The sequence below is a fragment of the Corynebacterium sp. PCR 32 genome (genome assembly GCF_037464985.1).
In the GTDB taxonomy this organism is placed as follows: Bacteria; Actinomycetota; Actinomycetes; order Mycobacteriales; family Mycobacteriaceae; genus Corynebacterium; species Corynebacterium kroppenstedtii_D.
In genome coordinates, this window is sequence record NZ_JBAHVL010000003.1 from 115,344 (window position 1) to 173,014 (window position 57,671).

The following is a 57,671-nucleotide window of genomic DNA, read 5'->3' on the forward strand; positions in this document are numbered from 1 at the left end:
GTGTGTGTCGTGGCCGCCTGGTTCTACACGGGCGGGAACAACCCCTACGGCTATCGCGGACTGGGTGAAGCTGCCATCTTCATTTTCTTCGGGCTCGTCGCGGTTCTCGGCACCCAGTACACACAAGCCAATCACATCACCGGCGCTGGAATTGCTATCGCTATCGCCATCGGATCAGTGTCCGCTGCAGTGAACCTGGCAAACAACCTTCGCGACATTCCTAGTGATTCCGCAACAGGGAAAATCACCCTCGCCGTTCGCCTCGGTGACAGAGGCAGTCGAACACTGTGGTGCTCTCTTGCCGCCGTCCCCCTCGTCATGTCCTGCCTGCTCGCCATCATCGCAACACCCTGGTCTGTGCTGGGCCTGGCCGCAGCGCCACTCCTCGGGCTCGCATCACGCCCAATCATCACCCACGCCAAGGGGCGAGACCTCATCCCTGTCCTCGGCATAACAGGCCGCGCGATGGTCGCATGGTCACTTATCACCACGCTCACCCTCTGGATAGGGTGAAACAACAAGGCCACCTGGGGTCGGTCGATGAAACTCTACTCGCGGCCTTCCAGCTCATTCTTGATGTACTCCCTATGGGCACGACGCTGATCATCCCACGCCGCCATCTCCGCCGTCACCCTCAAACGAAGACCCTTAAAAAGGAACATCGACAACGGCAGCGCCACAATCAACGCAAGAAGAGCACTGATCATGACAGGCATCGGAGCACCCACCACGTAGGCGCCATACGCAATCACCACCGTCAAGACGAGGAACAACACCACACGCGCCAACCCATAGAGCACAATGTCTTTCCACGGGCGCGTCGGCTTCTCAACAGACTGAGTAGTGTCCACATTCACAATAGCCAGAGTAGCCGTGACCCCCATCCCGACGACAACCCACTCCCGCATCACAGCGCAGGAAACTCGGCATACCCGAGTCTCTGCACCGAGCCCCACCGTGCGCTACTCCACGTCCTCGCCGGCCTCAGTGTTGGCAATCGCCCAACCGTTGCGCAAATCATCCTCATAGTTTTTACAGAACTCCCACGTGGGAAGTCGATCGTCAATCTCAGCAACTAGAGGCGCGACACGATCCTTGTCAGAAAAAATAGGCTCAACCACCGACAAATCCCCGGCGGCCGCCTCACCCCGAAGAAGAGACAGGCAATCAATCCCAAGGGCAGGATCCGTCACACGCACCCCAAACTCACGGTCAGGATCGTACGCAGTACTCGTCAAATAGGTCGCCACAGTGTTGTCCTCGTGGGCAACAAACCCGTGACCGACACCCACCGGAAGATACACCACCGCGTGATTATCCTGGTTAAGAGGAACAACGATGTGCTTCAAATACGTCTCCGACCCCTTACGCAGATCAACGATAATATCGCTGAGAGCCCCCGCCGGACACGTCACCATCTTCGCCTGCCCCGGCGGAACCTCCGCCAGGTGGATCCCACGGACCACGCCACGAACAGAGACACTCATATTCGCCTGCTCCGGGAAAAAAGGATAACCCAACGCCTCAGCGAGATCATCCGCCTTGTACCACTCGTGGAAACTGCCGCGCTGATCACCATGAACAGTCGGATAAAAAATAAACACCCCAGGAATCGGGGTTGCCGTGTACGTGGCGTACTGGTCAGGTTCCTGAACTTCAAGTCGAGACGTCATGACACCCAGCTTAGTGGCCCCCAAACACAAAACCGCCACACACTGCGCCTCTCATGCCAACAGTGGCAACGCGCCCCGCACCCTCACGGGAGTTCTTTCTCCGTGAGCGCGTACTTCGCCTCCGCCGCCTTCGCCGCAACCTCCCACCAGTCCCGGTTATTCCTGTACCACTCAATCGTCTCGCGAAGACCGTCGGCAAGAGAATGCGTCGGCTCCCACCTGAGCTCAGTACGCAGCGTTGTGGGATCAATAGCGTACCGACGATCATGCCCCGGCCGATCCGTCACATGCACATAATCACTACGCGAGAGACCGAAGGCCTCGAGGAGATCCCCCACAATGTCGAGATTAGAACGCTCACCGTCAGCACCAATGAGGAACGTCCGACCGTACAGTGCCGGATCCTGGCAGGCTGCATCGATAATAGACCAGACCGCACTATTGTGATCGTCCACGTGAATCCAATCACGCACATTCTCACCCGTACCATACACCCGCGGACGTCGCCCCTCGATGAGCCCAATAATCTGCCGAGGGATAAACTTCTCCGGATGCTGACGAGGCCCATAATTATTAGAGCAATTTGACATCGTCGCCTTCAACCCAAAACTCCGCACCCACGCACGCACCATATGATCAGCCGCCGCCTTCGATGCAGAATACGGCGACGACGGACGATACGGAGTCGACTCAGTAAACCGCTCCGGCGACCCCACCGGCAGGTCACCAAACACCTCATCAGTTGAAATATGATGCAGCGGCACACCATGCTTCACACACGCCGACGCCACCGTCACCGTCCCCTCCACATTCGCCCGCAAAAACGGCGCCGGATCCTGCAACGAATTATCGTTGTGGCTCTCCGCCGCGAAATGAACAACCTGATCCGCCGACGCAACCAACTCATCAACCAGCGCGTGATCGCAAATATCACCTACCACCAGTTCACACACCAGGTCACTCGTCGGCGACGACGCACGATGGCAGGATGCAGCGGCAGATCGGGCCGACAGCTCAGAGGAAGCCACTGCCTCACCCAAGCCAATGGAAGTGGGTGCCACCCCCCTCACGTCAGTGGAAAAATCGGGCTTCAAGCTCTCCAAATTCCCCGCATACGTCAACGCATCCAACACCACGACACGCACATCAGGCCGATGCGCCCGCGTGTAATGTACGAAATTCGAGCCAATAAAACCAGCTCCCCCAGTGACTACCACAGTGTGCATGGAATCACCGTACCGCGGCATCACGAGCTTCCGCCTCCGCAATAGCATCCTCATACGTCGGAGTGTCCTCAAGCTCCTTGCGACTAATCCCCTGTTCCCCCACCATACGGTTAATAATCAGCGCAATAGCACCGTCACCAGTCACATTGCACGCCGTACCAAACGAATCAATCGCGATGTACGCCGCAACCATAATCGCAACCTCAGAGTCAGAAAAACCCAACATTGATGACAACACCCCAGACGCTGCCATAATCGCCCCACCCGGAACACCTGGTGCAGCAATCATGGTGATCCCGAGCATGAGCACAAAACCAATCATCGTCGCCGGCGTTGTATCAATATCCGCCATCTGCACAATCGCGAACGCAAATAACGCGATCTTCATCATCGACCCGGCCAAGTGAATCGTCGCACACAAGGGCACGGTGAACCCGGCAACCGTCGGATCCACACCATTCTTCTTCGAACACTCATACGTCACCGGAATCGTCGCAGCTGATGATGATGTTCCCAACGCCGTCACATACGCCGGAATCATATTGATAAACGCACGCCACGGATTCACCCGCGCAATCGCACCCGTCACCGAGAACTGAATGAGCAGCAACACACCCGTCATCGCAATCGCCAACACGATCACCTTGGCAAACGACACCAACGTCGTCGTCAAGTTGCCATTCATCCCCATCGACAAGAACATGCCAAAAATGAACAGCGGCAAGCATGGGATCACAAACGAGCTGATCACCCGCATAATTACCCGTTCAAGATCCTTCGCACCCGAATACAATGTGTCGCTCTTCACCGCGGTCATCGCCACACCAATCGTGAACGCCAACAACAGTGCCGTCATGACCTCAAACGGCGGCTTCATGGCAACCTCAAAAAATGGTTTGAGAGCACCATTATCCACCGTTTTGGCCTTAAACAGGTCATCACCCTTCAACAGCCACGGATACACCGCGGATGCTGTCCCAAAAGCAATGAGGCCAGAGAACACAGTCGACCCATAGGCGACACCAGTGGTCACGGCTAACCACTTCCCCGCCCCACGGCCCAGACCAGAAATCGCAGGCGTGATCAACGCAAAAATCAACACCGGGATGAAGAAACTCAAGAAATTACTAAACAGACTGTTATAAGTGACAAACACCCGCGCCAGCCACGGCGGAAAGAATAATGAGCACACCGCGCCCGTGATAATCGCAATAATGATCTGCACCAGAAGATTCCCACGAATCCACTGGACAACCGCCGATCGTGACGGCACAGCGCGAACCGAATACGCGCCACCTACTGTTGTGTCCACCGTGGGGTCATTGTGATCAGGCTGCTCGTCAGGGGCCGACTGGGGCATATAGGATCTTTCTCTTCATGATGGCCGATATCCCCCATGAGAGTATTAGTCGACGACCCCGTTTCCAAAGCCAACTCCCTCATAGGCCAGAGTAGGCCGCCCCCATCGCCTACACTGCGTGCGACACCACATGAACCACGGCCCCGAATACACCTGGGATGAGGGGATGGTTAGTTCAGCCCTGAGTACGAATGCAAACCAGAGACAACAAGGTTGATGAAGAACAGATTGAACACCATAATCCCGAAGGCAACCACATTAATCCACGCCGCACGCTGATCCTTCCATCCCGACGTTGCCCGAGCGTGAAGGTAAGCAGCGTAGAGAATCCATGTCACGAACGAGATGGACTCCTTTGGGTCCCAGTTCCAAAAACGCCCCCAGGCGGACTCCGCCCAAATCGCACCGAAGATCACACCGAGCCCGAAGATCGGGAACGTGATAACCGCCGTGCGGTAGGCCAACCGATCAAGCCGCTTGGCAGTTGGCAAAGGCCCGGCGATTTTCCCAACCATGCCATGCTCCTTGCCGACCGGTTGGAACATCCGCACAATATACGCCAAGCTGCACATTCCAGAAATCAAGCCGAAACCCGCACCAATTGACACCGTCGACACATGAATGGGGAACCAGTACGACTGCAACGCAGGAACCACCGGCGCCGATTCCGCATATAACTTCATCCCGCCATAAAACAGCAACGCAACCACAGGCATGAGCACCCACGGCCACATAATGCGGTTCTCGCGTTTCGTCAAGACAACCGTGGCAACAACCATTGCCACCAGGGACACGAGGGCGACATATTCATACAGGTTCCCCCACGGGAACCGGTGGGCCGATAATCCACGTAGGACGACGCACGCCGCATGGAAGAGCAACCCCAGGAAGATAATCCCTTGACCGAAAGCCCCCATCCTATCGATACTGTCTTGGCGGCCATCAAGTTCCGCCTGGGTGAGAACTGGCCGGTCATTCGCAACGCGCCCCCACAGCTTACCCACCGCCGACGAGGCCGATCGGGGCGACGCACCCGCACCTCCTGTTGTTACAGAGGCCGTCGCCTCGCCCCGCACTGATGCCGTGGACGCGCAACCTGCCCCTGCTACCCCCGCACTGACCAGCTCTTTATCGTTCGTTGACGTCGATGAGCCCGACTGAGCGTCAGTACGAGACCTGGCGTCCTCGAATGCCTCCTGAAGCATCTGTTCACGAACATAATAAGCCAACATGACGATCAGCCCGATGACATATACCGCGAATGCGACTTTGAACGAAAAGTCTGAAAACGAGGCAAGAGTCTTATTAACCGGCATAGTTCTCCTCTTCTCCCTGCCCAGGCTATTTCATGTCACACACTGAGGGCAATAAACAGGCATAATTGTACGGCCCCCACCATCTGAACGTAACCACCGGGAACGCAGGACCACGACAGACGACGAGCAGCACAGTCACCACGGGACCTTAGCACCAGCCACCAGCGACGATGTGCCGACGGCTAGTCCTCCTCGTCGTCATAGTCATCATCTGGCTCCTGCACAATAGTTCGAGCATATCTAGCGAACTCACGCCCCCACCCGGCACGATCCGTACGAGCAAGACCAGCGGTTTCGACGAGCGCTGTTCCGTCGTCACGCGGTGTGACGCGAACCCACATACGGCGGCGCTTGATAGCGACCGACCCAACTAATCCAGCAAGCATAATGAGCGTGATGCCCAGCAGGTAGCCCTGCGTCGGATCACGGCTGACCTGCAGATTCACAAATGGCTTCGCACCATTAAACGTGATCTCGGTGCCATCGTTAAGGGTCGTTGTTTGGCCCTTGTGTAGATTCGCACGATCCACCTTGGACAACAGACCCTGGTGGATTAGGCTCGTATCCAGGCTAAACAGGCTTTGACCCACGCCGGTATCCAGTCCGGCATCACCACGGAAAACATCGATGGCGACGGCTTCATCATCTTGGGTCGGGAACCGAGACCCCGACAACACATTGTTGTTCTCACCACTAAACACGGCCGTCGGCGCGTAGAGACCTTGGATCGCCACTTGGTTCTTCCGACGCTCCTGCAGATCAGGGTACATCCCAGCCGGTGGATCAATACGCATCGCACCCGCGGACATAAAATTCATCATATCTGTCGGCTGCCACTGGATCTCACCCGTGCGGGTCTCCCCGTTGGGCCACTTCACTGTGAATGACGGCGCATACCCATGGCCTTGTAGATAGACACGGTCACCGTTGATGCGCAGCGGATGGTTCACCCTCAGGGTATATTTTTTCCACTCAGAATCCGGCTTGTCGATGTCATCTTTCGTTGCATAGCGGATATCTGAGGTAAACATCGTGGCCTGCCCATTCGACAGGTAATCGGCATTAAAGTCGCCAATGTGGATACAGTACGGCGACAACTTCGTCCCATCGACAAGTGCCCCGTGCCGGAACGAATCAAAGTTCGCGACAGCCGAATTGCAGAACTGCGAGTTCTCATTGCCCGCAATAACGATGACCTGACCTTCGTAGTACATCAACCGCCCCGCTGCGATGAAGACCAGCATGACCGTGAGACCGACATGGAAAACAAGGTTGCAGAACTCGCGGGCGTATCCGCGCTCCGCACTAAATGACCATTGCCCGGCGCGATCCTCCGAGGCGGGCGTTTCACGCGTGTGCCACTTCGTAAACAGTGGAGTGATAGTTGTGCGCGCGTAGTCATCAACGCCGGGGAAGTCGTCGGCGGGGATGATGCGTGCGCGGTAGTGCGGGAGGCGGTTGAGATTCTTGGGCGCGCGCACAGGCTTCGCGCGCATCGCTGTGTAGTGCTCCCACGTGCGGGGAAGAATACAGCCAACCAGGGAGATGAACAGCAGGACGTAGATGGCGGTGAACCACGTCGACGAAAAGACGTCGAAAAGCTGGAGTTTGTCGTAGATCTTCCCGGTAGTGCCGTTGTCGGCAATATAGGTGGCAACTTTCTCTTTGTTCAGCGAACGCTGCGGGAGAATCGCCCCCGGGATCGCGCCGAGAGCAAGAAGGAAGAGCAAAATCAGCGCGGTCCGCATACTGGTGAGCCAGCGCCAGGGAATACGCCACAGCGAAGAAAATTGTTTGCGCGCCACGTCGTCCGCCTTTCTTGTGCTACCCCCGATTATGGTCTACACGATGCCTTGGTGCCGAAAGGCGTCCACTGTATCAGGGGGCAGCGCACGCAATCCCGCGATGGTCCCCGACTAGATGGGGGTTACTGTGCTCGTCACGGCCCACTGGCGGACCCAGGAGACAAACACAGCCCATTGTCCTGTGACCAAAGCGATCCCGACAATGATCAGGGCGACACCACCGGCGATCTGCACCCCGCGGCTATGCCGCCGCAGCCACGACACACTAGCGAGAACCGTCGATGACCCGAGCGCAACGATGATGAAGGGCAGCCCCAAGCCGAGGCAATATGCGATGATGAGAAGCACTCCTCGCAGTGCGGTCGTCCCCTCTGTTCCGGCGGCGACGCTGATAATGCCAGCCAGCGTAGGCCCAAGGCATGGAGTCCACCCTAGGGCAAAGACCGCGCCCAACAGTGGAGCACCCATGAGCGTGGACCAGCGCTTGGGTGCCATGCGGCGCTCATTCTGCAGGAAAGGGATAAAACCCAGGAACACGATTCCCATGAGGATCGTGATGACCCCGCCCACACGCTGCAATAATTCGCTATTGATTTGCAGTGCGGAGATCGCTCCAAACACAGAGGCTGTCGCAAGGATAAAGACGACGGTGAATCCTGCGACGAAAAGCAGCGCTGCCCCGGCGACACGGAGGCGTCGGGAACGAATCTTTGTGCCCTCAGTAGTAACGTCACTTTCGGCGCCGACGACGCCGGCAAGGTAGGAAATATAGCCGGGAACTAACGGAATCACGCACGGGCTAGCGAAGGATACAAGCCCAGCCACGGCGGCAGCTCCCAACGCGAGGAACAGCGGGCCTGACGCCGCGGTGGTAGCAAACGCTGCGCCAATATCAGCGTGGAGATGGCTGGGTGTCATCATTCTGTCTCCAGGGCGTTGACCACATCCATGATTTCTTTCGTGTTGACTTCACGGAGGAAAACAGCCGCAGGTCGGTGTTGTTTGTCTAAAACAATGGTCGTGGGCACGACGGAGGCAGGTATTCCACCAAGTGAGATAGCCGATTTGAATGAGGGATCATAGATGCTCGGATAGGAGAGATCGTTATCTTTCACGAAGTCCTGCGCGGCTTGCTTGTTGAAGTCGCGAACATTGATGCCCAGGACTGTTCCGGCAGGTTTGCCTTTGGATGTTCCGGAATGGTCGGAACCATCGGCCCCATTGCCTGAACCTTGCTGCATGTTGTTGTGAATTTCTTGAAGGTCATCGACCTCCGTACGGCACGGAGCACACCACTGGCCCCACGCGTTGAGCACAACGATCTGGTTGTCAAAGTCTGACAGCGTGATGGTTTTATCCGGCTCCATGAGGGACCTACCGGAGAGGCCTTTCACAGGTTTGCGGTCTTTTTGATCATAGGTGATAACCAACTTGCCGCCGGGTGAGACGAAGCTGAAGTTCCCGCCGACAGCCACGGCGTCTTTCCCCGCTGTGCCGCCATCTCCGCAGGCAGCTAGTGTGGTGGCACCCAGCGCTGACATGCCCACCGCCATGATCACAGACACCGCCACCATGGCTTGTGACCTCGGCTTGTCCTGCGTAGCGGGCATGACATCGCCCGACGCTGCTCGTGCCAACATGTTCTTTTTCACCACACGGTTCACCTCACACACGTTGCGCTGGTTCACTATATGCCAGATCGTTGACCTGCGCGCGAACGGCGGCGGGGCCACCAGAACGTACGACGGTGTCATCATCGAAGATAAGGCTGGTCACGCTCGCAAGTGAACACTGGCGGACAGCTGGGTTATGGGCCAGCCTCTTGCCGGCATAGTCGCGCTGAATCATCACGATCGGCAACTGGTGGGACACCATAATCGCCTCATGCCCGCGCGCTTCCTCACGAGCCCGCCCAACAGCAGCCCACATGCGGTCGCAAATGTCCTGGTACGGCTCACCCCAGCTGGGCCGCATGGGTTCCTTCAGATGATGCCACAGGGTCGGATTCCACAACTGCGAGCGCCACCCTTTGATACGGTAGCCTTCGAGGTCATTCCCAGCCTCAATGAGCTCATCATCAGTGACGATGTCAAGGCCGGTGACCTGCTGGAATGGTTGGGCTGTTTCCTGCGCGCGCGTCAATGGCGACGCTTTCAACACGGTGACATCATGCCCGGTGAATGCGCGAGCAGTGGTTGACGCCATGGCGCGTCCACGATCGCTTAAGTGATAGCCAGGTAGACGGCCATACAGAATACGATCCGGGTTGAAGACCTCGCCATGACGGACGAGGTGGACAATCGTGGACACTAATTAGCCCTCCTTGGTGGCCGCTGCAGCTGCCTTCGCGGCAGGACGCAATGCAGATTCAATGCGAGAGAAATCTTCGTCGGTGAGAGCCGTGGACACAAACCACGTCTCAAATGCTGACGGCGCAGTGTACACACCATTATCCAATAACGCATGGAAGAACGGTGCGTAACGGAACGTATCGGCGGCCCGCATGTCGACGAAATTATGCCCTTCACCGTCGGCGAAACGAACCGACAAGAACGTCGCTGCGCGCTGAATATGATGAGCCACGCCTTCGCGGTCCAGAGCCTCGTGGAGCAGGCCCGCCAGGCGGTCGGCATTGGTACGGAGGGTGGCATAGCACTCATCGTCAGCCAGACGCAACGACGCCAGTCCTGCTGCCATTGCCACGGGATTACCAGACAGGGTTCCCGCCTGGTACACAGGGCCTTCTGGCGCAAGATACGCCATCAGGTCGCGTCGACCGCCAAAAGCTGCCGCTGGCAGGCCGCCCGAGACAACTTTCCCGAAGGTCACCAGATCCCCCACCACACCATCAACCCCGTACCAGCCCTGGTACGAGGTACGGAATCCAGTCATGACCTCGTCGAGAATAAGAAGCGCACCGTACTCGTGCGCGATGTCCCTCAGTGCCGCATTGAACCCCTCTGCCGGCGCCACCGTCCCCATATTGCCCGCGGCAGCCTCCGTAATAATGCACGCAATGTCGTCAGAGTGCTGTTCACACGCCTCACGGACCGCATCGAGGTCGTTGTAGGGCACCACAATAGTGTCACTCTGCGTGACACCCGGCGAATCCGGCACACCGAACGTTGCCACCCCACTGCCCGCCGAAACCAACAACGAATCCACGTGCCCGTGGTAGCACCCAGCAAACTTCAGCACCGTCGAGCGACCTGTCACGCCCCGCGCCAACCGGACCGCGGACATCGTCGCCTCAGTTCCAGAGTTCACCATACGCACTTCCTCAACCGAGGTGCGGGAAATAATCTCTGCCGCCAATGCATTTTCCGCAGCCGTGGGCGCACCAAAGGACAGGCCTTTCGCCGCAGCAGACCGCACAGCATCCACAATCGCTGGATGAGCATTGCCGTGCAGCATGGGGCCCCACGACGACACCAAATCCACGTAGTCGTTACCATCCACGTCACGCAGATGGCTCCCCTGGGCAGAATCAATGAACAGCGGAGTGCCCCCAACCGAGCCAAACGCACGCACCGGCGAATTCACACCACCCGGAATTAACTGGCGAGCCTGCGCAAACAAATCACTACTACGAGTCATAGCCTTCATGGTAGGAAACTCCAACACCGACTGGCCATACTCCGTATCCGCAGGCCCTACCCCGGGGCTATCCACCGACCCCGCACTACCTGAGTGGGCAGGTGTCGCGGGTACGACGGTCGCCCCCACCGCCTGCGGGTAACCCGGCCCACGGTTGGGTTCCTGCCGCCGCTTGTACGCGGTGGCAGCAGCATTGGCACGCATATCAGCAGCTTCATTAAGCTCGTGGCCAGCGTGCCCCTTCACCCAATGGAAATTCACCGTTGCCCCAGCACGCCGTCGACGAGCCAAGAGCTGATCAATGTCTTTGATCTGCTCCACATTCACAACAGGTTTACCGTCAGCTTTTTTCCATCCCTTCTTCTTCCAACCGTGAACCCATGTCGTCACTGAGTTGATGACGTACTGCGAGTCACAAAAGATCTCCAGCGACACAGGAACACCCTGCTCATCGCACACGGACTCCATCACATGCAACAACTGGCGAACCGCTTCGAGTTCACCCTTATTGTTCGTGCCTTGCGGCCATCCACCTGCGGCCCAATGATCGTCGTCGATGTACCATGCCCACCCCGACGGACCCGGGTTACCAATTGCTGATCCATCCACCGCAGCCGTAATTTTCATAACGCCCAGTGTAAAGGGCGCCACGAGCACGCTTGAAAGACACAGCACACACCCACCCCACCCAGCGCGCCATCAGCCACAACCTGCACATCGCGCGAGTAACACTATTCATGCTGCACCCGCTACCCACAGACATCACGCCGCAATATTATGCGCGTCGTAGCGTGAGAGTGCGCAATTCAATCACCGTGGAACACAACATCATGAGGAATGTGGAAATCACAGGGTTAATCAACGCCAACGCTCCACCCACCAGAGCAAAAGTGTTATATGCCCGTGAGAAATTCATATTTCCCTTACCAATACGCCGTACCTTCGTCGCGACGTTCACAGCATCGGGCACAGCACGCACATCATCACGAAGGATAACGACAGAAGCATCAGCAGTATCCAAGCAATCAGCGGCACCCACGAGAATGCCAACATCGGCCACAGCCAGGTCCTTCATTAAGTCACGATCACCCACCAACGCCACACTGTATCCCTGACGATGCATCGATCGGACCGCAGCCCCCTTACGCGATGGCGCGATACCGGCCAGTACCACACTCATACCCAAATTATCAGCCGATTTCTTCGCCACCGGATAGGTATCTCGAGAAAGCATCCCCGTTTCAATACCCATGTCTTCTAACTGATCAATAGCCTCAGCGGCGTCATCCTTGGTGGCATCAGTCACCGTGATAACACCACGGTTTTTGTTCTTCCACGACACCACCAACGGGGTTCCACCAGAAATCGCAGCCATGGCAAGGCGATCATCTTTCAACTCAGAGAGATCCCGCGGCCGCCACAGCGAAGCCCTCACCGAGCTCATCTCACCGCGAAGTGGAATGTCCACGGTACCCACAAATGATCCACCATCGGTGATGTCCGTCCCCGATACGTCAATCCAGTGTGGCACACTGCTTCCACCAGCACCCAGATCACGAGACTCGCGAGCAGCCTTCACCAGCGCGCGAGACACACCGTGTTCACTCTCCATCGCCAGCGCACCCGCCACACGAAGAATGAGATCACTATTCTCCCCCTCGGCAGCAGTAACTTTTTCGACTTTCATGTTTCCCGTGGTCAGCGTCCCGACACGATTGAAAAGGAGCATGTCACACTCCCCCAAGTTCCACATCACTTGCTCATCACGGAACAAGAGCCCACGACTGATGGCACGCGCAAGGCCCAAGCGTGACGCCAACGTCGTTGAGATCGCTAACGAAACAGGCCCCACCCCCGTCAACACCGCCAGGCTTGTCGCCAAGGCACCTGCTGGGTCCTTCATAATCAAGAACCATGTCAAAAAGCACATGATGGCCAGCACGATAGCCCATGGAACAAGGAGCGATGCTGACCGCGTCGCCGTGCGCGTCGCCATGTGTTCCGCATAGTCGCAGGCCTCCACCCAGCGATGCATCGCGGCCAGACGCGTCGTGTGCCCGGATCTGTTGACACGGATCTTAAGCGTATCTCCCATATTGCGACCACCAGCGTAAATATGGGAATTCACTTTGACAACAGTCCGTTTACTATGCCCCGACACTGGGCCCGGACTAATCAGTGACGACCCACCGACAACAATGCCATCAACAGGAATAATGTCGCCCGGCGCAACGAGAATATCCTCCCCGGGGTGAAGTTCTGCCGCACTGACAGATTGCTTCCGCGGCCCATGCACTGTTCGTCGGATGACGGTAACCATCGTTCCCGAATCGACATTATGAGTCGAGAGAAGCTCCATGCTATGAAGACGGTTACGCCGCGAGAGAAGGCGCCCTAAGAGAACCAAGGTGGTTGCCCCGCAGGCAACGTCAAAAAATACCTGAGGTTGATGCTGGAACACGAACCACTTAGGCGGTGAAGTCCAGTCACCATCGGGACACATGCAGACCACGGTGGCCACCGACCACACGTACGCCACGGCAATCGCAAGAGAGGTCGCGGAATCAAGCGCAGCCATTTTCCGACGAAGCCCCCCCACCGCAGCACGGTGGAAAGGCCACGCGCAATAAGTGACAACAGGCAAGGCAAGCCCAGCCGACATCCACTGCCACAACGGAAATTGAAGCTCGGGCACCAATGCCATAGCGATGACAGGGATAGACAATGCGACGGCCACCGCTAATCGCGCTTTGGTAATCAACGTTCGTGCCGTAAACAGCGCTTCCATGGTGTCCGGCTTGTCCAGACGGAATGGATGGCGAGACAAAAAAGATTCTGCATGCCGCCGAGAACGCCGCCGTGGCCGAGCTTTCCGCTCCCGCTCAGCTTCAGACTCAATCACCTGGCGATACACCGAGCCCACTTTTGTCGTCGCCCGCACACCACTTGCCCGCAGAACCGAGATGATGTGATCCACAGAAATCGATCCTGGCGCGGACACCCACGCAGTCGACGGATCACCATACACAATACGGACAGTAACGCCATCAACATCAGACAGAAGCTTTTCAATATCCCCGGCATGAACAGCATCGTCGAGACCATCCAGTTCCAACGTAAACGAATGGTATGTCGTCTCGTCATCGTCACCATCTAACACACCGGCGCGACGGCGTTGCACCCCGAGCTGGCGAGCGGCCTCGACCGCCGCCTGAATGGCTGTTTCCGATCTCTCCAAGGACTCTGGGTCCGCAGGAAGCAGACTACCGTCCGGTGCGCGCCGGGTCGTCCGCGGCGAATACTTCCCTGGGTAAGCGCTATAAGGGCGCCGGTACCGAGGAGGCTCCACGGTAGAGCCGCCCAGTGAACGGTCACCAGGTGATTTATCTACTGTCATAGCGAGTGATCTCCGAAATACGATCGCGCGAACGGCTGAACCATGCGCATCATCCCGATGGCCAGAAGAACAGCAACAACAGCGAGCACGAACCCGCCGACATAAATAATGAAAACCATGATACTAAGAGCAATTGAGGCAGCCGTCAACGCAACCATGGCGCCCACCGGGTACCGCCCAGTATGATCCGCCACTAGCCACGCTGTCGTCGTCACATGTCAACCACCCTTTCCCTCTCAACACGGAATGTAACCAACAACTGAGAGGCTTGCCCCCGAAATCAGATCACGGAACCTGCATAGGAAACCCCCTTTTTTTTGCTGCTATTGATGCATGGCATTGACGTAGCAGCCGTCTGCATAGACCGGGGATTAATCCCAGTACATGCCGCGATCTCTATACCTCGGTTAGGTGCTTCAGCGGTTACTACGCAGCCACCCTCGTCGAGTCACTTCCGGAGTTTGTCATCATGAAACCGTGGATACATGATCATGATCCCGAGGACTTTGGCAGGAAAATGCCCAATTCGGCGAGATGACCCGAGAATATTGTGCGGACTACCGAGCCGACGTCGCAGCTCAACGTGCCCGCAAAAACGTCAGCGGTAGCAGCGACTTACTTCCGTGAGGTCCGTGTGGTGTCGTCAGAGTCGTCTGACGGATCCTTGCCGTTGAGGTAGTCCGTGGCCGGCACCCTGGTAGAAAACCACACCCCCACCGCTGCAAGGACGGCTGAGATAATTGCCAGCGAGCCCGTTGCCCACACAAATGTGTCGGAGCCGTTATCTGGAACAGCGAAAACGCTGCCCACACCATTGATGATGAGGTACGCCGAACCCACAATCAAGATGAAGCGCGGCCATTTCTTACCCTTCACCAGCTCCTTTATCAACACCACGGCCAGCGCACTGACAGCAACGTAGAACAGAGCAATCACAATTCCACTTGCGGAAGCGATGGCGGAATTGCTGACATCCTCCGCCGACATACCGTAAGTTTCTTTAGCCTGCTCGATAGCACTATCCATCATTGATGGATCAACAATGAACTCGATCGCGGTCAGGATGCCAAGAACAGCTTGTAGTAGCGCGGTCCACATCCACGCCATTCGGGCGTCTTTGATGTCTTGCGGTGGTTCCTTCGAGTTTTTCTTATCCGAATTATGGGGTGGCGACGGCGGCCCCGTCACCGTGTGCGTCGGCATGGTGTAGCCGTGCTCGGAGCCAGCAGGTGAGGGCGTGTGCTCAGCACCAGGAGCACCACCGGGCACCCCACCAGGTTCCGGGGCAGGTGTGGGTGTGCCACCAGGCGCGGGAGCGTGTCCTGGGAGGGGGTTTCCGGCTGCGCCTGGTTCGCCTGGAGCCGGCTCGCCGAGCCTGGACGATCCTGGTTGTCCTTGTGGTGTCGGGGACGGGTGCGGTTGCTCAGGTGAAGCCATATGTTCCTCCAATACGGGGCGGGTTATTTATCCGTTAACCAGTGGGCTACTTCAGTGGCATAGTACGTGAAGATCATGTCCGCTCCTGCCCTGCGGATTGACGTTAACGCTTCCATGATGATGCGCTGGCGATCCACCCACCCGTTGCGCGCAGCGGCCTCAATCATGGAATATTCACCGCTAACCTGGTACGCAGCAACAGGGACGGATGACAAGTTCGCAACCTCACGGACAACGTCAAGATATGCCATGGCGGGCTTGACCATCACCATGTCAGCTCCCTCGTCGATATCGAGTTGCACTTCGAGCATGGACTCACGCCGGTTCGCGGGATCCTGCTGGTAGGCTTTGCGATCGCCATGAAGCGAGCACCCCACGGCATCACGGAAAGGGCCAAAGAAGGCAGAAGCGTACTTCGCCGAGTACGCCATGATGGAGACATCCTCATACCCCGCGTCATCAAGGCCACGCCGGATTTCAGCCACCTGGCCATCCATCATTCCCGACGGGCTGACAATATGCGCGCCTGCGTCAGCCTGGGATACCGCCATCTTCACATAAAGCGGCACTGTTGTGTCATTATCAACAACAACATTGCCATGCTTGTCCTCTGTAAGAACACCACAATGGCCGTGGTCGGTAAACTCGTCAAGGCACGTATCAGCCATGATGAGGATACTGTCGCCGAATTCTTCACGGATCGCCGCGATCCCCCGATTGAGGATGCCATCAGGGTTCCACGCCTCAGATCCACACGCATCTTTGCGCTCATCACGGGGCACACCAAACACGTCGACACACCGAATACCGGCATCACGCGCGTCACGGACAGCGTCAACCAAGGATGTGAGAGTGTGCTGGTATTGACCAGGCATCGACGCGATCTCCACCGGCTGGTCAATACCATCCCGAACGAACAACACCTGGATCAGCTGCGCGGGGTGGAGGCGGGTCTCCGCAACAAAATCCCTCATCGCCGCTGACGTCCGGAGACGCCGCGGGCGACGTCTCAGCCCCACCGAATCAGATGATGTGCGGCTAGCGTTCGCGCGAGAATTGTCCGTCTGTGGCATGCGCCCAGAGTACTACGCGCTACGCTTTTTTCTTCTTCCGCACTTTCCTCGGCGGAGGGAGCTGTCCAGCTGCACGCAATCCAGCCACGTGATCAGCCAGAGCATCGACAAGGTCAGGGACACCGGCTTCCTCAGGGACAACATCCACCCGCAAACCACATTCCTTCGCGGTTGCGGCAGCCATCGGCCCGATGCAGGCAATGATGGTGCGCTGATGAGGCTTTCCAGCAATGCCAACCAGGTTTTTCACAGTCGACGACGAAGTAAAACACACCGCGTCGAAGCCACCGGATTTAATCATGTGCCGGATCTCCGCACTCGGCGGCGCTGCGCGCACAGTGCGGTACGCGACCACGTCATCAACATCCCAGCCCAGATCAATGAGGCCATCCACCAACACATCAGTCGCAATGTCAGCGCGCGGAAGGAAAACCCTATTTACCGGGTCAATATCACCATCGTATGGCGGGAAGACGTCCACCAAACCAGACGCCGAGCGCGCATTCGCCGGCGGCATGATCTCCGGTTTGATGCCCAGATCAGTCACAGCCTTTGCTGTCTTCTTCCCCACTGTCGCAATGCTCACACCAGCGAACGCGCGGGCATCAAGACCAATCGCGGTTAACTTCTCCCACACGGCCTTCACCGCGTTCACCGACGTAAACACAATCCAATGGTAGCGGCCATCGACAAGCCCCTTAATCGCGCGCTCCATCTGAGCTGGGCTGCGGGGAGGCTCCACGGAAATGGTGGGCACTTCCCACGGAATCGCCCCATGCTGCGCCAGGCGAGTACTCATCGGCCCAGCCTGCGACTTCGCCCGCGGCACCAACACCGACCACCCATAGAGGGAACGATTCTCCCACCATGAATACTTATTGCGCGCGCCGACCTCGACACCAATCGTCACGACAAGGTGACCAGGCAAATCACCCTCACACGACGTTAGCGTTCCCAACGTCACATCATAGGTTTTCTGCAACCGCGTTGTCCCATTCACCGTGACCGTCGCCGGCGTCGTCTCCGGCAAGCCACGCTCCACCAAACGCGACTCAATCACAGGAAGATCCTGCGCCTCCGCTTGAAGAACCAGCGGCTGCGGCGCCTGCGCTAACCGATCCCACGTCGCAATATCATCACTGCCGGTGACATCCGTCTCAGTGAAACTCGACCCCACAGCAATACCCGCGAACGACGGAACCGTCGACGGAACCGACATGCCCGGAACAACCTGAAAATCACCATCATGAGCCGCCACAGCACTAATCTCAGCGAGCACAGAGGTATTACCCAACGGATTTCCCGCAACCAGGCGGATAACATCCGTACCCAATGCTGCCTGCGCCAACATCGCTTCCGCCGTAGCCTGAGGGGAACTCTCCGGGCTATGAATATTCGCAGCGGTCGGCGGTGGAGGAGGCGTCGGCCGCCTACGCGACCCCTTCGCCTTCGCTTCCTCAACAATCCGGGCAAACTCGTTGTCAGCCGCTTCTACCTTCTCCCGTGGAACAGGAACGTCGTGCCCCACAAGCTGACGAATAGATTCACCTACAGCATCATCCACCCACGCATCCGCGATGGAGGTCAGCACTTCTCTGGCGCGCACCGTTAAGAGGTCAGGGTTACCGGGGCCAGCACCGACGAACAGAATGCGCCCTGGAGTCGAGTTGGTCATGAAGATCCTTTAAAGCGGGGTCGAACCGCGGCTGATTTTGACTAAAAGAGAATAAATCCTACTACGTGCTCAAACCAAAACGACGACCCCCTCCACTATCACACAGTCGCCGTACACACAGGCCATACACCCGCCCAGGACGAGCGACACCTGGCCCCACACGCAGGGTCTACGCGGCGTAGGAAACCCCCACCACCCCGCACACCTCACATCAAATCCAACGCACCATGCGCGCGAAGATACTCAGCGGCGTCCCGACCCATCTCCACCGATGGTTCCCCTTCACCCGACCAGGTCACACGCCGAGACCCATCCAACCCGAATACTCCCGCACGGAACGTCGTCCCCGTCGCATAGGCACCCACCGGAGCCGTACACCCCGCATTCAACGTCGACAACACTGCACGCTCCGCATCCGCCCGCCGATGCGACAACTCATCATCGAGCACCGTTAACGCATACAATGCTTCCTCCGAACAGTGCTCCTGCCCCTCCGCAACAGCCTCCACGGCCAACGCGCCCTGCGCCGGCGCGGGCAACACGGTATCAACGTCCAACGTCTCCGTCGCCTCACCGGCACGCCCAATACGCTCCACACCAGCACGCGCCACAATCACCGCATCCAGGTCATCGTCCAGACGCCCAATACGCGTATCAACATTCCCGCGAATCGGCACCACCGTGCAATCCGGCCGCAACGCCCGCACCTGCGCCATACGTCGCGGAGCACCCGTTCCAATCATCGCACCAGACGGCAACTCCGCCAAAGGAACCCGACCACGCGAGAACACCACATCACGCGCATCCACACGCGGCGGCACAGCCACACGGAACCGCGGGTCAGGTGCCGTCGGTAGATCCTTAAACGAATGAACAGCCAACGCACACTCACCCGCGGCAAGTGCCGTGCGGAGCGTCTGCGTGAACACGCCCACACCGATTCGCGCAACAGGAGTCCCCGCACGCTGTGACGCATCACCAGGTGTGTGCACCGTGTACAATTCAGCGTCCACACCAGCGGCGATCAACGTGTCCCGGACATGACCAGCCTGAGTCAACGCGAGCGTCGAACCCCTGGTGCCAATACGAATCATGAACGCCCTTTCGTCACTTCCACATCATCCAATCCCATCAGCACTCCCACACGGGCCGGATCCTCCCGATCAGACAAAGCCATAGGAACAGCATAATTCGTTAATGACGAATCCGGCTGTGGTACCACCTGCTCAGAGCACCCACCCGCGGGCGAACACTCCACATCATCCAAACCAAACAACGCACGAATCGCATCCGAATATGTAATATCCGTGTGACCAGCTAACTTCTTCAACTGCACCGTTGGTGTATGCATAAGCTTATCCACCACACGCTTCATCGCCATGTGAACTTCCCGACGCTCCTTCTCACTGAGATCAGGGGTACGAGAATCCATACGCTCCAGCTCACGGCGCAAAATGTCGGTCCCGCGGCGGCGCAACGCCTTCACTGTCGGCACCACATCCTGGCTACGAATCCGCTCAACATACGCATGTAGCTCTTCAGCCACAATCGATCGGGCCAACGCCGCCGCATCATCAGAGACCACACTCGGCTGCACGCTCGACGGCAGCCCCAGGTTGTCCTTCACGATGCTGCTCTGCGCTTCCAGGGCAGCACGCCGCTCCTTCTGCATCGTGTCGATATTCACCACGGTGACGCCTTCACGAGGGGCGCACACCACATCACGAGGTAGCGACAAATCACAAATAACCAGGTGACTAGCCTCCGACGGGGTCACCATCATGTCAGCACCCCGGGAGGCTGCCCCCTCGGCTCGCTGTGCCCGCTGTGCTAAGGCGCGATCAAGCATCGGCGTATCCACTAACGGATCCAACGCACCGGTCGCGGTTACCACAATATCGGCGCGAGACATCTCCCCCGCCAAATCCGACAAATCCGTCGCAACTGCCGAGACCCCCACTTCACGGGCATGCGACGCCACATTGTCCGCACGCTCCAGCGTCCGATTCGCAATGGTCATCGATGCGCCCAACCGTCCAAGGTGCGTCGACGCTAACGACGCCATCGCACCAGCCCCCACCACCAACGCATGACGACCTTCGAGGTCATCCACATCCATCACGCCCAGGGCCTTGTCAACAGCAAACGACACCATCGATGGGCCTTCGGCGTCAATACTGGTCTCCGCATGAACACGCTTACCCGTTCGCAAGGCACGCCGCGCCAGCTCATGCAGACCATGCCCGATTGTGCCGTCGTCCGCGGCACTCGCATAGGCATCGCGAATCTGGCCGATGATCTGCTGCTCTCCCACCACCATCGAATCTAAACCAGCAGCAACACGCAACATGTGCTCCACTGCCGACTCGGCATAGCGCACATATAAATGAGGGAACAGATCCGAGACTGCCACACCGGAATAGCGGGAGATCGTATCCACCACATGCTCAACTGTCGGGTGGAAACCCTCACACCCCACGTAAAACTCAGTGCGGTTACACGTCGACACAATGAGCGCCTCAGAGATAAACGCCTCAGTGAGGAGATCCGCCGCGACCTTCGGACGATCCTCCGCACTCACCGCCGTCTGCTCCAACAGCGACACGGGCGCACACCGATACGACATTCCTACGAGCACAATGCTCACGAACGAACCTCCTCGCAGGGGATCCCCACTCTCACTGGCGTGGGTACCGGACTTTCTACCAGAACAGAAGCCGCGCCGACAGGGTCGTCATCCTCACGGCAAGCCCTGAACTAGTTGAGCACCCCACCCAGCTCACATAACAGGGCGAACGAGTAGCCTCGGGAGTGTCTACCAGCAGCTGCAACAACAGGGATAACACAGCTGATCCCACATATACGGTTTACTACCGTAACCGCTTTCACCTTGTCACGCCAAAGAAATGCGGACGAGCAGTGGACATCCTTGACCCAGGAAGGGGGTAGTAGAACGAAGGTGAAGGATTCTCCACAACAATGCAACTAGCCCCAGGTAAGGCAACACACATGTCGCTATGCGGTTGCTATTCAGCCCAGGCATCAAACAAGAAAACAGTCTGTCGCCATAAAATAGGAGTGCCAGCCAATAACACCATCCGCAGGACATCAACGCACCTGCGCGAAAGAGTCGCTCTCCAATACCCCTTGCGCGCCACCTGAAGGCTTTATAAGAAGCGGGGATGGTTGAGGGATAGGTGTGGGGAAATGCCGTAAGCAGTATACGGTTCCCCCTGGCTCCTAGGGCAGTCGGTCATCCCTACATCCACTTGACGAGGGCAGCACGTCGTCTCCTTCAATGTGGATGTCTCTACCCAACCTGCCCTTTGAGATCACCTTCGTTACTTCTGTGTTGACAGGTAGGAATACAGTGTGGTGCGTCCGATGCCTAGTCGTCGGGCGATTTCTGCTTTGGGGATGCCGCCACGTACCTAGCCGCGGGCTTGTGTGACGTGGTCGTCGGTAAGTAATCGAGGTGTGCCAGACCGGGAATTGGTTCGTCCCGAGACGTATCGGGCATTTATGCCGATTCGCTCCACGGTGAATTATCGCGGTCAGATGCTTCAGATTGGCTCGACACGTCCGAGCTTGTTTGGCCATCGGTGAAGTTCTCGGAATTGCCTGGGGTGACGGGATCGCGAAGTGTTTTCTGCCGAGCAGGTCACCAACCACATGGCTGATTATGTCGACCAAGTCAGCGACCAACTGGCTACACACTGCCCGGTGGACCCGGCAGGCCAAGACACCCAACTGCGTGACCAACTTGCAGCTATGACCGAGACTCGGTCGAACCATGCTGACCAGGAGAAGACCAGCTGGCAGCATACCGAAGACGATGCGGCTACCACTGCGTTGTCGGCTCAGGACGACCAGACAATCCGCCGTGGCTACACCCTCTAGCAGCAAGGACACACAATGGCGATACTGAACTGGTCCTCTGACCAATCCCGGGTCACACGGGCATGGGCGAGCCTGATGCTGGATGGTCATTGTTGATCATGTGAAGCACTCTGTACAAGGACTAAATGTAGTGCCAAACAATTCCACCCATACAGGAAACAGCTGCTGCGAGGCCAATTCGGCGTACAACAAACTTAACGGCACCTCTCCAGGTTGTTAGCTGAACAAGGACGTCTTCACCAAGCGCTTTCCATGTTGTTCCTCCCACAACACCTACACCTAGGCATGCACCAACTACTGCTTTGATTTCATCATGCACAGAGTAAGTGGTTATCATGCCAGAACCCTGGGAGGGCGATTGCTTCGTGTCCTCTAGTTTCTGAATGACGTTTCCGGTTTTGTCAATCGCGCCCGTAGTTCCGTCGTCATAATAGCGCAGAGCTACGGTAGAGTCCGGAAGTGTTTTCCTACCTGCTTTCGAAAGCCCTTCATTTGCTTTCCGAAGTTCATCTACAGACAGCGCTTCGCTCTTGCCTGCTCCGGTATTTTCTCCTAGAGAAACTGCTTTTGCCTTTCTCTCGAGTGGTTAGCAGATTGACATTCTTCAAACTCGGCGACGTTACGTTCTGCTTTGTCCAGAGAGTGCTCGGAGGGATGTTCGGTTTGAGCCATTGCCACACTCTGAGAGAAAAGAGAGACTGAGGCAATAGTCGCAGCCATCGTGAGAGTCAGAGCCTTGTTTTTAGTTGCCATTAGTTACTTTTCTTGGTTCGGGATATAGCAAATCGGGCCAAAGAGCTTATGACTAATGCGATGACCGACCCCGCAATGAGCGGAACCCATTGTCCAAAGCTGTCGTTGTGGATGCTCTCAGGTGTAACTCGGTAAAAAAGGAAAGTCAACAGAACGAGGGATACGACGAAGATTGCAGCAGAGACTAGTAAAAACGGCTTTTTCTCTTCGCTACAAGGTTTTCCCTCTTGTGACATGCCTAACCACTCGAAAATCACAAGAGTAACCTCCTTAGCTGTGTCGATGGTGGTGTGTTCGCAAAATCATGTAAATAGGAACCTTAGGTTGTGAGCAGTAGAAAGCTATTGCTATCCGGGCGTTCATCAAATGTGCACCTTGTTTAGTGAACATACACTCAGCAGCAGTGTTTGAGTCCTCATAGAAAAGCATCTCCAACTCGTCTTCCGCGGAGATATTCATCGGTTGACCGGTCTAAACATCTGACAGATCTACAGTCTTGGTTTTTCTGGAAGCTAACTCAATACCTGAACTGGCATCGTAGGCGGGGGCTTCTGACTCAGGAGCTTCGTCAGCCGATGCCAACGATGGAGAAGCTACCGCTACCGAGGTGGCCAGCGCAGCTGCACTCACTCATGCTAACGATTGACGTTTACGCATAGTTAATACTCTTTCTGTCTGCCTCACAGGAATGTAATTTCTTATCTGGCCAAAATCAGTGTAGAGGACCGAAATAGCCTTGTATACAGCTTTTCGAAATCTCCACTCATTCACCTATCGACTACCCCCATATTGATACGGTTAAAGGCGACATGAACACGACAAGTTCCGCTCCCAAAGGTGGGTCGAAGCGAGCACAGCTTGAGGATTTCGATCCCCAGGTTCTTCTGCGTCTGATGCAGGACAAGGGCGTGACGCGCGAAGCTTGGAGTGTCCTGCCACAACTGCCCGTCAGTGGGAGCAGCAGGCTCGCCGCGAACGACACGTCCAGCGCGCCAAGGAAGACATCATTGCTGAAAATGCGAGGCTACGGCGGGAAATCAGGAGCTGCGCGACACCAACGAGTTGATTAAGGCCGCTTCAGCCTTTTGTCGCGTCGGAACTCGACCCCCAACGTCGGAAATGATCCAGTTCATCGAGGACAACCGTGATCGTTTCCCCGTCGAGTTCATATGCCAGACGTTGGACGCCCTCCGTGCCGGCAGTTTTATCACCTCTCGTGGTTACCGGCAGTTCAAAGCCCGAGGAATCAGCGGTCGCGCTGTGCGTGATGCCGCTTTGATCGAGTGCGTCACGGAGATTCACCAACGCAATTACGGTGTCTACGGTATCTGCAAGATGTGGCACGCATTAAAGCGCGAGGGAGTCTGCATCGATCGTGAGCAAACCGCCCACCTTATGCTGCTGGTGGGGATTCGGGGCAAGGTCAAGGGACGATCGCCGGTGACCACTCGGAAAGCAAAGCAGGCCGAGGTTCTGATCTGGTCCAACGCAATTTCAGGGCAGACGGGCCGAACCGGTTGTGGGTTGCAGACATCACCTATGTTCGCACGGCTGGAGGGTTCGTTTACGTGGCTTTCGTCACGGATGTGTATTCCCGCAAGATCGTCGGCTGGGCGTTGTCGGACACGATGCGCCCCGAGGCACTGCCGTTGCAGGCGCTGAACCAGGCTATCGCGTCAGCTAGAAAACCCACTGTTCTCGTGCATCATTCCGACCAGGGTTCGCAGTATGTCAGCGTCGTCTACAACGACAGGCTTGCTAATGCGGGAATCGTCCCGTCAACGGAAACCGTCGGGGTCTCGTACGATAACGCGCTGGCGGAAAACGTCAACAATTCCTACAAAAATGAGCTGATCCACACCCGACGATGGGACAGCGTAGTCGACGTCGAGATCGCGACCTTTGAGTGGGTGTCATGGTGGAACGAGTCCAGGCTTCATGCCTCCCTCAGCTACAAAACTCCAGCCGACATCGAAGCATCATTTTGGGCTCAGGAGCCAACATCAGAGAAAATGGAAATACAGGGTAAACGCCTAGGAACACAACCCGGGGCAGTTCAAGATGGGTATACCACCGCTGCCATACTGTGGAGAGACAGCAGTATCGGCACGGTTGCGCAGTAACACCTCTACATGCTGAATATCCTCCAAGAAAGCCTTGGTCACATGGTTATTCCACACGTAGAGAGCTTCGGGATCCGAATGGAAGCTGTAGGTGCTCATCCTCTCAGAGGAAAACCACCTATCAAGTTCACTCCGTGCATTATCTTCGGATGTCATACGCGCCAGTGTTACATTGATAGTTGAAGGCTCTGGAGCGATCCCTGCATTTTAGATGCATATCACCGGGGTTATTGATTTCCCAAAAGAGCCCATCATTTCACTCTGGCTCTAAGAGCAGCGATCTCTAATCGCAATTCCCTGCGACATTGTGAACGCGTGGGGTGAGGCACCCATCTATCACCCGGCTAACCTACCTCCCCGATCAATACAGCTAGCCCGGGATTCTTATGTGGGGCGGGGACGCCGGTCGACGTACAAGCAGTGTGCCGCCGGCCCAGAACAGCGATTTTCCTGGACCCAACATATGGTCGCCGGCATGATGGGCTAAACCGGCCGGGTCGGCGTCATCATGCCCCACCGTGTGCTGTTCCGTGGTGGCAAGGAGGGTGAGATCCGGAGGTGTCTACTGGAGACCGTGATCGGCCTACCCCACGACCTGTGGTACTGTCCTTATACCAGGCAGTAAGGCCTGGTGAACTTTCCGTAAAATTTAAGCAGTACCAATGGGGGAGGCTCACATAGATAAAAGAATGTTTTTTGGATCTTTGTTTGCCATCTTATTGCTCAGTTTTCTAGGGCTCTTCCTATCTGGTATTTTCAGGGAACCTGTAACAAATGGCGTAATAGCGATAGCGATCATTGGCGTATTTGTTATTGCCATGATCGTCTGGATCCCTCTTCTCTATTTCATTAAAAAATATCAAGGGAAAAGAAAGCAGTAAGAATCAAAATAAAAGCTTAATGAACAATCCCTTAGCTATTGTTTGCGGCATATTTCTAACACAGCCAATGGTCACTGCTCAAGAGAATTTGCCCTCGCCAAAAAGTGATAAGTGTACATCTCATCCAGTAGCGGAGCATCAGGGTGAAGACTTTGGCCGTAAAACTACGGCAGAAGAAAAAGAAACCCTCCAAAAAAGGTCTGCTGGAAGGAACTATACCAGACATTGCCTCTATGGACGTGGTTGATATTGATCGCACAGTAACAGTGGAAAAGAATAACGAGACCGCATTATAGAATTCCCCTCTCAGGAAAATATACTGATGTTGATTGCATTTTGATTCAAACTTCAAACAACGTCATCGGGGCTGGTGATCGCTGAGCTTTGATTTCTGGGCGTATCTTTTTACCAACACGTACGCGCCGACGATCTGGCCGCTAGTTCGTAAGACCTTTGTGGCCACACCAGCCTCTTCGGCTGAAGGGGACGCGGGCATTTTTGTGCCTTCCCTGACTGATTTCAAGCGCGAGGTTGATGTGGTTTACAAGGCGAGTAATCGTTGCGCTCATCATGAACCGATCATTAGCCAGAGATGAAAATGCTCGTTTTGATCGAGCGCAAAAGGCCATCGATTTTTTGCCACGTGGATCGATCCAGATGCTGCGCAGTGGATCCCCACTAGCTCGAAGGTTGTTGACCTGAGAAGTAGTAGACCGTAGATCGAGATTAAGGCATTGGGAAGCCACACGACGGAATGACTATTTGGGCACACCCCATCAAACGCTACAACTATTGACGTGCAGTGATGGACCGAGCATCAAGAAATTTTCAAATGGTCGCAATTCCAATGCCGTTCAATAAACTATGACCCCCAAAAAGAGTGAAAACATAATTGATTTTTTCTTCTCCACAAAGCTACCTCTCCGCCATCAAATAAACTTCCACCGCCCAGGAATATAGCGGACGAGTGAGGGGCCGAACACTTCTAAGTTCAGAGAACCCAGGATTACAGCTAAAACTTCCCACGATGTGCCAGTAATGAATTGATCTGAGTAGTCACTACCGTTAGCAAAAATGACGTTTGCAAATACCCGAACAATAATGATCGCAAATTGAAGAGATTCAATATTCGCAGCATTTCACTAACAACATAGTCAATGACGGAAAATATGGGGGAAAGTAAGCTAACTACAAAAAGACCTGGCAACCTAGTAGGGCAACTCTTGGTGGCCAGCTACGGCCACTATGGGAGAACCCGCAACCACCCCCAAAGCAAAGCAGGACACAGTCCATGACACTTGGTCCACAGTTAGGTTCAAGTCATCCGCTATGCAAGTGAGAAGACCGACATCTAAACTTCCCATTGCAAGCAATGCATACGTCTAGTAAAGAGATGCTTCCGGAGCGGGCCCTTCTTCGTGATAATTGTTCCCATAGATACCTTGTGTTTGCTTAAATCGAGCGGTGTTTTTCCTTCTTAGCCGTAGCTAGAAGTTTTGCGCCTACATATAGCCCAACTCCATAGAAAGTATGCGCACGCAGGCTCCGGTAGGAGGATAGGAATGGGTGTGGAGTTTTGGACGCAAAGTAACCCATGCCAAATGCTGGTTGCATCAAAAGCCAAGGCGCAATCGTAGTGCTGATGCCGGCCAGCACTGATGGTAGGATCCGAGGATTGTCTGGCCAGTCGTTTAATACGATTTCCGTGGCTCCCGCAAAAGCAATACCAATTATATAATGAGAGGCTAGACCAATTTGGTATTCATGAGCAACAGGATCTGCTTCTGCAATGGAGCTGTGCGAGAATACTCCACGCTTCATTGTTCCAATCCATCGACCAACGAAGTTGAGATTTAGCGGTGGAACACCTGTTGCCTGACGTACGAGTTCACTGGAAATATCCATAAAAGCCGTCGCTGCTCCGCCGATAATAACAGCTCTGGATAGACGCCCTGATATTACATTCATTTGAATTCCTTTCAGTATCAAAGGTAACAAACCGTATCATTCTAAACCTGGCGGTATTTCTCCCCAGCCCCGCCGTGGAATCGAATTCCGTTCTCGTCGTTCACTCCCCTTTTGAGAATTTTCCTTAGCTCTTCGCGATCCCCAACTTAGGTCAGAATCCAACACTGCACAGAATTCTACATCAGCAGGTAGTTCAACTTCATCGCAATTGACTTGGAACAGCGATACCCATCTGCGTCATTTGTTCTCCTTTATATTGCGGCCACTATGCATACTCTGCATTCTTCTGAACAAACCGACATATTCGGTATAAAGCGGTGGTCTACCCAGCGCTTCGGAAAACCACATTGCAAGATGTGGAGCATGTTCATCAGGTAGGGTGCAAATAGGCTTTGACTGCACTGTATTTTCTCATAAGCACGTCAACTTCTCAACAAAAATCAGATATTTAATCTCGGGATGAAGGCGTAGGCGTCTATCTAAGCTACCCACTCTATGTATCGACCTCCTCTGCCCAGAAGCTCCAGATAGCAATTTTAATATTGCTGGTCTCCGCTTTATACAGCCCGATCGTTGGTTCCACCAGTCTGTTGCCATAGTCATCGCTAACAGTCGCGTTCGAGTCCGTTATTTCATGACTTTCAACAAGCAGCGTAGATCCGTGGCGTTGTGCTGCGATCTACTATCAAAATGAGGAATCACCCCTGCCGAAAAGAACATCGGCTCTTGGCTTTTACGCAGGGTTATACTTTCCGATGCGTCTTGCTTTCCAGGTCCTTTGTCAAGCTCTGACGCACCACGAATCCGAGAATCGTGCGGGTAAAAAGTTCAGTCAAACGTGGTTTTAGTTAAAACTTGCACTGCATGAGATGTGTATGAAGTCTGGTACCTACCATCGACTAGGGTGCGGGGCCTCGCTCCACACCTGCTGAATCCAGTTCCGAGGAAACTGAGCAAACAACGTATCTGCGATAATAGTGTGGACTTCTTGTGTCATGCCCCGGGCTGGTCTGGGATCATTCGGTTGTACTGATGCTGATCCGGGTCGGTTGGCTAGTCATCTAGGCCGACAGGCGCTGCTGACGGGCGGGACGGTGATATCACCCCGAGTTCGCACCGGGTAGCGGCCCGGTTGGTGGCCCGGTTGGTGGCCCACCGGTTTTCCCGCTTGCCGTTTTACACTGCCACTGATCCGCATGCGTATCAATGGCATGTTCAACACCATCAGATCATCCGAGGTGCCGAGCTTCGGCAGGAGGTGCAGACCATGTCCACCACTGCCGCTACAGCGACAAGCCCCTCACCCACACAGCGATACTCCACGACCGAGAGCTGATCGAGGCGGTCAAAGGCCCGTCGGGAACAAGCCCAACACCCCGTAGCTTGTTCGGCCAGTTGGAGTCTGAGGTGCCAGATGCAGGGGCGTTAGATGGCGATCGCAATGATGGGGTGAAAGTCTACTGGCTCGCTAGGGGACGGGCAGCGCGAGATGAGACCGCCTTCCGCCACCCTCTGATGGTTGCGCATCGTTTGCATGAGGCCGGTCAGCGGATGCCGGATGCGAAGAACATTGATGCCTATAAACGGGCCTACAACCTCGCTCAGACGGTCGGGGCTGGTGATCACCGGCCGGGGATGCCGCCGATGCGAGATCGTCAGACAATAGCTCGACGGGGTGCGAAGTTATGTGCTGTCGGCCAATCGAGCCAGCAGCGGGCCGGGAGCGTCAGTGCCGGTTGATGGGGCGACAGCTCGTGAGCGTAAGGCGTTGGCCACGGTGGGCAGCCGTGGTGGGAAGAAAACCGCACAACACTGAAACGACCGCAACAGCGACGACGCACAGAACGACGTTAAAAACTCAAGCAAGCGAATCGGGTCCGGAAGGTCAAAGGACAGGGCACCAGAGCACGTGTCCTTGCTGTGGCGTCAGAGTTCATCGCTGAGACACGCACGCTCCCCACTGGTCGCGTGATTGCACAAGAGGTTGGCATCACAAAGAGGATGGCTAACTTTCCACTCCCCTCACCTTCGCAGCGCAGCGATGAGGTCGTCGTCATCGACTTCCCAGCAGGCGATCTCTTCGTCGTCAACAAGGACGACGGGAACGCGATCCCCAAACTCCATGGCCAGACCAGGGACAGAATCAACATCCACCACTCTCAACTCAGCGCCCCACTGCTGGCAGATCGGGTGGATCTGCGCTGCAACACGCTGGCACGAACCACATGACTGCCTCACCATCAGCTCAACCTGATGCATACACACACCCTCACACAACAATCCGATACCAGGAACATCACAGTGCCCCCACACCACAACACACCGAGCAACCGTTAGCCCTCACCAGGATATGGCACCATATCTACGACAAAAGCCGGCCCCACAGGCGACAACCAAGCAATAGTGGTGGGCGCCCAGGTCCGGCTTTGACGACTGCTCCTCACGCAGCCCGGTGATTTACTTACCGAGTTTCCTACGCTGAACGCGGGTACGGCGCAGAAGCTTACGGTGCTTCTTCTTGGACATACGCTTGCGGCGCTTCTTAATGACAGAACCCATGAGGAATCCTTTTATCGATAGTGAACAGTTTCTAGCCTACGCACGAGGCGGACACGAATGGCATTACTCTACCGGCCACGACGTGCCAAAACCAAAAAGGGTAAGACGTAGGAAGCACCTGCCACACAGCTTCCACCACAGACAACGCCGCTGCTGTGGGGTGTGGTAAACCGAACCACACCCCACACAACCAGCACCTAGATCGCTTTATAATGCGATTCTTTGAGATACTCATCCACCGCTGATTCGTGAACACGGAACGAACGCCCCACACGAACTGCGGGAAGTTCACCAGCGTGGACCAGCCGGTACACGGTCATCTTGGAGACTCGCATAATATCAGCAACTTCAGCGACCGTCAGAAACGATCCATTCTCTGCATGGCTCATACTTAGTTCTCTACCTTTCAGCACGCCGCGCTGCAGGCTTCCCCTCCCGCAGAATGACACGCACGTGCTTAGACCAGCTTAGCGTGAATAATGTGTCTTAGCGATCATAGGGGGACACAACGTGTTCATTGTGCAGTTACGAATAGCTATGAAAATGGTGAATACCCCTGAGTTTCGTGGGGTAAGTGTGACAAAAGTCTACACACAATTGTGATCAACAGCCCCTAATTGTCCGAAGAACTCTCCGATTTCGACGACACCTTCCCCAACTCGGCTGACCGCGCCGCACACGCCTCCATCGCCCGATAGAAGGCAGTACGCACACCATTTTCATCCAACGCCCGCGTCGCAGCGCTCGTCGTCCCACCAGGCGACGACACATTCGCACGCAGCTGCACAGGATCAGCACCCTCCTGCGTCGCCATCATGGCCGCACCAAGAGCCGTCTGCGACGCCAACTCCCTCGCCAACTCACGAGGCAACCCCAGGTTCACCCCCGCATCCGTCATCGCTTCCAACACGAGAAAGAAATATGCAGGACCCGAACCTGAAACTGCTGTCGCCGCATCCATCTGTGATTCTTTAATCTCCGCGGTGTACCCCAAAAGACCGAGAAGCGTAGACACCGTCTCCAACTGCTCATCAGACACAAACCGGCCACGCGCAATCACGTTAACGCCCTTACCCAACAACATCGGAGTATTCGGCATAACACGCACAATCGCCGTCCCCGCCGACGCAATACTCTCCAGCGAATGCAGAGTAATTCCAGCCGCCATGGACACGAGAATGGTATCTGTGTCGTTATGGTCAATGACATCGGACATGTGTTCCAACACATCAAGAGTGTCATAAGGTTTCACACACAGAAATGCGATGTCCGCGTTATCCACCGCAGCGGCGTCGTCCTCCACAGTGGTAACCCCATAGCGTTTCTTGAGCTCATCACCACGCTCAGGACGTCGATTAGCAACGACAATATCCGTCGGAGACAGGGAACCGGACAGGAGGCCACCAATGAGAGCCTCGCCGATCTTCCCACCACCAATTACCGCGATTTTAGTCATGCACCCCAGGGTGCCAGAGTCCACCAACCACGTCCACCACAGCTGACTACCACTCCGGGCGACACACAACGAGCAGGCAGGCCCGTGACACCAGCGCTACCAGCTACGTCACCACAAGATAGGGGCCACACGTCAACGCGAGCCCAACAACTGCGGCAAGAAGCATGATCGGTTTGTCTCGTTCACGCAAGATAGCGTGAACAGCACCGACGATCGCCCCCGTCACAACCATCGCTACTACTGTCGTAACAGGCCGTGAATACGTGACCCACATGGTGGTAAAGCACCTGAACACGATGACGCCAAGCACCAGAGCAACAATGACCTCGATAATCATCAGGCCAATGTTCATCTTTTCCGAGGTCACCCCGGTGTCATGACGACCATTACTGTCACCAGTGACACCGCGGGCCGGCACCGCATCAGAACCACCAGCCAGGCCAGATCGGTCATAACCGTCACGATCATTGCGATAGTCACTGGGATATCCGCTACCGCGGCTACCATCATCCTGGGGGTAAGCATTCCCCGCGGCAATATCATCATCGGTGACTTGCTGCAGATTACGTGTTACCTCGGTCGACGGGGTCGTCCCACGACGAGCAAACCCCTGGGAATCCTCCTCCGCGCGAGCACCCTCCTCAACGGCGTGATCGTCAACAGAATAGTCAGATCCATCTGAGGCCGAGGTGTCGTCCTCGTCGGCATGGCCGGTGATGACGTCATGCAATAGAGCTTCCGTCTCCGCGACCCACGCATCTTCACTCCATGCAGCACTACTGGACTGATCATCAGACCCGTCGGGAAGACCGGTGACCGCGTGGTCATACCCAGCACCAGCACCGTCGTCGTAGTGGTCATCATTGCCAACACCAAAGGCATCATCATTGCTGCCACTGAAGACATCACCGGCAGGGCGCTGAGGATCGGCACCATTGCCGTGCGACACCTGCCCCTCAGCGACCTGACCATCCTCAGCAGCCGCCACGGGCACCTGAGGTTCCTCGATACCGCCGTTGGCAAGATGCTCGTCGGTGATCTTCGGAATCGACCCCGTCAGCTCTGCGACGGACACACCCCCGTGCTCGATATTCCGATGCCGTCGAGGAACAACATTCACATCGTGATCTTGTTGTCCAGCCGCATCAGCATTTTTCCGGCTCACGGCGCGGCGAGCAAGAAGTTCTGCCACAGTAATTTGATCGCCAGCCATACCGTCCTCTCGACCATCTCCATGGGGCGGGCCCACTATGTATGGGCCGGAAGTTTACGACCTCAACCCTACCCAAGGACAGACCCGCTATGAATACCTGCCCACACTTTAGCCGTACACGCTCATCACGAATATGGCCTCACAGTCGGAATACTACTGATAATCAGCAACACAATCGGGCGAGTCAGTGTATCGCATAATGACACCTTCCCGCAGCGCCCAAGGACATATACTGATTTGCTCTAGATTTAGCGCGCGCATGGCCCCTTCCGCAACCAACGCGCCGGCAACAATCTGAGGCGCGCGATCCGCACTGACCCCTTCCAGCTCGGCACGATCCGCCGCAGTCATCCGAGAAATAAACGCAATCAGCTGTCGAACACCCGCGCGCGTCAGTGTCCGCGTCACCCGGAGCCCAGCCGAACTGGGTGCCGCACCCGTCAGACGAGCCAACGTCCGAAACGTTTTCGACGTTCCCACAGCAAGTTCTGGCACTCCGTGCTCCCTGATGGTTACCGCAGGCCCAGCCAACACTGCATCGATGTAGTCGCGAAGCGCTTTGATCTTCTTCTTCGACGGTGGATCTTGCTCCAACCAGTCACGGGTGAGCCGGTTAGCACCCAACTGAACAGAGTATGCATCCTCCGGATCTTCATCGGGGCCGGCACTGATTTCAAGCGATCCACCACCGATGTCAAGGTTGATAATTCGCCCTGCCGACCACCCGTACCAACGGCGAACAGCCAAGAAGGTAAGCCGGGCTTCGTCCTCACCGGACAAAATCTTAAGATCGACCCCAGTCTCTGCTTTCACCTCGGCGAGAACATCATCCGAGTTCGTGGCAGACCGGACAGCCGACGTCGCGAAGGGGATCATGTCATCGCAGCCACAGGTTTCTGCACGGTCAGCCGCTTCCTTGACCCCTTTGATCAACTTGTGACGGCCTTTTGCGTTCAGCTCGCCATGCTTGTTGATGTGCTCCATGAGCCGCATGGTGGTCTTCCAATCGCTCATCGCCGATGGTTGGCCACCCTGACGAGCGTCAACGACCACGAGATGAACGGTGTTGCTTCCTACGTCTAGTACACCGAGTCGCACGGGCCCACTCTATCAGCGTGTGGATTCACCTCATGGTGAGAGAAAACCCACCTCTGGTCTGTGTTGTGGTCATATTCTGTATTTGTCGCGCCAGCATCTATGCTGAGGGCGCAATGCCAACTTCTCATACCAACCGTTTCGCTCCCCATACGGGCTATCCCGACGGTACTCTCGCCGACCGTTCTATTCGTGACGGTGCTGAGGTACCCGCTGATTGTCCTCGCGAATGGTTTTCTTTTCTCAATCCAGATGACAACGATCACCTCATCACCGTCGATCTCACCTGGCTCCTGTCGGGATATTCCTGCCGGTTTGGCACTGACGCGTGCCGCGGAATTGATTCGTCAATGCCGAATGCTGGATGTTGTGTACATGGTGCGTTTCTTGCCGATGAGCAGGACCATGATGCGTTAACAGATTGTGTGTCTCGTATGCCTGCGAAGTATTGGCAACTACGCCCGGAGAGCACAGACGAATGGTTGACTGCCGACAATCCCGCGGAGTTGGAACCATGGCTGATATGGGATGAGCTGGACAATGATAATGGTGAACCCGAGCCAGCACTGAAAACTCCTGTTGTCGATGGCGCCTGTATTTTTGCTAATCGTCCTGGCTGGGCGACGGGTACCGGATGTGCACTTCATCAATGGGCGATGGATGCCGGCGAGCAGTTGGAATATGCCAAGCCTGAAGTATGCTGGCAATTGCCGTTGCATCGGACGGAAGAGTGGGAAACCCGCCCCGATGGGCATGACATTCTTCACACAACGATTGGTGAATATGAGCGCCGTGGCTGGGGTGATGGGGGCGAAGATTTTGACTGGTATTGCAGTGGAAATCCCGACTGTCATACGCCGATGCCTTTTCTTCATGGCGAATCGCTGTGGCGTACTCATAAGAATGAGTTGACCGAGATGCTTGGGGAAGCCGCATATGTGGTGATCGCCGAGCATTGTGAGGCGTTGGAGGACCGGGCACGTGCGCTCATGGGCGCAGGGGTCGAGGCGCGTCGTTCACGGGGTCCTGTGGCGCTGGGGATGCCGATTGTCGCGATGCATCCGGCGACCGTCGCTGGCAGGCATGCCCCGCGGTAGTTGCTGCGGTTACTCGAATTTGTATCCGAGCCCGCGGACGGTGATGACGTGCGTCGGGTGCGATGGGTCGTGTTCGATCTTCGATCGTAGCCGTTTCACATGAACATCCAGTGTCTTGGTGTCCCCGACGTAGTTGAGACCCCATACTCGATCAATGAGCTGGCCGCGTGTGAGAACACGCCCTTCATTGCGCATGAGGTATTCGAGGAGGTCGAATTCTTTCAACGGCATGGTGATGTCATTGCCATCCACCCAGACGGAGTGGCGTTCGACATCCATGCGTACGTTTCCAACCTCGAGGATGTCGTCGTCAACGTCGCCGGCGCCGAAAGTTGGGCGTCCACGCCGAAGAACTGCGCGAATTCGGGCGATGAGTTCGCGGGCCGAGTAGGGTTTGGTGACGTAATCGTCGGCGCCGAGTTCCAGACCAACGATTTTGTCCATCTCTGTATCTCGGGCTGTCACCATGATGATGGGAACTGTGGAGCTCTGCCGAATTTTTTTACAGACTTCAGTCCCAGACATTCCTGGGATCATGAGGTCAAGGAGGACAATATTGATCTCATGCTGGCTAAATTCCCGCAAGCCTGTGGGGCCGTCGGGGGCGATGATGACGTCAAATCCTTCCTTGCGGAGAAGGAAAGCCAGTGGTTCGGATAACGTTTCCTGATCTTCGACGATAAGAACGCTAGTCATGTATCGGGAGCTCCAAGGTAAAAGTTGATCCGGTGTCCGGCTTGCTCCACAGTTTAATGGAGCCATTGTGGTTCGCTGCGACATGCTTAACAATCGCCAGACCCAATCCGGTACCCCCGGTTCGGCGGGACCGCCCTTTATCGACACGGAAAAATCGTTCAAAGACGCGCTTGTGATCTTCGGGAGCAATACCAATGCCGCGGTCGGTCACACGCACGTCAACGACGTTATGCTCTTTGTCGGGTTGAGTGTGCATTTGTCGTGTGACGGTGACGGGCGTTGCCTCCGGGGAGTAGTTGATGGCGTTCATGATGAGGTTGCTCACCGCGGTGACCAATGAGTTTTTATCGCCGACGACGATAGCGCCGCACGGTTCGTCGGTGAAGAGGGAAATGTCGTGGGCTTCTGCGGCAAAGCGGCATCGTTCTACTGCTTCATCGATGACGGTATCGATGCTGAGAGGTTCGACATCAGGCAGCGGTTCGGCACCTTGAAGCTTGGTTAACGAAATCAGTTCGGTGATTAATTGGCCCAACCGTTCGGTTTCCTTGAGGATTTTTCCGCCAAAATATTCGACAGAATACGAATCTTCCTTCGCTTCAAGTAATGCTTCCACCATGAGCGACACTGCCCCGACCGGGGATTTCAGCTCATGTGAAACATTCGCCACAAAGTCTCTGCGAGCTGCTTCCATACGCACATTTTCAGAGTCATCAACAGCGTAGATCACAATGAAACGGCGGTCGGTGTCAAGAAGAGGTTGGACAGCGGCCTTCACGGAGAAAATAGGATGCTCGCGGGTTTCGCGGGCAGATCGTTCTGGGCAGAACGTGATCTCGTTCGGCGCGCCTTCGGCGAACACAGTGAGCGCTGCCCCCCACACAGCCCTGTTGATGTGCCCATTGTCAACGATGCCGAGCAATCGTGACGCGTCGTTGGCGAGCACGATATCTTCCTGCTTGTCGACAACGACAACACCGATGGGGGAACTCTCAACCGCGACAGTGAGGATGTCAGCGTACGTGACGGGTGCGCGTCGTGGGGTGGTGGCTGAGAGCCGGAGCGGCGCCGCGGTGTTCCGACGTCTCAAAAGTGCGGCTACCGCGGCACTGAGAGCTGCCCCCACGAGGACGCTGATGGTGATGATGCCGATAGTTGCGGACACACATGTAAGGCTAGTCCGTCGTCAGCGAACCATACTAAAAATTCATTGTCGCCACGTCTATCACTTCGACCCTTGGTCAGCCACAGCAGCCGCACCAGCTTCAGCAGCCTCCGGATCAAGGTACGTACCACCCGGGTTCACGACGGATCCATCGTCGGCGATCTCATACACCAGCGGAATACCCGTCGGGATGTTAAGCCCAGCAATGTCCTCATCGGAGATATTGTCCAGGTGCTTCACCAGTGCACGCAGGGAGTTTCCATGCGCAGCAACGAGAACTGTCTGCCCCGTGTGAACGCGAGGAAGGATTTCTTCGGTGAAGTACGGAACAAACCGCGCCACAACATCCTTCAAGCACTCCGTCTTCGGAACAGTATCAAGGTTCGCGTAACGCGGATCGCCTGCCTGCGAGTATTCAGCAGAATCATCCAACTCTGGCGGCCGAGTGTCGTAGGAGCGACGCCACGCCATGAACTTCTCGTCGCCGTACTTTTCTTTCGTATCCGCTTTGTTCAAGCCCTGAAGTGCACCGTAGTGGCGCTCATTCAACCTCCAATCACGGATAACGGGGATCCACAACCGGTCAGCCGCATCAAGTGCGATATCCGCGGTGCGAATAGCCCGCCGCAACAACGAGGTATACACAACATCCGGAAGAAGGTCCTTCTCTTTAAGCAGCTCCCCACCGCGCTGTGCCTCTGCCTCGCCTTTTTCAGTTAAATCAACATCAACCCAACCAGTGAACTGATTGGTGGAATTCCACTGGCTTTGGCCATGGCGAAGGAGGATCAGTGTTCCGTTACTCATGCGCTCTATCGTGCCACGAAGTGCACTGTTCCGCCTAGCACGCGGAGCTCCCTACCCACCCTGCAGGGGTTGGAGTAGGTACTGCCCAATCCAGGACCTGGTATCAACCATCTCACGCTATCTCCCCATCCACACGTTTATTCATCGGCAGGGCGCAGCGCGTCAAAAGCCTCCAAGTTTCGAGTGGATTCGCCACGGCTGAGCCGCCACACCCATTCTTTACGGATGGATTCCTCAAATCCCATTTCGAGCATGCGATTAAAATCATTGTCAGCTCGGTCAAGAAGCTGGCCTAGTACACGGTCAAGATCCTGCGCAGTGATCGAGGAAGGCAGGTATCCAGCCAGGTAAATATCATTATTTGCGTCGATAGTGTAGGCAACCCCGAAAGTCTTATTGTTCCTCTGCAACAAAAAACGGTAGACGTCGGCGTGTTTTTCCTCGACAGCACGGCAAATAAACGCTTCGATGCGTAGATAATCCGAGCCAGGGATAAGCAACGCAACCGTCTTTAACCGGCGCGTACCAGGCAAGATGACGGCAACGAAGTCGCTACCATCAGGGGCGTCATGATCAATGTCAGCCTCGGTAAGGAGGGCGATGAGGTCGTCTTTTGTCATAGCCCTATTGTGCCCCGGCGCGGTTACTTCCACAGGGAATATGTGGTCCTTGGTCGATGGCGTCGTCGTAAATGTCGGCAAGGTGGCGTGCTGTGTTAGCCCAGGAGAAGGTGGAGGCATGAATGGTGGCGTGTTCTCCCATGGCGATACGGCGTTCGTTGTCATCGCAGAGCGCTTGGAGGGCATCGGCCCAGTCGGTCGGGTTGTGCCCATCGACGAGCAGGCCGCTAGTACCGTCGGCGATGGTGATGGGGAGTCCTCCCGCACGGGCAGCGACGACGGGGGTGCCGGAGGCTTGGGCTTCGACGGCGACGAGGCCGAAAGACTCGTTGTAACTGGGTATGGCAACAATGTCCGCGGCGCGGTAGACGCTGGCGAGGTCTTCTGGTGGTCGTGGTGCGAGAAAACGGACAATGGTATCGAGGCCGAGGTCGCGGGCGAGGTCTTCGAATTCGGTGGGGCGCAGCATGCCATTGCCTGACGGGCCGCCACACATGAGGACACGGAGTTCTTGATTGGGATTGCGTTTCATCATGTCAGCCACAGCGCGTAGGAGGACATGTGGTCCTTTAAGCCGTTGCATGCGTCCCACAAATGCAATGACTGTGGCATGCAGGGGAATGCCCAGTTCGCGGCGGCTGCGCTCGGTGGCGCGGTGCGAGCCAGGAGAAAATTGTGTGATGTCCGCGCCGGGGAGGACGATGTCGATACGATCAAGGTTAGCGTCGTAGTGGACGACGAGGCTGGCTTTTTCTGCTTCGGTATTGACGACGAGACGGTCCGCATTATCCACGATTTGTTGTTCACAGATGCGGCGTGATTCTGGTTCGGGGCGGTCGCCAGTGGCGAGTGCGCTATTTTTGACCAGCGCGAGTGTGTGCGCGGTGTGCACTTGGGGCACGTGCCAGAGGTCGCGGAGAAGCCATCCGACCTGCCCGCTCATCCAGTAGTGCGAGTGGATGAGTGAGTATGACACGTTGTTGCACTGCGCGAATTCAATGATTCCGCTGGCGAAGGCGACCATCTGGGTGGGGAGTTCCTCTTTGGTCAACCCCTCGTAGGGGCCGGCAGTGATGTTGATGAGCCGTACATTCGGTGCAAGGGGAACAATCTGTCCGTGGCTGCACCTGGTGGCGCGAGTGAAAATATCGACGTCATAGCCCAATGCCCCAAGTTCCAAAGAGGTGGAACGGATATAGACGTTCATTCCTCCGGCATCACCCACCCCCGGCTGCTCGATGGGTGAGGTATGCATCGAAATCACGGCGATGCGGCCGCGAGGCGAAATGGTCATGCCTTCAAGAGTGGATCAGAGAACGTGGACGTGCAAGCGCCAATGAGAGCACCGCACTGGACACTAGCCGCCCCTCAGCCCCTGGCTGAGGCCGCACCCTGTGTGGTCGCCATCATTTGTTGTAATCAACTAGGCTGGCGAGAATGATGCTTCTCGCCTATGACAGGCCGCCGAAGCAGGATCAACACAGCTAGAACGGATATAACTATCCCGCCCTAGCAGCACTTTTGCCCATATAATGCCAACACAGAAAGTACAGACATGGGAGCAACAGACGATAAAGCCTGGCTACAGTACTACCCCGATTGGACTGCCCATGAGCTGAATTACGAGGGCGTCACGTTATCGACGATTTACCACGACAATCTTGTAAAGTTCGGCAACCGTGTTGGCCTTTCCTTCTTTGGCGCTGAACAAACGTGGAAGGACGTCGATCACGAGGTGCGCAGGGTCGCTGCTGGGTTGTATGCGCTGGGAGTACGCCAGGGAGACCGTGTCGCCTTGCTCATGCCGAACTGCCCGCAACATGTTCACGCTTTCTTCGCGTGCATCATGTTGGGCGCAGTTCCCATCGAACACAACCCGCTCTACACCGCATCGGAGCTGAAAGGCCCGTTCGCCGATCACGGCGCACACGTCGCGATTGTGTGGGATAAATCGGTCAGCATGGTTGAGACACTCCGTACGGATCCTGATACTGCTTTGGATACCATCGTCTCTGTCGATATGACCAAGGCTATGCCGTTGTCCTACCGGTTGGCCCTCCGGATCCCTCTTCCGCCACTGGTCAAGTTGAAAAATAAGCTCACCACCTCGGTCGATGGCACTGTCCCGTGGGAGGTGTTGATATCCGACGACTTCGGTGGGAGTGGCGCGTCCCTCACACCATATGAGGCAAAGCCCGACGACCCTGCCCTCATCTTGTACACCTCAGGCACGACGGGCGCTCCTAAAGGGGCGGAGCTCCGCCACAGGAATATCGTGGCGAACCTCATCCAGGGTAAAGCGTGGGTGCCGGGCCTCCGCCCTGGCCACGAAGTATTCCTCGTGGCACTGCCCATGTTCCACGCGTACGGCATCACGATGAGCCTGTTCTTCGGGCCCTTCATCGGTGGCGCCAAACTCATCCTGCTACCTACACCAGACATGAAACTCATCATGTCGATCTTGAAGAAACAAACACCTACCTGGTTGCCCGGCGTCCCCACCCTGTACGGGCGCATTGCCGACGAAGCCGCCGATAAGGGCATTGATATCCACGGGGTTCGCAATTCCTTTTCAGGCGCGTCGTCACTCCCTGTGTCCACCGTCAAAAAGTGGGAAGCCCTGACTAAAGGCCGTCTGATCGAAGGTTATGGTCTCACGGAAACGTCGCCGATTATCGCCGGCAACCCCATGAATGACAATCGTCGCCCCGGATACGTTGGTATTCCCTTCCCTGACACCATGATTCGCATCGCCGATAAGGACAACCTCGACCGCACCATGCCCGACGGCGAACCAGGAGAACTGCTGGTCAAAGGCCCGCAGGTGTTTCCCGGGTACATTAACGCGCCGGAAGCTAACGCACAAAGCTTCCATAACGGCTGGTACATCACCGGCGACGTGGGAATCATGGAACCCGACGGATTCATCCGCCTTGTCGCACGCACTAAAGAAGTCATCATCACCGGCGGGTTCAACGTATACCCACAAGAGGTTGAAGACGTCCTCTGCACGCATCCCGACGTCGACGACGCCACCGTTGTTGGTCTCCCCCGGGACGATGGATCAGAAACAGTCGTCGCGGGGATCAGCCTCGAACCCGGCGCCGCTCTTGACCCGGATGGGCTCAAAGAGTACTGCCGACAGTCGCTAGCCCGTTACAAGGTGCCACGCACGTTCTATCACTTCGATGAACTACCCCGCGACCAGATGGGGAAAGTGCGTCGACGTGAAGTCCGCGACGACATCATCCAACGCACACAACACAACTAGAAACCAACCCACACTGGTTCGGGTTCCAAGTCGACACCAAAGGTCTCACGAACGTGGGCGCGCACGGCCTCAGCTAACTCAGCGATATCTGCGCTGCGTGCGCCACCACGGTTCGTCAAGGCCAACGTGTGTTTCGTTGATAATGACGCGGGGGCACCGTCGCGAACTTTCCACCCCTTAGTCAATCCCGATTTATCAATCAACCACGCCGCCGACAACTTCACCCCATCACCGGTGGGGAACACCGGCATGGAATCGACAACATCATCACCACAATGCTCACGGACCGCGTGATGAATCAGAGGCAATGTGTCAGCGTCAATGATGGGGTTCGTAAAAAATGAGCCCGCCGACCAGGTATCGTGATCCTCCGCGTCGAGAACCATCCCCTTACTACGACGCAGCTCAAGCACAGCCTCACGTACCGCGGCAGCTGGCCGACGCACCACACCGTCCTGGGAAGATTCGTCCGGTGTCACCCCCAAACGACGGGCTAACTCGCCAAAACGAAGCGGAGCCGACATCCCCCCAGGAGTCAACCGGAACTCCACAGCGGTCACCACAGCACGTCGCGTGAACTTGAGGTTCGAAAAACGATACGACAAGTCCAAAGCATCCGGTGTCACCCACTCTTGCGATCCCGCCACATGACCATCCACCCCACAGTAGGTCAACAACACCCGCTGCAACACAGACGACACCTCAACACCATACGCGCCAACATTCTGCACCGGCGTCGCACCAACAGAACCAGGAATCCCCGACAAACACTCCAAACCACCCAAACCCGACGTCACCGTCGCCGCGACCAGGGCATCCCATTCCACACCACCGAAACAACTCACCGTCCCCTCATGAACATCCATCATCACGGGGGCTACCTCGGCCACATCGCCATCCGAATCGTCCAAAATAGGCTGGCGTACCGTCAGATGAACCACGATGAATTCCTCCACCGTCGAGCTCTCCCCCACCACCAAGTTGGACCCACCGCCAACAACGAGCCACGGAACCTGCGCGTCAACTACTTCTTTCACCACGGCAGCCACCGCACCGGGAGTTGTGACCTCCACCACAGCCCGCGGTGCGCTACCAATACGCAACGTCGTCAAATCCGAAAATGACATTCCGTGAACAACGGTGGCCCCAGTAATGGAATCCAAGCGCTCCACGAAATCATCTGTAGAATCCTGCGGCGAGCTCGTCTGCATAGAACTCATCTTCCCAGCCTTTAGTCGGAGTTATCGGGCAGGGTATCCGGCCCGGGGTAAATCGTGGACATACAGCCCTTCAGTCTACGATCACTATCGTCGAGTGGGTAATGCAGACTCCCCGGAGATCGCAGCTCACTCGCTACACACTGATCCGACCCCACCTGCTTCCATTCTTCATGACACCTTCTTCCACGCCCAACACCCCCACATCACACAGGCGCACGCGCACCATCCGTGCACACAACGTCCGCACGCCATCGTGGTCTGGGTGTGGCCCTGTCGGCACCATCACCCGGGGAACCACCGGAATCAACCGGCTCCGACGATGCGACCGATGGATCCTCCACCATCCCCCGCTACGTCAGATGCTCCTCACGACTGACCAGCCCCTCGCCGTTGATGTCGGCTACGGGGCTAGCTGGACAACTACCTGCGAATGGGCCAGTCGACTGCGCACTATTCGCCCCGATCTCCGCATGACCGGCCTAGAGATCGACCCCCTCCGCGTCCTGCCCGACCGCGACGGTGTCCACTTTGCCCTCGGTGGATTCGAACTGGCCGGCCTCCGACCGCACCTCGTTCGCGCCTTCAATGTCCTCCGCCAGTACGATGTCGCCGACGTTCACACCGCGTGGGAAACAATGCAATCACGCCTCGCCGACGGTGGGCGCATCATTGAAGGAACATGCGATGAACTCGGTCGACGCTGTTCGTGGATCCTCCTCGACGCTGCAGGGCCTCGTACGCTCACCCTTGCATGGGATCCCTTCGACATAGATAAACCATCTGACCTCGCTGAACGTCTCCCTAAGGTTCTCATTCACCGCAACGTTCCCGGTGATTCCGTCCATACCGTCCTCACCACACTTGACGCAGCGTGGCATCGGGCCGCTCCGTTCGCGGTCTATGGTCCTCGCGTCCGGTGGCGAGAAGCACTGTCGATCCTGCATCGGTCCGGTTTCCCCGTTGCCTGGCCGCGACGACGCATCCGCGACAATGTCATCACTATCCCCTGGGAGATCATCGCTGCACCGTGACGGGATTCTGTGAATTCGCTGAATACTCCTCTACAACATTCCTAATTACGGCATTTTTTGTTGCCGACCCCAACAATCTCCGGTTTACTTATCCGCGTGAATCGCTCTCAATCTTCTTTCAGAAAAGTCGTGGTGGCCGGCGTCGTCCTGGCTGTCGTGGCGCTTGTGATTGCAGAATTTGCAGCTCGAGCCTACGTTTCCTCGAGCATTAAAAAGGACGTATCCGGGCATTCCGGCGATTCATCATCGACACACGTGGCCTATGGAATGTCCCCTGTTCTGCCAGGGGTAGTCACGAGGAAGATCGACCATGTGAAAATGGACATCCCGAATTCTCTCACCATCACATACCCCAATGGGAATACGTCTGCACCTGATGTCACTGGTCTCCCGGCTGCCACGATTACCATGGATGGTCTTGATATCAATTCCCGCACCGCAGATGACGTGTATGTAGATATAACGCTGCCCACCGATTACATCGAAGCGGCCGCGCAAGGTGGTATTAAGCGGAAACACACCCCGCAGGACGCAACAAGGTCTCACTCATCAGTCAGCGCTCGCCACGGCGCCGATGGGCGTGCATTCGATCAGGCCGGATACTCCAAGACGGCGCAATCTATCACTGATCGGGCTATTAAAGTCACCGCGGTACATCCTAATCCGTCCAAAGGAACGTTTAGCCTTGAGCTCTCCGGTGGTCTCGCTGATATAGAACTCAAACCCATCATCGCCCACAATGACCTTGCAATGAAGGTGACAAATGCGAAGCTCTTGGGTATGGCGTTGCCTCAATCGGTCACCGATGTTCTCACCGCCCAAATGGAAGATGCCGTCAATATGAGCGACCGGACTCTCCGGGCTACTCATGTTGAAGTGACGAACCGTGGGCTGCGACTCAAAGAAGAAGGCCACAACGTTGACCTCAAGAAGCTCTCAGACTCTGCCGATGAGGTCCTTGGAACGAATGACTCTGACTCACCTCACCATTCAGGCGATGATTCACTTACGGAGTCGTCGATCTCCTCAGATGACAACCCGTTCAACTACCAAGCGGCAGCATAAGCGCCTACTTTTTGACGCTGTCGCAAGCCCAGTCCTAACTAGTAGTAGTCGCCATTCTGGATGCTCTTGAGCTGCGGGTAGACATCAAACCAATACACCCCGATGGCGACGATGCCGATGAGCCAAATGAAATTGCTCATGAGTACGACCACGATCGTCGAGGCGACCAGAATACCGAACCAATGCCATTTCGGACGACGGTCCCCCGCCACAAATGCATCATGGCGAGTAGCAGCAATAACACACGCACCAGCAATGCCAAACGCTGCGATTGCCAGACGCACCCCCAGCATGATGATGCCCATGATCGTGAAAACTGTCCCCATGACGTGCATTGCGGGCTCTCCCAAAAGGTCATTGTCAAACGGTACGTAGCTCCGACCGGAACCAGCATGGTCCAGGTTACAGGCTCACTATCACCTGTGAGAGTGTGTAGATCGCGAGCCCGGCCAACGATCCCACAATAGTGCCATTAAAGCGAATATATTGCAGGTCCTTCCCGACCATCAGCTCGATTTTGTCGCTGGCTTCGTCGGCGTCCCATCGTTCCACGGTTTCTGAGATGATGCTGGTCACTTCACCGGAAAAATTCTCGGCAATATATCGGGCGGCCCCCGTGATACGGGCGCCCCACCGGGCGCGAAGTGTCGCGTCATTCATGAGGCGGTCGGCGTAGAGGAGCACTTCCTCGGTGATTCGGCGTCGTACGTGCGATGATGGATCCGACGCCATGCGAATGATCTGTTCTTTCATGGTGCGCCATGCGACAGCCGGCGCGGCCTGCACCGGCACAGAGCTGAGAACATCCTGTTTACACTCTTCGACGCGCGCGATCATGCGTGGATCGTGTTGGAGATCCGCTGCCCACCTACTCATGGCCTGGCGTAGTGCCTGGCGTGCTTCGTGATGGGGCTCTGTTTTCACCTTGTAGGCGAAGTCAACAACTTCCCGGTAGACCCGCTCCCCGACGAGATCATTAATGAAACGAGGAGCCCACGACGGAGCGCGCTGGCTGAGAAGACGAAGGATGAGCTCTTCTGAATCCTGCACCCGCTCATAGGCCCAGGAAATAATCGTGTCAAGGACGGGCTCCGCCTTCCCTTCTGCAATGAATTGTTCCATCATCGCACCGGCAGGAGGGCCCCAGTCTGATTCGGCGAGACGGTCGATAACCATCGTGCGGATCACACTCGCGGCGTCGTCATCGTCAATGCCTTCGACAATGGCGATGGTGGCGTTACCCACCTCTGTGGATACTCGCTCAGCGTTGGCCGGTTGGGAGGCCCACTGCCCAATCCTTGCGGGGATGTCGGCGTGGTGAACTTTGTCAGTGATGAGTTCGGCATTGAGGAAATTGTCACCGACGAATCCGGAAAGGGCCTCACCAACTTGGTCTTTTTTGCGTCGGAGGATGGCAGTGTGGGGTATCGGCAGGTGGAGAGGCCGGCGGAAGAGCGCGGTGACGGCAAACCAGTCCGCCAGCGCACCAACCATCCCCGCTTCGGAGGCTGCACGGACATAGCCGATCCAGGTGGCATCCGAGTCTTGCTCCGACCATCGGCAGAAAAGGTAGATGACGGTTGCCACGATAAGTAGCCCGGTGGCAATGGCTTTGTATTTCTGTAATTCTCGTCGGCGCTCCGCCTCGTCACTCACCGGTGGAAGAGTATCCCTGGTCGCGCGCGGTGGAGGCGTTGGGCCGTCAGGGGTGGTGCGTGGTGATCGCGGATGTCGGGTTCGAGAATGAGTCACCTCGTCTATTGTGCCAGTTTGTGCTGCACCTGTAATGACGCTATGGCCCGTCCGGGCGAGACGCGATGCCACTATTAACGATGGTGGTGCCCGGCAGCCTCAGGTACTGAGCCCTCGTGTGATCCTGGAGTTCGCAGCTGATAAAACAACGCCACCCCCGTGAGGAAGGTGGCGCGGGCGGAGGTGTTTAGGATGTGAATACCTCCAGCGGTTCTGCAATGAGGAAGTTTAGTGGATGCGGCCAGTGCGTTTCACGTACTCACGGTAGGGTGCGCGACCCGCATGAATGAGGCCGAATCCGAGGAAAAGGCAGATAGTTCCGCTGATGAACCCGCCGTAGAGCAAATAGGTCGACCATTCTTGGCCACCGAAAATTTCAGTGGCCAAACCGAATATGCCGACGCCGTAGAGAGCGAGTGAGGCGAGGATGAGGCCCATCCCCGACCATGTCTTGCTGCTGTGCAGCGAGGAATGCGGTGAGTCCAGGGATACTGGGACGTAGCCTTCAATGTAGTGTGGTTCACCGTCAAATTGAACCTCAGACGAAGACATAACTTTACCTTTCACGACCTGTGTCACAGGGGGCCATCGAGTACGACTCTCAGTGTAGCGGCTTATGGTCACAACTACCTACGCGCCGCCATTGGGGGACTACGGAACTATAGCCCTATTTATCCTTGTTCCGTAATGCCGCGCGAGTGCGTTCTTTCGTGATCGCGGCGACGGCGGTCAACGGAATGCCAGCCGGGCACACGTCGGCACACTCACCAAAGAGTGAGCACGGGCCGAAGGTGGTTTCCAGGTTGTCGACCATCTTCCGGGCTCGTTTGCCGCGCTCCTGCTTACCCAGCGGCATGAGTTTGAGGTGTTCCAGCTTCGCTCCGGTGAAGAGGTGAGCAGCACCATTCGGGCAAGCAGCGACACAGGCTCCACAGCCAATGCATGCCGCGAAGTCGAGGGCTTTCTCCGCGTCAGCGTGGTTCATGGGCAAGAAGTCGGCGTCGGGTGCGGTACCGGCCATGACTGAGATAAATCCGCCCTGTTCTAAGACACGGTCCAGTGCGGAGCGGTCGACGATCATGTCTTTGATGACTGGGTATGCCGCGGACCGTAGTGGTTCAATCTTGACGGTGTCGCCGTCAGTGAAATTAAAGAGGCGCTGCTGGCAGGCCGGCTTGTTCTTGTCTGGCCCGTGCGGGCGGCCGTTGATGGTCAACCCGCAGGTACCGCAGATGCCTTCACGACAGTCAGAGGCGAAGGCGAATGGTTCTTTGCCTTGTTCGATGTAGCCCTCATTGACGTGGTCAAGTAGTTCAAGGATGGACATTTGCTCGACGGCGTCGTTGACATCGACGGATTCGAAATGCCCTTCGGATTCGGGGCCCGCCTGACGCCAGATCTCTAGATGCAGTTTCATTACTTATAGTTCCTTGTCATCAGAGGGATGCGGTCGAAGTACAGAGGCTCAGCATGGCGGATGAACTTTCCTTCGCCATTACCTTCCCAGGCAGAGACGAAGCACCATGTGGAGTCGTCGCGCTCTGCTTCGCCGTCCTCAGAGAGGTGGTCGTCGCGGTAGTGCGCACCGCAGGATTCGTCGCGGTCCATGGCGTCGACACACATGAGCTCGCCGAGGTCCATGTAATCGGCAACACGGTTGGCGTATTCGAGAACCTGGTTGAGGTTATCGACGTTCCCGGGAATGTGAAGGTTTTCCCAGAACTCTTTGCGCAGTTCGCGGATATCTTTGATGCCCTTTTCCAGGTGTTCGACATTGCGGGACACGCCGCACGAGAAGTAGAGGATGTCGCCGAGTTTGCGGTGGAAATATTCTGGCCCGTGGGGGTCTTTCGCCTGGATACTCATCAGCTTGTTGATGCGCTGCTTGGAGCGTTCAACGGCGTTCTGTGCCGCAGGGGAATCGGCCGGCAGGACCTTCGTGCCCAGCAAAGGTGCCAGGTAGTTCGGGATGGTGAAAGGTAGGGTGAACCACCCGTCGATCGACGCCGACAGCAGTGAATTTGCTCCAAGGCGGTTCGCGCCATGGTACATCCAGGATGCTTCCCCAGCGCAAAAGAGGCCTGGGATATTGGTCATGTCGTTGAAGTCGGTCCACAGGCCACCCATCGTGTAGTGACAGGTCGGCGCAATACGCATTGGTGTCTCATACGCGGATTCACCGATGGTTTCTTCGTACATCTGGATCAAGTTGCCGTAGCGCTCCTTGATCACGTCCTTACCGAAGCGCTGGATGGCGTCGCGTAGATCCAGGTACACGGAGTTGTGCAAGGGGCCCACACCGAACCCTGCGTTGATCTGTTGCGAGTTTGCACGGGAGGCGATATCGCGCGGTACGAGGTTACCGAATGCTGGGTAGCGGCGCTCCAGGAAGTAGTCGCGCTCGTCCTCCGGGATGTCATTAGGGTTGCGGTCGTCGTGTTCCTTCTTTGGCGTCCAGACGCGAGCGTCGTTGCGCAGCGACTCCGACATCAGAATGGTTTTCGACTGCCATTCGGAGTTCACGGGGAGGCCCGTGGGGTGGAACTGCACGAACGATGGCGATGCCATATAGGCACCTTGCTCATATGCACGCATGATGGCTGATGCGTTGGAGTTCTTCGCGAGCGTCGACATGTAGTAGACGTTGCCGTAGCCGCCCGTGCCCAGGATCACGGCGTGGCCGGTGTGGGCAGTGAGTTCGCCGGTGATCAGGTTACGGGTGACGATGCCCTGGCAGCGGCCGTCGTCAATAATGAGGTCCATCATCTCGCTGTGAGTGAAGATCTCGACGGAGCCGGCACCGATCTGGCGTTGCAGTGCTGCCGTGGTGGCCAGCTGCAGCTGTTGGCCTGTTTGTCCACGGGTGTAGTAGGTGCGGGAAACCTGGACACCGCCGAAGGAACGGGTGGCCAGCGTTCCGCCGTATTCCCGGGAAAACGGTGCGCCTACGGCATTCATGTGGTCAATAACGCGGGGGGATTCCCCTGCGAGGCGCCAGCAGTCGTTTTCGCGGCAACGGTAGTCGCCACCTTTCACCGTGTCTTTAGTGTGGTTGTAGGTGGAGTCGTTGTCTAGTTTCTTTGAGCGGGACGAGTTCACACCGCCCTGGGCCGCGATGGAGTGAGCACGGCGGGGTGCATCGTGGTAGGTGAATACTTTGACGTCATAGCCCAGTTCGCCAAGAGCTGCTGCTGCTGCTCCGCCCGCCAAACCGGTACCAACGATGAGGACCGTGAACTTTTTACGGTTCAGGGGCGATACCAGTTTGAAGTGTTCTTTTGCATAATCCCACTGGTCGGCCTGGGAGAGTCCAGGCAGGTGGGGTGCGTTGTCTTTCAGCGTGGAGCCGAGGGTCACCCCGGGGACGCATGATTCAGGGGCAGTGAAGGCGTTGACCGCCGCGTCGTAATCGAAGTCCGGACCCTGATTGTGGGGGTTGTGAATAACTGCACTCATGTTGTGTAACCTCCGCCTACAGTGATATCGCGCCGGTCAGGACAGCGACGGGAATCGAAATGTTGCCGATCATAATGATGGCTGGAACTATGTAGGCGATCAGCAGCATGGCCTGGCGCCACCGGTGTCCGGTTATTCCGAGGTCCGAAATAGCAGTCCAGATGCCGTGGGACAGGTGGACGAACAAAATCACCATGGCGAGGATGTAGAAAATGGCAACGCCCGGGCGTTCAAAGCTGTGGATGAGGTTGGCGTAGGCGTGGGCATGGCCTGCGGTGTTCTCCTCAAATTCGTTGGATCCGATGGGTCGGACGCCGATCGTCAGGTCCAAGATGTGGAAGATGATGAACAGCAGCAGGACGAGGCCGGTGACGACCATGGAGCGCGCGGCAAAGGTGTTCATGCCGGTGACGAGGCCGGTTCGGCGGAATTTGCCTCGTGATTTCCGAGCACGTCCGTGCAGGGCAATGCCGCAGTACACATGTAGGACCAGGCAGGCGAGTAGGACCATTCGGAAGATCCATAGGATACCTTCGCGGGGAAGTAAAGGTTCAAGCATTGTACGCAGGAATTCTGCGTAGTCGTCGTAATGCTGCGCCCCCATGTATATTTTTAAGTTGCCGATCATATGGACGAGCACGAAAAGGCCGAAAATTATGCCTGTGATCGCCATCGTCAGCTTCATGGCCCACGACGGGAAGGCCGGCTTATCACGGAGCGGCTCCGTCGTTATTTTACCGTGAGCAACGGCGTCACGGTTCGCGTTTTTAACAGTCATGGCACCTCCAGTGTCAGCATTACTGTACGACGCGGAGGGAGGTGCACTCCACTTGCACCCCCGTTGCGTGATGCACGCCACAGGTGGTCGCGGTCGAGCCCCGGCAACTATATGGTCACCCCATTCGTTAGGCCGGCTTGTCAGGGTAAAAATTTTGTTTTATTTTCACCGTTGGCCTGCAAGGTTAATACGGTTTCCTTTCCATAAAAAAGACCGTTAGCCTACCCTCAACCATGATGTAGTCATGTCACCGCCATCATGTCACGACATGCAACCACCCCCGGCCGGGGGAAGACGACTCAGTCCTCGCCCGATGTCCGATCACCGGGTAAAGCAATAGTCATCGGCTCATGCGTCACCACAACCTCACGCCCACCAACATCAATCGGCCCCACATCGTGAAGCCCCTCCTCCACAACAAGCTCAACGGAATGACGCCGGATAGCGACACGAATCCGACAACCATGAAGAGTAATGCGGTAAACAAGTTCTTCCCAGCCATCAGGCAAACGTGGATTGATACTGTAACGACCCTCGTAGTCCCGGAAACCACCAAAACCATAGACAAGCGCGGACCATACACCACCCGTGGAGGCGATATGCACACCGTCCTTAGTATTGGCATGCAGGTTGCCAAGGTCAACATAGAGACCGCGGAGGAAAAAATCCATCGCCTTCTCTTTCAAGTCAAGCTCAGCAGCGACAATAGATTGAACGACCGCAGAGAGTGTCGAATCACCTGTGGTCAATTCGTCGTAATAGTTATAGTCAGCCAGCTTTTCTTCCCGAGTAAACCGATTACCACGCAAAAATAGCGCCAACACCACGTCTGCCTGCTTAATGACCTGGTACCGGTAGATGGTCAACGGATGGTAATGCAGCAGCAGCGGACGTTTCGGGCCAACAACCGGATCATCGAGATTCCACCGCTCCCTCTCCAGGAATTGATCATCCTGCGGGTGAATCCCCAATTTTGGATCCACCAGGACATGCATGCGCTCAGCGGCATCCTCCCACAGATCAACTTCCTCATCATCCAAGCCATACTGTTTAGCCACATCAGCGTAGTCATGTGGCCGGTCAGCCTTCATCTGACGAACAACATCCGCAGCCACGCGCAAGTTATATTCCGCCATGACGTTGGTGTACAAGTTGTTGTTCACGACGGTGGTGTACTCGTCAGGCCCGGTCACCGAGTGAATGTTGAACTCGCCATCACGGTCAAAAAAGCCAAGCGACATCCAGAATCGGGCTGTGCCAACCAAGATGTGGATACCTTCGCGCAGAAGAAAGTCAGTATCGCCGGAGGCGTAAACATACTTCATCAGAGCGTAGGCAATGTCGGCATCGATGTGGTACTGGGCAGTTCCCGCCGCGTAGTATGCACTAGATTCCAACCCGTTAATCGTGCGCCATGGGAAGAGCGCCCCATCGTGGGAGAGCTCGCGGGCACGATCACGAGCTGCTGGAAGCATGAGGAAACGGAAACGCATCGCATTCCGCGCAAACGATGGGTTCGTGTAACTCAGGAACGGCATAACGTAGATCTCCGTGTCCCAAAAGTAGTGCCCGCCGTAGCCAGAGCCCGTCATTCCTTTCGCAGGAACACCATGACCATCAGCTCGGGCCGAGGCTTGAACCAGCTGGAAGAGATTCCACCGTACAGCTTGCTGAATAGCAGGATGCCCAGAAATTTCGACGTCAGAACGCTTCCAGAACGCGTCAAGCCATTCTCGCTGATTGTGGTGCAATGTAGGAAAACCGATCTGCATGGCACGGTTGATCGTGCGTGCGCAGCGGAACGCTAGTTCCTCAGCGGCAACATGCCGCGACGAGTGGTACGCCACGAACTTTTCCAGGCGGATGACCATCCCCTGCTTCCCGTTCAAGTGGTAGACCACGCGGGCGTGATCGTCACGTACGCGGGCATCGACTTCAACACCAGCGTCATCACCAGCCGTGGCGGATTCTGACTCTGGCATATCAACCGTAAGCCGGTGATCCATGCTGCATGACACAGTCATACCGGACGCGGCACACCGATACCCCAGGGTCGCCCGTCCGGGGGCCGGGTGTGCGCGGAACGTGGGAATGAGGACGCGTTCATCAATCGTCTCCCCCTGGCGAGGATCTTTGTCCGCGGCGCTGTTCACGTCTGCACCACGTTCGGCGTCATTGCCGCAGTACTCGTCTTCCCCATCTTGGCGGTTCAGCATTTCCGACGAGATGACGACGGCAGCATCGTCGTCAAGAAGTTCAACCTCGAGGCTCATGATGGCCAGGTGTTTCTCTTGGAATGACACCATCCGGTCAGTGGTGACGCGCACACGTTTGCCAGAGGGGGTGCGCCAGGTGAGGGATCGTCGCAGGAGGCCGTCGCGGAAGTCGAGGACGCGTTCATAGTTGTCGATGTCAGCGTTTCCGAGGCGGAGTGGTTCGTCATCAATGTAGAGGCGCATTGCCTTCGCATCGGGGGCTGAGACTAAGGTTTGCCCCTTGCGTGCGAGCCCGTAGGCGTCTTCCGCGTGGCGAATATTCCATGTTTCGTGGAGCCCATTGACATAGGTGCCGTGATGGGCGGAGTCGCGTCCTTCGGCAGGGTTAGCGCGCATGCCGAGGTAGCCGTTGGAGAGGGCGAATATGGATTCTGATACTCCCAGGTCCATGCGGTTGGGGACGCGTTCGATGAGCCGCCATGGGTCGACCGGGTTGTTGTCGCGGTCAATCATGGCTTCGGGGTCAACGCCGTGGTGGTGTCCGTCTGCGCGTGCTAGTAGCCCGTCGTGGTGGCCGTGTGGCGAGCCCTGGTGGTTTTTATGTCCGTGGCGGCGGGCGGCAAGAAATGCTTCTGACGTCGCTTGAGATGCCTTCGGGCTCAATGTGCTCTCCTCGGGGGTCGTGTCATCACGCACGGGACGTAGAATGAGACGGGTGGTGGTTCCGTGGGCGGGGAATACTTTTACATCAGTTCTGCCAGATCATTGACGACAGCGTGGGCGCCAGATGCTCGTAAGGCGTCTTCACCTGCGCCACGGTTAACGCCGAGAACATATCCAAATTCGCCGTTTTTTCCAGCGGCGACACCACTGGTGGCGTCCTCCACGATGACAGCGTCGGCGGGGCTTAGGCCGAATAGTTCGGCACCGTAGATATAGGTATCGGGTGCAGGCTTGCCCTTTAGGTTTTTCTCCTCCGCAGTTGTCCCATCGACAATGTGGGGGAAATAGTGAGTAAGACCGGCAGATTCCAGTACTACCGGAGCATTTTTCGACGACGACACCACGCCCATGTGCGTCGGGTCGGAGAGACACGATGTGTTGTGGTCGTTGATGGCATCTACGAGGCGACGTGATCCTGGATATGGTGTGATCCCGCGCGTGAGAAGGTCGAGGAAATCGCGGTTTTTCCGCATTCCCAGGCCTGTGATGGTGTTGTCTGCGGGGTCGTCGTCCCCGTCCTCACCCGCATCCGCTCTGTCAAAGGGCACGGTAATGCCGCGGGAGTCGAGGAGGGCCTGGATGGCTTCGTCTCGTCGACGTCCATCCAGGTAGGTGAAGTAATCCTGATCGGTGTATGCGCGTTCGCCACGTTCGGCAAGGAAGGCCTGGAACATCGTGGCCCAGGCCTGCTGGTGAAGGTTTGCCGTGGGTGTCAGAACACCGTCGAGATCAAAGAGGATGACCTTGAAGCTTAGAAGGTCATGAAGCGTCGGTTTATCTGTTGATGGAGTCACCGCATGTTGCCTTTCTCCTACACGTTCACCGTCTACGTACGAGGTTACATTGATCAGGCAGTGACATACGGCGATTCTCGTAGCCCGGCGCATGGGCACCGGGTGTTCCTCAGTCTGCGGGGCTACAGTGTGATGAACGACATCACGTCATGCACACGGTGCCCGGGTGTTACGCGATACCTTCGCGTGCTTTGAACTCGCGGCGGCGCCGGTGCAGGATTGGCTCGGTGTAGCCGGAGGGTGACGTGGTGCCATCGAGGATGAGGTCTTTTGCGGCCTGCCATCCAATCGAGTTGTCGTAGTCGGGGGCCATGGGCCGGTAGGCGGCGTCGCCCTCATTCTGTTTATCGACGACTGTCGCCATGCGTTTGAGCGACTCGATGACCTGGTCTTCGGTGATGATGCCGTGGCGGACCCAGTTGGCGAGGAGCTGTGAGGAAATGCGCAGTGTCGCGCGGTCTTCCATGAGATCAATGTTGTGGATATCCGGGATCTTGGAGCAGCCGACGCCCTGCTCCACCCAGCGAACCACGTAGCCGAGGATGGACTGGCAGTTGTTGTCCACTTCTTCTTTGATTTCGTCGTCGCTCCACTGTCCGTCGGGGGAGACGGGCACGGTGAGGCGGTCGCGGTAGTTGTCGCGGCGGCCTGCTTTGCGGAGTTCTTCGTCGATGGCGAAGACGTCGACAAGGTGGTAGTGCGTGGCGTGCAGTGTTGCGCCGGTGGGGGACGGAACCCATGCGGTGGTGGCGCCGGCCTTCGGCTGGTTGATCTTTTCGTCCAGCATCTCCCCCATGAGTTCGGTTTTGGCCCACATGCCCTTACCGATTTGGGCTTTGCCTAGCAGGCCGTGGGCGATGCCGGTGTCGACGTTGTTGTCCTCATAGCCTTGCATCCACGGTGCGGCTTTCATGTGTGCTTTGCGGATCATGGGGCCGGCTTCCATGGACGTGTGGATTTCGTCGCCGGTGCGATCGAGGAATCCGGTGTTGATGAAGGCTAGGCGCTTGGATACGGCTTTGATACAGGAGTCAAGGTTGAGTGTGGTGCGGCGCTCTTCGTCCATGACGCCCACTTTGATGGTGTACTCGGGGAGGCCGAGCAGTTTCTCTGTGGCACCGAGCAGGTCGTTGGTGAATGCCACTTCCTCGGGGCCGTGTTGCTTGGGCTTGACGATGTAGATGGAGCCGGTGCTGGAGTTGTACAGAGGGTTGTCTTTGTCGATGCCTGGGATACCGCACACAGCGGTGATGACGGTGTCCATGATTCCCTCGAAGATTTCGGATCCGTCGTCGAGGAGGATGGCTGGGTTCGTCATGAGGTGGCCAACGTTACGGGTGAGCATCAACGTGCGGCCGTGAACGGTGAAGGACTCACCGGTGGGGCTCACGTATTCACGGTTCGGATTGAGTCGGCGGGTGAACGTGGTGTTGCCTTTGGTGACTTCTTCTTCCAGCTCGCCGGTGTTAAGCCCGAACCAGTTGCTGTATCCGAGTACTTTGTCGGTGGCGTCGACGGCAGCAACGGAGTCCTCGAAATCGATCAATGTACTCACGGCAGCGTCGAGGATGACGTCTTTGACTCCCGCTTTATCCGTCGAGCCAATGGGGGATTCAGGGTCGATGAGAATGTCAATGTAGAGGCCGTTGTGGCGGAGAAGGATCGACGTCGGTTTCGTCTTGTCGCCGGCGTAGCCTGCGTATACGTCAGGCTCTGTGAGCTCATGCTTGTCGTCGTTGACATAGGCGACGAAGGAGCCGTCAGAGACGTCATAGCGGGTGACGTCGTGATGGGAGGCATCAGCTAGCGGCACAGCCTTGTCCAGGAAGTCACGCGCCCATGCAATAACTTTGTCACCGCGGACTTTGTTGTAGCCGCCGGTGCCCTTGTCGGCGCCTCCGTCTTCCGGGATTGCATCGGTGCCATAGAGTGCGTCGTAGAGGGATCCCCATCGCGCGTTGGCAGCGTTGAGCGCGAAACGTCCGTTGAGCACGGGGACCACCAGCTGTGGGCCACTGGTCTCGGCGATCTCGGGGTCAATACCAGCAGGGTCAATGTCGAAGTCCTCATCGGTGTTCACCACGTATCCGATGTCGCGGAGGAAGGCTTCGTACTCGTTGAAGTCCTGCTCGCCGGGGTGTTGTGTGTACCATTCGTCGAGTTTGGCCTGGAGTTCGTCGCGGCGGGCGAGAAGTTCCTTGTTGCGGGGGGTGTAGGTGGTCACGATGTCGGCGAAACCGGCCCAGAATTTCTCTGGGTCGTGGCCGGTGCGGGGGAGGACGGTGTCGGTGATGAAGGTGTAGAGAGTGGTTGCTACCTGGAGACCAGCTACCTCGGTGCGGGGGGTGGTGTCGGCGGTAGGGACTGCGTCAGTCATGGCTTCTCCTTCGGAGCGGCAATTGTTCTCGGTGATGTGCCCAACCCTATGGGAGTTAGGCGTAGGGGGAAACAGTTTTTCCGTAATCCGCACGAG

General features: G+C 56.5%; 53 protein-coding genes and 4 pseudogenes (1 of these 57 only partly in view). 12 read left to right on the forward strand and 45 right to left on the reverse strand.

The genetic code is table 11. The features are described from left to right. On the forward strand, nucleotides 1-513 hold the 3' portion of the coding sequence (locus V5S80_RS05630; RefSeq protein ID WP_395169791.1) for a 1,4-dihydroxy-2-naphthoate polyprenyltransferase. The gene continues 417 nt to the left of window position 1, outside the view; 513 of the gene's 930 nt are visible here — the last part of the coding sequence; the start codon falls outside the window, past its left edge; it ends in the stop codon at nucleotides 511-513. Between the two features lie 35 nt (nucleotides 514-548). Here V5S80_RS05630 and V5S80_RS05635 read toward each other — a convergent pair whose 3' ends face one another. The 19 genes and pseudogenes from V5S80_RS05635 to V5S80_RS05725 form a co-directional block, all read right to left on the reverse strand. After that, a complete protein-coding gene (locus V5S80_RS05635) occupies nucleotides 549-857 on the reverse strand; it encodes a DUF4229 domain-containing protein (protein WP_395169792.1) in 309 nt (102 codons plus the stop codon). Between the two features lie 105 nt (nucleotides 858-962). After that, entirely contained in the window at nucleotides 963-1,673 is a 711-nt protein-coding gene (locus V5S80_RS05640; protein ID WP_395169793.1) for a dTDP-4-dehydrorhamnose 3,5-epimerase family protein, read from the reverse strand. 83 nt (nucleotides 1,674-1,756) lie between these two features. Then, nucleotides 1,757-2,899, reverse strand: coding sequence for a dTDP-glucose 4,6-dehydratase (locus V5S80_RS05645; protein WP_395169794.1), 1,143 nt, complete (start codon nucleotides 2,897-2,899; stop codon nucleotides 1,757-1,759). A 4-nt stretch (nucleotides 2,900-2,903) separates the two neighbouring features. Next, nucleotides 2,904-4,259, reverse strand: a complete 1,356-nt coding sequence (locus V5S80_RS05650) for a dicarboxylate/amino acid:cation symporter (protein WP_395169795.1) — start codon at nucleotides 4,257-4,259, stop codon at nucleotides 2,904-2,906. Nucleotides 4,260-4,429: 170 nt separating this feature from the next. After that, nucleotides 4,430-5,575, reverse strand: a complete 1,146-nt coding sequence (ccsB, locus tag V5S80_RS05655) for a c-type cytochrome biogenesis protein CcsB (protein ID WP_395169796.1) — start codon at nucleotides 5,573-5,575, stop codon at nucleotides 4,430-4,432. A 182-nt stretch (nucleotides 5,576-5,757) separates the two neighbouring features. Next, nucleotides 5,758-7,323, reverse strand: a complete 1,566-nt coding sequence (locus tag V5S80_RS05660) for a cytochrome c biogenesis protein ResB (protein WP_395169887.1) — start codon at nucleotides 7,321-7,323, stop codon at nucleotides 5,758-5,760. A gap of 168 nt (nucleotides 7,324-7,491) precedes the next feature. After that, nucleotides 7,492-8,298 (reverse strand): cytochrome c biogenesis CcdA family protein, encoded by an 807-nt coding sequence (locus V5S80_RS05665; RefSeq protein WP_395169888.1) that lies wholly within the window; start codon nucleotides 8,296-8,298, stop codon nucleotides 7,492-7,494. Next, nucleotides 8,298-8,954: a TlpA disulfide reductase family protein gene (locus tag V5S80_RS05670; protein ID WP_395169889.1), complete on the reverse strand. Its 657-nt coding sequence runs from the start codon at nucleotides 8,952-8,954 to the stop codon at nucleotides 8,298-8,300. Before V5S80_RS05670 ends, V5S80_RS05665 begins: the two co-directional genes overlap by 1 nt. Nucleotides 8,955-9,045: 91 nt before the next feature. Next, entirely contained in the window at nucleotides 9,046-9,690 is a 645-nt protein-coding gene (locus tag V5S80_RS05675) for a histidine phosphatase family protein (protein ID WP_395169797.1), read from the reverse strand. Between the two features lie 3 nt (nucleotides 9,691-9,693). Next, nucleotides 9,694-10,986, reverse strand: a complete 1,293-nt coding sequence (gene hemL, locus V5S80_RS05680) for a glutamate-1-semialdehyde 2,1-aminomutase (RefSeq protein WP_395169890.1) — start codon at nucleotides 10,984-10,986, stop codon at nucleotides 9,694-9,696. A gap of 186 nt (nucleotides 10,987-11,172) precedes the next feature. Then, nucleotides 11,173-11,604 (reverse strand): annotated as a pseudogene (locus V5S80_RS05685) (ribonuclease H); the annotation flags it as partial. A gap of 148 nt (nucleotides 11,605-11,752) precedes the next feature. Further along, on the reverse strand, nucleotides 11,753-14,374 hold the full coding sequence (locus tag V5S80_RS05690; RefSeq protein WP_395169798.1) for a heavy metal translocating P-type ATPase: 2,622 nt from the start codon (nucleotides 14,372-14,374) through the stop codon (nucleotides 11,753-11,755). Next, nucleotides 14,371-14,589, reverse strand: a complete 219-nt coding sequence (locus V5S80_RS05695; RefSeq protein WP_395169799.1) for a hypothetical protein — start codon at nucleotides 14,587-14,589, stop codon at nucleotides 14,371-14,373. The genes V5S80_RS05690 and V5S80_RS05695 overlap by 4 nt, the downstream gene beginning before the upstream one ends. A 400-nt stretch (nucleotides 14,590-14,989) precedes the next feature. Continuing rightward, nucleotides 14,990-15,811 (reverse strand): hypothetical protein, encoded by an 822-nt coding sequence (locus tag V5S80_RS05700; protein ID WP_395169800.1) that lies wholly within the window; start codon nucleotides 15,809-15,811, stop codon nucleotides 14,990-14,992. 23 nt (nucleotides 15,812-15,834) lie between these two features. Beyond that, nucleotides 15,835-16,884, reverse strand: coding sequence for a porphobilinogen synthase (gene hemB / locus V5S80_RS05705; protein WP_395169801.1), 1,050 nt, complete (start codon nucleotides 16,882-16,884; stop codon nucleotides 15,835-15,837). Between the two features lie 19 nt (nucleotides 16,885-16,903). Continuing rightward, nucleotides 16,904-18,559 carry a uroporphyrinogen-III synthase gene (locus V5S80_RS05710; RefSeq protein ID WP_395169802.1) on the reverse strand — a complete coding sequence of 552 codons (1,656 nt, stop codon included), beginning with the start codon at nucleotides 18,557-18,559 and terminating at the stop codon, nucleotides 16,904-16,906. 206 nt (nucleotides 18,560-18,765) lie between these two features. After that, nucleotides 18,766-19,653, reverse strand: a complete 888-nt coding sequence (gene hemC / locus V5S80_RS05715; protein ID WP_395169803.1) for a hydroxymethylbilane synthase — start codon at nucleotides 19,651-19,653, stop codon at nucleotides 18,766-18,768. Beyond that, a complete protein-coding gene (locus V5S80_RS05720) occupies nucleotides 19,650-21,206 on the reverse strand; it encodes a glutamyl-tRNA reductase (RefSeq protein WP_395169804.1) in 1,557 nt (518 codons plus the stop codon). The genes hemC and V5S80_RS05720 overlap by 4 nt, the downstream gene beginning before the upstream one ends. 694 nt (nucleotides 21,207-21,900) lie before the next feature. Then, nucleotides 21,901-21,978, reverse strand: coding sequence for a helix-turn-helix domain-containing protein (locus V5S80_RS05725; RefSeq protein ID WP_395169891.1), 78 nt, complete (start codon nucleotides 21,976-21,978; stop codon nucleotides 21,901-21,903). A 253-nt stretch (nucleotides 21,979-22,231) separates the two neighbouring features. On the opposite strand from V5S80_RS05725, the gene V5S80_RS05730 reads away from it, so the two are divergent. After that, on the forward strand, nucleotides 22,232-22,459 hold the full coding sequence (locus tag V5S80_RS05730) for a hypothetical protein (RefSeq protein ID WP_395169805.1): 228 nt from the start codon (nucleotides 22,232-22,234) through the stop codon (nucleotides 22,457-22,459). A 121-nt stretch (nucleotides 22,460-22,580) separates the two neighbouring features. On the opposite strand, the gene V5S80_RS05735 is transcribed toward V5S80_RS05730, so the two are convergent. From V5S80_RS05735 to V5S80_RS05745, 3 genes are all read right to left on the reverse strand, one after another. Further along, nucleotides 22,581-22,796, reverse strand: coding sequence for a hypothetical protein (locus tag V5S80_RS05735; protein WP_395169806.1), 216 nt, complete (start codon nucleotides 22,794-22,796; stop codon nucleotides 22,581-22,583). Nucleotides 22,797-23,011: 215 nt separating this feature from the next. Further along, a complete protein-coding gene (locus V5S80_RS05740; RefSeq protein WP_395169807.1) occupies nucleotides 23,012-23,212 on the reverse strand; it encodes a hypothetical protein in 201 nt (66 codons plus the stop codon). 471 nt (nucleotides 23,213-23,683) lie between these two features. Next, nucleotides 23,684-23,842: a hypothetical protein gene (locus V5S80_RS05745; protein ID WP_395169808.1), complete on the reverse strand. Its 159-nt coding sequence runs from the start codon at nucleotides 23,840-23,842 to the stop codon at nucleotides 23,684-23,686. Between the two features lie 179 nt (nucleotides 23,843-24,021). Here V5S80_RS05745 and V5S80_RS05750 point away from each other — a divergent pair, with 179 nt between their 5' ends. Next, nucleotides 24,022-24,282, forward strand: a complete 261-nt coding sequence (locus V5S80_RS05750) for a hypothetical protein (RefSeq protein ID WP_395169809.1) — start codon at nucleotides 24,022-24,024, stop codon at nucleotides 24,280-24,282. 7 nt (nucleotides 24,283-24,289) lie between these two features. Here V5S80_RS05750 and V5S80_RS05755 read toward each other — a convergent pair whose 3' ends face one another. Then, on the reverse strand, nucleotides 24,290-24,556 hold the full coding sequence (locus V5S80_RS05755) for a hypothetical protein (protein ID WP_395169897.1): 267 nt from the start codon (nucleotides 24,554-24,556) through the stop codon (nucleotides 24,290-24,292). On the opposite strand from V5S80_RS05755, the pseudogene V5S80_RS05760 reads away from it, so the two are divergent. From V5S80_RS05760 to V5S80_RS05775, 4 genes and pseudogenes are all read left to right on the forward strand, one after another. After that, nucleotides 24,539-24,586: pseudogene (locus tag V5S80_RS05760) on the forward strand (hypothetical protein); the annotation flags it as partial. The gene V5S80_RS05755 and the pseudogene V5S80_RS05760 sit on opposite strands and share 18 nt — an antisense overlap. A 104-nt stretch (nucleotides 24,587-24,690) precedes the next feature. Next, on the forward strand, nucleotides 24,691-25,335 hold the full coding sequence (locus V5S80_RS05765) for an IS3 family transposase (protein WP_395169892.1): 645 nt from the start codon (nucleotides 24,691-24,693) through the stop codon (nucleotides 25,333-25,335). Nucleotides 25,336-25,834: 499 nt separating this feature from the next. Beyond that, nucleotides 25,835-25,960, forward strand: a pseudogene (locus tag V5S80_RS05770) (N-6 DNA methylase); the annotation flags it as partial. Nucleotides 25,961-26,368: 408 nt separating this feature from the next. After that, entirely contained in the window at nucleotides 26,369-26,512 is a 144-nt protein-coding gene (locus tag V5S80_RS05775) for a hypothetical protein (protein ID WP_395169810.1), read from the forward strand. A gap of 1,156 nt (nucleotides 26,513-27,668) precedes the next feature. Here V5S80_RS05775 and V5S80_RS05780 read toward each other — a convergent pair. Beyond that, a complete protein-coding gene (locus V5S80_RS05780; protein ID WP_395169811.1) occupies nucleotides 27,669-28,184 on the reverse strand; it encodes a DUF2938 family protein in 516 nt (171 codons plus the stop codon). A 1,206-nt stretch (nucleotides 28,185-29,390) separates the two neighbouring features. Between V5S80_RS05780 and V5S80_RS05785 the strand changes: the two genes are divergently transcribed. Further along, the gene (locus V5S80_RS05785) at nucleotides 29,391-29,924 is read left to right on the forward strand and encodes a hypothetical protein (protein WP_395169812.1); all 534 of its coding nucleotides are present in this window, start codon (nucleotides 29,391-29,393) and stop codon (nucleotides 29,922-29,924) included. A 282-nt stretch (nucleotides 29,925-30,206) separates the two neighbouring features. On the opposite strand, the gene V5S80_RS05790 is transcribed toward V5S80_RS05785, so the two are convergent. The 6 genes from V5S80_RS05790 to V5S80_RS05815 all read right to left on the reverse strand — a co-directional run bounded on the left by V5S80_RS05790 (nucleotide 30,207) and on the right by V5S80_RS05815 (nucleotide 34,510). Further along, the gene (locus tag V5S80_RS05790; RefSeq protein WP_395169813.1) at nucleotides 30,207-30,443 is read right to left on the reverse strand and encodes a glutaredoxin family protein; all 237 of its coding nucleotides are present in this window, start codon (nucleotides 30,441-30,443) and stop codon (nucleotides 30,207-30,209) included. Between the two features lie 198 nt (nucleotides 30,444-30,641). After that, nucleotides 30,642-30,743, reverse strand: coding sequence for a 30S ribosomal protein bS22 (locus tag V5S80_RS05795; protein WP_003402602.1), 102 nt, complete (start codon nucleotides 30,741-30,743; stop codon nucleotides 30,642-30,644). Nucleotides 30,744-30,940: 197 nt separating this feature from the next. Next, nucleotides 30,941-31,132 (reverse strand): helix-turn-helix domain-containing protein, encoded by a 192-nt coding sequence (locus V5S80_RS05800; RefSeq protein WP_012732517.1) that lies wholly within the window; start codon nucleotides 31,130-31,132, stop codon nucleotides 30,941-30,943. A 224-nt stretch (nucleotides 31,133-31,356) separates the two neighbouring features. After that, nucleotides 31,357-32,199 (reverse strand): pyrroline-5-carboxylate reductase, encoded by an 843-nt coding sequence (gene proC, locus V5S80_RS05805; RefSeq protein ID WP_395169814.1) that lies wholly within the window; start codon nucleotides 32,197-32,199, stop codon nucleotides 31,357-31,359. Nucleotides 32,200-32,302: 103 nt separating this feature from the next. Next, nucleotides 32,303-33,412, reverse strand: a complete 1,110-nt coding sequence (locus tag V5S80_RS05810; RefSeq protein WP_395169815.1) for a hypothetical protein — start codon at nucleotides 33,410-33,412, stop codon at nucleotides 32,303-32,305. Between the two features lie 153 nt (nucleotides 33,413-33,565). Then, nucleotides 33,566-34,510 carry a hypothetical protein gene (locus V5S80_RS05815; RefSeq protein ID WP_395169816.1) on the reverse strand — a complete coding sequence of 315 codons (945 nt, stop codon included), beginning with the start codon at nucleotides 34,508-34,510 and terminating at the stop codon, nucleotides 33,566-33,568. A gap of 113 nt (nucleotides 34,511-34,623) precedes the next feature. Here V5S80_RS05815 and V5S80_RS05820 point away from each other — a divergent pair, with 113 nt between their 5' ends. Next, nucleotides 34,624-35,604 carry a hypothetical protein gene (locus V5S80_RS05820; protein ID WP_395169817.1) on the forward strand — a complete coding sequence of 327 codons (981 nt, stop codon included), beginning with the start codon at nucleotides 34,624-34,626 and terminating at the stop codon, nucleotides 35,602-35,604. A gap of 9 nt (nucleotides 35,605-35,613) precedes the next feature. Here the strand turns inward: V5S80_RS05820 and V5S80_RS05825 are convergent, their stop codons facing one another. The 5 genes from V5S80_RS05825 to mshA form a co-directional block, all read right to left on the reverse strand. Then, a complete protein-coding gene (locus tag V5S80_RS05825; protein WP_395169818.1) occupies nucleotides 35,614-36,300 on the reverse strand; it encodes a winged helix-turn-helix domain-containing protein in 687 nt (228 codons plus the stop codon). Next, nucleotides 36,293-37,465 carry a sensor histidine kinase gene (locus V5S80_RS05830; RefSeq protein ID WP_395169819.1) on the reverse strand — a complete coding sequence of 391 codons (1,173 nt, stop codon included), beginning with the start codon at nucleotides 37,463-37,465 and terminating at the stop codon, nucleotides 36,293-36,295. The genes V5S80_RS05825 and V5S80_RS05830 overlap by 8 nt, the downstream gene beginning before the upstream one ends. A 60-nt stretch (nucleotides 37,466-37,525) precedes the next feature. Continuing rightward, nucleotides 37,526-38,272, reverse strand: coding sequence for a phosphoglyceromutase (locus V5S80_RS05835; protein ID WP_395169820.1), 747 nt, complete (start codon nucleotides 38,270-38,272; stop codon nucleotides 37,526-37,528). Between the two features lie 137 nt (nucleotides 38,273-38,409). Further along, nucleotides 38,410-38,892: a YbjN domain-containing protein gene (locus V5S80_RS05840; RefSeq protein ID WP_395169821.1), complete on the reverse strand. Its 483-nt coding sequence runs from the start codon at nucleotides 38,890-38,892 to the stop codon at nucleotides 38,410-38,412. Nucleotides 38,893-38,896: 4 nt separating this feature from the next. Then, nucleotides 38,897-40,186 carry a D-inositol-3-phosphate glycosyltransferase gene (mshA, locus tag V5S80_RS05845; RefSeq protein WP_395169822.1) on the reverse strand — a complete coding sequence of 430 codons (1,290 nt, stop codon included), beginning with the start codon at nucleotides 40,184-40,186 and terminating at the stop codon, nucleotides 38,897-38,899. Between the two features lie 255 nt (nucleotides 40,187-40,441). Between mshA and V5S80_RS05850 the strand changes: the two are divergent. Next, nucleotides 40,442-42,163: pseudogene (locus tag V5S80_RS05850) on the forward strand (long-chain-fatty-acid--CoA ligase); the annotation flags it as partial. Here V5S80_RS05850 and V5S80_RS05855 read toward each other — a convergent pair. After that, nucleotides 42,160-43,383: a UDP-N-acetylmuramate dehydrogenase gene (locus tag V5S80_RS05855; RefSeq protein ID WP_395169823.1), complete on the reverse strand. Its 1,224-nt coding sequence runs from the start codon at nucleotides 43,381-43,383 to the stop codon at nucleotides 42,160-42,162. The pseudogene V5S80_RS05850 and the gene V5S80_RS05855 sit on opposite strands and share 4 nt — an antisense overlap. Before the next feature lie 170 nt (nucleotides 43,384-43,553). Here V5S80_RS05855 and V5S80_RS05860 point away from each other — a divergent pair, with 170 nt between their 5' ends. Both V5S80_RS05860 and V5S80_RS05865 read left to right on the forward strand, forming a co-directional pair. Then, the gene (locus V5S80_RS05860) at nucleotides 43,554-44,414 is read left to right on the forward strand and encodes a class I SAM-dependent methyltransferase (protein ID WP_395169824.1); all 861 of its coding nucleotides are present in this window, start codon (nucleotides 43,554-43,556) and stop codon (nucleotides 44,412-44,414) included. Nucleotides 44,415-44,510: 96 nt separating this feature from the next. Beyond that, nucleotides 44,511-45,479: a DUF2993 domain-containing protein gene (locus V5S80_RS05865; RefSeq protein WP_395169825.1), complete on the forward strand. Its 969-nt coding sequence runs from the start codon at nucleotides 44,511-44,513 to the stop codon at nucleotides 45,477-45,479. 38 nt (nucleotides 45,480-45,517) lie between these two features. On the opposite strand, the gene V5S80_RS05870 is transcribed toward V5S80_RS05865, so the two are convergent. The 9 genes from V5S80_RS05870 to V5S80_RS05910 form a co-directional block, all read right to left on the reverse strand. Next, complete coding sequence (locus V5S80_RS05870; protein WP_395169826.1) at nucleotides 45,518-45,805, reverse strand: DUF2516 family protein; 288 nt, start codon at nucleotides 45,803-45,805, stop codon at nucleotides 45,518-45,520. 76 nt (nucleotides 45,806-45,881) lie between these two features. Continuing rightward, the gene (locus V5S80_RS05875; protein WP_395169827.1) at nucleotides 45,882-47,135 is read right to left on the reverse strand and encodes a DUF445 domain-containing protein; all 1,254 of its coding nucleotides are present in this window, start codon (nucleotides 47,133-47,135) and stop codon (nucleotides 45,882-45,884) included. Nucleotides 47,136-47,459: 324 nt separating this feature from the next. After that, a complete protein-coding gene (locus tag V5S80_RS05880; protein WP_395169828.1) occupies nucleotides 47,460-47,783 on the reverse strand; it encodes a hypothetical protein in 324 nt (107 codons plus the stop codon). A gap of 115 nt (nucleotides 47,784-47,898) precedes the next feature. Next, the gene (locus V5S80_RS05885) at nucleotides 47,899-48,648 is read right to left on the reverse strand and encodes a succinate dehydrogenase/fumarate reductase iron-sulfur subunit (RefSeq protein WP_395169829.1); all 750 of its coding nucleotides are present in this window, start codon (nucleotides 48,646-48,648) and stop codon (nucleotides 47,899-47,901) included. Then, nucleotides 48,648-50,687 carry a fumarate reductase/succinate dehydrogenase flavoprotein subunit gene (locus V5S80_RS05890; protein WP_395169830.1) on the reverse strand — a complete coding sequence of 680 codons (2,040 nt, stop codon included), beginning with the start codon at nucleotides 50,685-50,687 and terminating at the stop codon, nucleotides 48,648-48,650. The genes V5S80_RS05885 and V5S80_RS05890 overlap by 1 nt, the downstream gene beginning before the upstream one ends. Before the next feature lie 16 nt (nucleotides 50,688-50,703). Beyond that, nucleotides 50,704-51,465 carry a succinate dehydrogenase cytochrome b subunit gene (locus V5S80_RS05895; RefSeq protein WP_395169831.1) on the reverse strand — a complete coding sequence of 254 codons (762 nt, stop codon included), beginning with the start codon at nucleotides 51,463-51,465 and terminating at the stop codon, nucleotides 50,704-50,706. A gap of 299 nt (nucleotides 51,466-51,764) precedes the next feature. Further along, complete coding sequence (locus V5S80_RS05900) at nucleotides 51,765-54,194, reverse strand: glycoside hydrolase family 65 protein (protein WP_395169893.1); 2,430 nt, start codon at nucleotides 54,192-54,194, stop codon at nucleotides 51,765-51,767. A gap of 230 nt (nucleotides 54,195-54,424) precedes the next feature. Then, on the reverse strand, nucleotides 54,425-55,198 hold the full coding sequence (locus V5S80_RS05905; protein ID WP_395169832.1) for an HAD family hydrolase: 774 nt from the start codon (nucleotides 55,196-55,198) through the stop codon (nucleotides 54,425-54,427). A 169-nt stretch (nucleotides 55,199-55,367) separates the two neighbouring features. Continuing rightward, nucleotides 55,368-57,575, reverse strand: a complete 2,208-nt coding sequence (locus tag V5S80_RS05910; RefSeq protein WP_395169833.1) for a malate synthase G — start codon at nucleotides 57,573-57,575, stop codon at nucleotides 55,368-55,370. Nucleotides 57,576-57,671 lie beyond the last annotated feature (96 nt).

Coding starts and splice junctions, on each gene's coding strand:
- V5S80_RS05650 (WP_395169795.1), bottom strand. CDS start 4,259: ATGCCCCAGTCGGCCCCTGACGAGCAGCCTGATCACAATGACCCCACG.
- V5S80_RS05855 (WP_395169823.1), bottom strand. CDS start 43,383: ATGAGTTCTATGCAGACGAGCTCGCCGCAGGATTCTACAGATGATTTC.
- V5S80_RS05790 (WP_395169813.1), bottom strand. CDS start 30,443: ATGCATCAGGTTGAGCTGATGGTGAGGCAGTCATGTGGTTCGTGCCAG.
- V5S80_RS05740 (WP_395169807.1), bottom strand. CDS start 23,212: ATGGCAACTAAAAACAAGGCTCTGACTCTCACGATGGCTGCGACTATT.
- V5S80_RS05825 (WP_395169818.1), bottom strand. CDS start 36,300: ATGACTAGCGTTCTTATCGTCGAAGATCAGGAAACGTTATCCGAACCA.
- V5S80_RS05895 (WP_395169831.1), bottom strand. CDS start 51,465: ATGACTGTTAAAAACGCGAACCGTGACGCCGTTGCTCACGGTAAAATA.
- V5S80_RS05730 (WP_395169805.1), top strand. CDS start 22,232: ATGGCTGATTATGTCGACCAAGTCAGCGACCAACTGGCTACACACTGC.
- hemB (WP_395169801.1), bottom strand. CDS start 16,884: ATGCCACAGACGGACAATTCTCGCGCGAACGCTAGCCGCACATCATCT.
- V5S80_RS05735 (WP_395169806.1), bottom strand. CDS start 22,796: ATGATAACCACTTACTCTGTGCATGATGAAATCAAAGCAGTAGTTGGT.
- V5S80_RS05840 (WP_395169821.1), bottom strand. CDS start 38,892: ATGACAAAAGACGACCTCATCGCCCTCCTTACCGAGGCTGACATTGAT.
- V5S80_RS05900 (WP_395169893.1), bottom strand. CDS start 54,194: ATGATTGACCGCGACAACAACCCGGTCGACCCATGGCGGCTCATCGAA.
- V5S80_RS05910 (WP_395169833.1), bottom strand. CDS start 57,575: ATGACTGACGCAGTCCCTACCGCCGACACCACCCCCCGCACCGAGGTA.
- V5S80_RS05660 (WP_395169887.1), bottom strand. CDS start 7,323: ATGCGGACCGCGCTGATTTTGCTCTTCCTTCTTGCTCTCGGCGCGATC.
- V5S80_RS05880 (WP_395169828.1), bottom strand. CDS start 47,783: ATGTCTTCGTCTGAGGTTCAATTTGACGGTGAACCACACTACATTGAA.
- V5S80_RS05835 (WP_395169820.1), bottom strand. CDS start 38,272: ATGAGTAACGGAACACTGATCCTCCTTCGCCATGGCCAAAGCCAGTGG.
- V5S80_RS05800 (WP_012732517.1), bottom strand. CDS start 31,132: ATGAGCCATGCAGAGAATGGATCGTTTCTGACGGTCGCTGAAGTTGCT.
- V5S80_RS05810 (WP_395169815.1), bottom strand. CDS start 33,412: ATGGCTGGCGATCAAATTACTGTGGCAGAACTTCTTGCTCGCCGCGCC.
- mshA (WP_395169822.1), bottom strand. CDS start 40,186: ATGACCATTTCGCCTCGCGGCCGCATCGCCGTGATTTCGATGCATACC.
- V5S80_RS05750 (WP_395169809.1), top strand. CDS start 24,022: ATGAACACGACAAGTTCCGCTCCCAAAGGTGGGTCGAAGCGAGCACAG.
- V5S80_RS05785 (WP_395169812.1), top strand. CDS start 29,391: ATGGCATGTTCAACACCATCAGATCATCCGAGGTGCCGAGCTTCGGCA.
- V5S80_RS05860 (WP_395169824.1), top strand. CDS start 43,554: ATGACACCTTCTTCCACGCCCAACACCCCCACATCACACAGGCGCACG.
- V5S80_RS05820 (WP_395169817.1), top strand. CDS start 34,624: ATGCCAACTTCTCATACCAACCGTTTCGCTCCCCATACGGGCTATCCC.
- V5S80_RS05870 (WP_395169826.1), bottom strand. CDS start 45,805: ATGGGGACAGTTTTCACGATCATGGGCATCATCATGCTGGGGGTGCGT.
- V5S80_RS05885 (WP_395169829.1), bottom strand. CDS start 48,648: ATGAAACTGCATCTAGAGATCTGGCGTCAGGCGGGCCCCGAATCCGAA.
- V5S80_RS05690 (WP_395169798.1), bottom strand. CDS start 14,374: ATGACAGTAGATAAATCACCTGGTGACCGTTCACTGGGCGGCTCTACC.
- V5S80_RS05795 (WP_003402602.1), bottom strand. CDS start 30,743: ATGGGTTCTGTCATTAAGAAGCGCCGCAAGCGTATGTCCAAGAAGAAG.
- ccsB (WP_395169796.1), bottom strand. CDS start 5,575: ATGCCGGTTAATAAGACTCTTGCCTCGTTTTCAGACTTTTCGTTCAAA.
- V5S80_RS05665 (WP_395169888.1), bottom strand. CDS start 8,298: ATGACACCCAGCCATCTCCACGCTGATATTGGCGCAGCGTTTGCTACC.
- hemL (WP_395169890.1), bottom strand. CDS start 10,986: ATGAAGGCTATGACTCGTAGTAGTGATTTGTTTGCGCAGGCTCGCCAG.
- V5S80_RS05645 (WP_395169794.1), bottom strand. CDS start 2,899: ATGCACACTGTGGTAGTCACTGGGGGAGCTGGTTTTATTGGCTCGAAT.
- hemC (WP_395169803.1), bottom strand. CDS start 19,653: ATGATTCGTATTGGCACCAGGGGTTCGACGCTCGCGTTGACTCAGGCT.
- proC (WP_395169814.1), bottom strand. CDS start 32,199: ATGACTAAAATCGCGGTAATTGGTGGTGGGAAGATCGGCGAGGCTCTC.
- V5S80_RS05700 (WP_395169800.1), bottom strand. CDS start 15,811: ATGGCTTCACCTGAGCAACCGCACCCGTCCCCGACACCACAAGGACAA.
- V5S80_RS05670 (WP_395169889.1), bottom strand. CDS start 8,954: ATGGTGGCGGTGTCTGTGATCATGGCGGTGGGCATGTCAGCGCTGGGT.
- V5S80_RS05640 (WP_395169793.1), bottom strand. CDS start 1,673: ATGACGTCTCGACTTGAAGTTCAGGAACCTGACCAGTACGCCACGTAC.
- V5S80_RS05780 (WP_395169811.1), bottom strand. CDS start 28,184: ATGAATGTAATATCAGGGCGTCTATCCAGAGCTGTTATTATCGGCGGA.
- V5S80_RS05890 (WP_395169830.1), bottom strand. CDS start 50,687: ATGAGTGCAGTTATTCACAACCCCCACAATCAGGGTCCGGACTTCGAT.
- V5S80_RS05710 (WP_395169802.1), bottom strand. CDS start 18,559: ATGACCAACTCGACTCCAGGGCGCATTCTGTTCGTCGGTGCTGGCCCC.